53 protein-coding genes and 1 riboswitch (1 of these 54 only partly in view) are annotated in these 56,825 nt (G+C 70.5%); of the genes, 17 read left to right on the plus strand and 36 right to left on the minus strand.

What is annotated here, in order from left to right; all coding sequences use genetic code 11:
• Positions 1–107: 107 nt before the first annotated feature.
• The gene (locus tag ACTMVF_RS30675) at positions 108–1,787 is read right to left on the minus strand and encodes a PucR family transcriptional regulator (RefSeq protein ID WP_441274355.1); all 1,680 of its coding nucleotides are present in this window, start codon (positions 1,785–1,787) and stop codon (positions 108–110) included.
• Positions 1,788–1,971: 184 nt separating this feature from the next.
• Positions 1,972–4,383, minus strand: a complete 2,412-nt coding sequence (locus ACTMVF_RS30680; RefSeq protein WP_441274356.1) for an ATP/GTP-binding protein — start codon at positions 4,381–4,383, stop codon at positions 1,972–1,974.
• Positions 4,384–4,547: 164 nt separating this feature from the next.
• On the opposite strand from ACTMVF_RS30680, the gene ACTMVF_RS30685 reads away from it, so the two are divergent.
• The 3 genes from ACTMVF_RS30685 to ACTMVF_RS30695 all read left to right on the plus strand — a co-directional run bounded on the left by ACTMVF_RS30685 (position 4,548) and on the right by ACTMVF_RS30695 (position 8,152).
• Positions 4,548–5,660, plus strand: coding sequence for a hypothetical protein (locus ACTMVF_RS30685; RefSeq protein WP_441274357.1), 1,113 nt, complete (start codon positions 4,548–4,550; stop codon positions 5,658–5,660).
• Between the two features lie 93 nt (positions 5,661–5,753).
• On the plus strand, positions 5,754–7,088 hold the full coding sequence (gene gabT, locus ACTMVF_RS30690; RefSeq protein ID WP_441274358.1) for a 4-aminobutyrate--2-oxoglutarate transaminase: 1,335 nt from the start codon (positions 5,754–5,756) through the stop codon (positions 7,086–7,088).
• Between the two features lie 221 nt (positions 7,089–7,309).
• The gene (locus tag ACTMVF_RS30695) at positions 7,310–8,152 is read left to right on the plus strand and encodes a phosphatase PAP2 family protein (RefSeq protein WP_441274456.1); all 843 of its coding nucleotides are present in this window, start codon (positions 7,310–7,312) and stop codon (positions 8,150–8,152) included.
• On the opposite strand, the gene ACTMVF_RS30700 is transcribed toward ACTMVF_RS30695, so the two are convergent.
• The 7 genes from ACTMVF_RS30700 to ACTMVF_RS30730 all read right to left on the minus strand — a co-directional run bounded on the left by ACTMVF_RS30700 (position 8,149) and on the right by ACTMVF_RS30730 (position 15,933).
• Positions 8,149–8,601 (minus strand): hypothetical protein, encoded by a 453-nt coding sequence (locus ACTMVF_RS30700; RefSeq protein ID WP_441274359.1) that lies wholly within the window; start codon positions 8,599–8,601, stop codon positions 8,149–8,151. The two genes, ACTMVF_RS30695 and ACTMVF_RS30700, sit on opposite strands and share 4 nt — an antisense overlap.
• Before the next feature lie 114 nt (positions 8,602–8,715).
• Positions 8,716–10,134 carry an NAD(P)/FAD-dependent oxidoreductase gene (locus tag ACTMVF_RS30705; protein ID WP_441274360.1) on the minus strand — a complete coding sequence of 473 codons (1,419 nt, stop codon included), beginning with the start codon at positions 10,132–10,134 and terminating at the stop codon, positions 8,716–8,718.
• Positions 10,135–10,181: 47 nt separating this feature from the next.
• Entirely contained in the window at positions 10,182–10,982 is an 801-nt protein-coding gene (locus tag ACTMVF_RS30710; RefSeq protein WP_441274361.1) for an ABC transporter permease, read from the minus strand.
• Positions 10,983–11,912: an ABC transporter permease gene (locus tag ACTMVF_RS30715; protein WP_441274362.1), complete on the minus strand. Its 930-nt coding sequence runs from the start codon at positions 11,910–11,912 to the stop codon at positions 10,983–10,985.
• Entirely contained in the window at positions 11,912–13,057 is a 1,146-nt protein-coding gene (locus tag ACTMVF_RS30720; RefSeq protein ID WP_441274363.1) for an ABC transporter ATP-binding protein, read from the minus strand. Before ACTMVF_RS30720 ends, ACTMVF_RS30715 begins: the two co-directional genes overlap by 1 nt.
• Positions 13,058–13,064: 7 nt before the next feature.
• Positions 13,065–14,312: an ABC transporter substrate-binding protein gene (locus ACTMVF_RS30725; protein WP_441274364.1), complete on the minus strand. Its 1,248-nt coding sequence runs from the start codon at positions 14,310–14,312 to the stop codon at positions 13,065–13,067.
• A gap of 85 nt (positions 14,313–14,397) precedes the next feature.
• The gene (locus ACTMVF_RS30730) at positions 14,398–15,933 is read right to left on the minus strand and encodes a gamma-aminobutyraldehyde dehydrogenase (protein ID WP_441274365.1); all 1,536 of its coding nucleotides are present in this window, start codon (positions 15,931–15,933) and stop codon (positions 14,398–14,400) included.
• 199 nt (positions 15,934–16,132) lie between these two features.
• Here ACTMVF_RS30730 and ACTMVF_RS30735 point away from each other — a divergent pair, with 199 nt between their 5' ends.
• Positions 16,133–16,687 (plus strand): NADAR family protein, encoded by a 555-nt coding sequence (locus ACTMVF_RS30735; protein ID WP_441274366.1) that lies wholly within the window; start codon positions 16,133–16,135, stop codon positions 16,685–16,687.
• 237 nt (positions 16,688–16,924) lie between these two features.
• Here the strand turns inward: ACTMVF_RS30735 and ACTMVF_RS30740 are convergent, their stop codons facing one another.
• Positions 16,925–17,491, minus strand: a complete 567-nt coding sequence (locus tag ACTMVF_RS30740; protein WP_441274367.1) for a DUF4190 domain-containing protein — start codon at positions 17,489–17,491, stop codon at positions 16,925–16,927.
• A 508-nt stretch (positions 17,492–17,999) separates the two neighbouring features.
• Here ACTMVF_RS30740 and ACTMVF_RS30745 point away from each other — a divergent pair.
• Complete coding sequence (locus ACTMVF_RS30745; RefSeq protein ID WP_441274368.1) at positions 18,000–19,061, plus strand: adenosine deaminase; 1,062 nt, start codon at positions 18,000–18,002, stop codon at positions 19,059–19,061.
• Between the two features lie 46 nt (positions 19,062–19,107).
• The gene (locus ACTMVF_RS30750) at positions 19,108–19,842 is read left to right on the plus strand and encodes a glycerophosphodiester phosphodiesterase (protein ID WP_441274369.1); all 735 of its coding nucleotides are present in this window, start codon (positions 19,108–19,110) and stop codon (positions 19,840–19,842) included.
• On the opposite strand, the gene ACTMVF_RS30755 is transcribed toward ACTMVF_RS30750, so the two are convergent.
• The gene (locus ACTMVF_RS30755) at positions 19,815–21,518 is read right to left on the minus strand and encodes an RNA polymerase sigma factor (protein WP_441274370.1); all 1,704 of its coding nucleotides are present in this window, start codon (positions 21,516–21,518) and stop codon (positions 19,815–19,817) included. The two genes, ACTMVF_RS30750 and ACTMVF_RS30755, sit on opposite strands and share 28 nt — an antisense overlap.
• 349 nt (positions 21,519–21,867) lie before the next feature.
• On the opposite strand from ACTMVF_RS30755, the gene ACTMVF_RS30760 reads away from it, so the two are divergent.
• Positions 21,868–23,028: a serine hydrolase domain-containing protein gene (locus ACTMVF_RS30760; protein WP_441274371.1), complete on the plus strand. Its 1,161-nt coding sequence runs from the start codon at positions 21,868–21,870 to the stop codon at positions 23,026–23,028.
• On the opposite strand, the gene ACTMVF_RS30765 is transcribed toward ACTMVF_RS30760, so the two are convergent.
• Positions 23,018–23,554: a hypothetical protein gene (locus ACTMVF_RS30765; RefSeq protein ID WP_441274372.1), complete on the minus strand. Its 537-nt coding sequence runs from the start codon at positions 23,552–23,554 to the stop codon at positions 23,018–23,020. The two genes, ACTMVF_RS30760 and ACTMVF_RS30765, sit on opposite strands and share 11 nt — an antisense overlap.
• Positions 23,555–23,677: 123 nt before the next feature.
• Between ACTMVF_RS30765 and ACTMVF_RS30770 the strand changes: the two genes are divergently transcribed.
• On the plus strand, positions 23,678–25,027 hold the full coding sequence (locus ACTMVF_RS30770; RefSeq protein ID WP_441274373.1) for a diacylglycerol/lipid kinase family protein: 1,350 nt from the start codon (positions 23,678–23,680) through the stop codon (positions 25,025–25,027).
• A 7-nt stretch (positions 25,028–25,034) separates the two neighbouring features.
• On the opposite strand, the gene ACTMVF_RS30775 is transcribed toward ACTMVF_RS30770, so the two are convergent.
• Positions 25,035–26,225: a polyamine ABC transporter substrate-binding protein gene (locus ACTMVF_RS30775; RefSeq protein ID WP_441274374.1), complete on the minus strand. Its 1,191-nt coding sequence runs from the start codon at positions 26,223–26,225 to the stop codon at positions 25,035–25,037.
• A 163-nt stretch (positions 26,226–26,388) separates the two neighbouring features.
• Positions 26,389–27,828: a gamma-aminobutyraldehyde dehydrogenase gene (locus tag ACTMVF_RS30780; protein WP_441274375.1), complete on the minus strand. Its 1,440-nt coding sequence runs from the start codon at positions 27,826–27,828 to the stop codon at positions 26,389–26,391.
• A gap of 192 nt (positions 27,829–28,020) precedes the next feature.
• Here ACTMVF_RS30780 and ACTMVF_RS30785 point away from each other — a divergent pair, with 192 nt between their 5' ends.
• The 7 genes from ACTMVF_RS30785 (at position 28,021) to ACTMVF_RS30815 (ending at position 34,901) form a co-directional block, all read left to right on the plus strand.
• Entirely contained in the window at positions 28,021–28,536 is a 516-nt protein-coding gene (locus ACTMVF_RS30785; protein ID WP_301996579.1) for an Lrp/AsnC family transcriptional regulator, read from the plus strand.
• Between the two features lie 19 nt (positions 28,537–28,555).
• Positions 28,556–29,929 carry an aspartate aminotransferase family protein gene (locus ACTMVF_RS30790; RefSeq protein WP_441274376.1) on the plus strand — a complete coding sequence of 458 codons (1,374 nt, stop codon included), beginning with the start codon at positions 28,556–28,558 and terminating at the stop codon, positions 29,927–29,929.
• Between the two features lie 281 nt (positions 29,930–30,210).
• Entirely contained in the window at positions 30,211–30,951 is a 741-nt protein-coding gene (locus ACTMVF_RS30795; RefSeq protein WP_441274377.1) for an ABC transporter ATP-binding protein, read from the plus strand.
• A complete protein-coding gene (locus tag ACTMVF_RS30800; protein WP_441274378.1) occupies positions 30,933–32,351 on the plus strand; it encodes a hypothetical protein in 1,419 nt (472 codons plus the stop codon). The genes ACTMVF_RS30795 and ACTMVF_RS30800 overlap by 19 nt, the downstream gene beginning before the upstream one ends.
• Before the next feature lie 128 nt (positions 32,352–32,479).
• Positions 32,480–32,899 carry a VOC family protein gene (locus tag ACTMVF_RS30805; protein WP_403341728.1) on the plus strand — a complete coding sequence of 140 codons (420 nt, stop codon included), beginning with the start codon at positions 32,480–32,482 and terminating at the stop codon, positions 32,897–32,899.
• A 37-nt stretch (positions 32,900–32,936) separates the two neighbouring features.
• Entirely contained in the window at positions 32,937–34,058 is a 1,122-nt protein-coding gene (locus tag ACTMVF_RS30810) for an LOG family protein (RefSeq protein WP_441274379.1), read from the plus strand.
• A gap of 180 nt (positions 34,059–34,238) precedes the next feature.
• Positions 34,239–34,901, plus strand: a complete 663-nt coding sequence (locus ACTMVF_RS30815; protein ID WP_441274380.1) for an LAETG motif-containing sortase-dependent surface protein — start codon at positions 34,239–34,241, stop codon at positions 34,899–34,901.
• Positions 34,902–34,975: 74 nt separating this feature from the next.
• Here the strand turns inward: ACTMVF_RS30815 and ACTMVF_RS30820 are convergent, their stop codons facing one another.
• The 5 genes from ACTMVF_RS30820 to rlmN form a co-directional block, all read right to left on the minus strand.
• A complete protein-coding gene (locus ACTMVF_RS30820; protein ID WP_441274381.1) occupies positions 34,976–35,773 on the minus strand; it encodes a maleylpyruvate isomerase family mycothiol-dependent enzyme in 798 nt (265 codons plus the stop codon).
• A 24-nt stretch (positions 35,774–35,797) separates the two neighbouring features.
• Positions 35,798–36,844: an ABC transporter ATP-binding protein gene (locus ACTMVF_RS30825; RefSeq protein WP_441274382.1), complete on the minus strand. Its 1,047-nt coding sequence runs from the start codon at positions 36,842–36,844 to the stop codon at positions 35,798–35,800.
• Complete coding sequence (locus ACTMVF_RS30830; protein ID WP_441274383.1) at positions 36,845–38,521, minus strand: ABC transporter permease; 1,677 nt, start codon at positions 38,519–38,521, stop codon at positions 36,845–36,847. It abuts the gene before it with no gap.
• On the minus strand, positions 38,497–39,594 hold the full coding sequence (locus ACTMVF_RS30835; RefSeq protein WP_441274384.1) for a thiamine ABC transporter substrate-binding protein: 1,098 nt from the start codon (positions 39,592–39,594) through the stop codon (positions 38,497–38,499). The genes ACTMVF_RS30830 and ACTMVF_RS30835 overlap by 25 nt, the downstream gene beginning before the upstream one ends.
• A gap of 77 nt (positions 39,595–39,671) precedes the next feature.
• Positions 39,672–39,777, minus strand: a riboswitch (TPP riboswitch).
• A gap of 35 nt (positions 39,778–39,812) precedes the next feature.
• Positions 39,813–40,919, minus strand: a complete 1,107-nt coding sequence (gene rlmN, locus ACTMVF_RS30840) for a 23S rRNA (adenine(2503)-C(2))-methyltransferase RlmN (RefSeq protein WP_441274385.1) — start codon at positions 40,917–40,919, stop codon at positions 39,813–39,815.
• A gap of 107 nt (positions 40,920–41,026) precedes the next feature.
• On the opposite strand from rlmN, the gene ACTMVF_RS30845 reads away from it, so the two are divergent.
• Positions 41,027–41,302: a hypothetical protein gene (locus ACTMVF_RS30845; protein ID WP_441274386.1), complete on the plus strand. Its 276-nt coding sequence runs from the start codon at positions 41,027–41,029 to the stop codon at positions 41,300–41,302.
• A gap of 20 nt (positions 41,303–41,322) precedes the next feature.
• On the opposite strand, the gene ACTMVF_RS30850 is transcribed toward ACTMVF_RS30845, so the two are convergent.
• The 6 genes from ACTMVF_RS30850 to rpsB form a co-directional block, all read right to left on the minus strand.
• Positions 41,323–41,772, minus strand: coding sequence for an SRPBCC family protein (locus ACTMVF_RS30850; RefSeq protein WP_441274387.1), 450 nt, complete (start codon positions 41,770–41,772; stop codon positions 41,323–41,325).
• A 129-nt stretch (positions 41,773–41,901) separates the two neighbouring features.
• Positions 41,902–43,059 (minus strand): phosphatidate cytidylyltransferase, encoded by a 1,158-nt coding sequence (locus ACTMVF_RS30855; protein ID WP_441274388.1) that lies wholly within the window; start codon positions 43,057–43,059, stop codon positions 41,902–41,904.
• A complete protein-coding gene (frr, locus tag ACTMVF_RS30860; RefSeq protein WP_062709224.1) occupies positions 43,059–43,616 on the minus strand; it encodes a ribosome recycling factor in 558 nt (185 codons plus the stop codon). The genes ACTMVF_RS30855 and frr overlap by 1 nt, the downstream gene beginning before the upstream one ends.
• 169 nt (positions 43,617–43,785) lie before the next feature.
• Positions 43,786–44,544: a UMP kinase gene (gene pyrH / locus ACTMVF_RS30865; protein ID WP_441274389.1), complete on the minus strand. Its 759-nt coding sequence runs from the start codon at positions 44,542–44,544 to the stop codon at positions 43,786–43,788.
• A gap of 196 nt (positions 44,545–44,740) precedes the next feature.
• The gene (tsf, locus tag ACTMVF_RS30870; RefSeq protein ID WP_403341698.1) at positions 44,741–45,577 is read right to left on the minus strand and encodes a translation elongation factor Ts; all 837 of its coding nucleotides are present in this window, start codon (positions 45,575–45,577) and stop codon (positions 44,741–44,743) included.
• 177 nt (positions 45,578–45,754) lie between these two features.
• A complete protein-coding gene (gene rpsB, locus ACTMVF_RS30875; RefSeq protein WP_441274390.1) occupies positions 45,755–46,678 on the minus strand; it encodes a 30S ribosomal protein S2 in 924 nt (307 codons plus the stop codon).
• A 281-nt stretch (positions 46,679–46,959) separates the two neighbouring features.
• Between rpsB and ACTMVF_RS30880 the strand changes: the two genes are divergently transcribed.
• The gene (locus tag ACTMVF_RS30880; protein ID WP_441274457.1) at positions 46,960–47,562 is read left to right on the plus strand and encodes a M23 family metallopeptidase; all 603 of its coding nucleotides are present in this window, start codon (positions 46,960–46,962) and stop codon (positions 47,560–47,562) included.
• A 358-nt stretch (positions 47,563–47,920) separates the two neighbouring features.
• Here ACTMVF_RS30880 and ACTMVF_RS30885 read toward each other — a convergent pair whose 3' ends face one another.
• The 11 genes from ACTMVF_RS30885 to lepB (ACTMVF_RS30935) all read right to left on the minus strand — a co-directional run.
• Positions 47,921–48,478: a TetR/AcrR family transcriptional regulator gene (locus ACTMVF_RS30885; RefSeq protein ID WP_441274458.1), complete on the minus strand. Its 558-nt coding sequence runs from the start codon at positions 48,476–48,478 to the stop codon at positions 47,921–47,923.
• A gap of 95 nt (positions 48,479–48,573) precedes the next feature.
• Positions 48,574–49,416, minus strand: a complete 843-nt coding sequence (whiG, locus tag ACTMVF_RS30890) for an RNA polymerase sigma factor WhiG (protein ID WP_147994030.1) — start codon at positions 49,414–49,416, stop codon at positions 48,574–48,576.
• Positions 49,417–49,720: 304 nt separating this feature from the next.
• Positions 49,721–50,881 (minus strand): DNA-processing protein DprA, encoded by a 1,161-nt coding sequence (gene dprA, locus ACTMVF_RS30895; protein WP_441274391.1) that lies wholly within the window; start codon positions 50,879–50,881, stop codon positions 49,721–49,723.
• On the minus strand, positions 50,878–52,503 hold the full coding sequence (locus ACTMVF_RS30900; RefSeq protein WP_441274392.1) for a YifB family Mg chelatase-like AAA ATPase: 1,626 nt from the start codon (positions 52,501–52,503) through the stop codon (positions 50,878–50,880). Before ACTMVF_RS30900 ends, dprA begins: the two co-directional genes overlap by 4 nt.
• 1 nt (position 52,504) lies before the next feature.
• Positions 52,505–52,882: a YraN family protein gene (locus ACTMVF_RS30905; protein ID WP_441274393.1), complete on the minus strand. Its 378-nt coding sequence runs from the start codon at positions 52,880–52,882 to the stop codon at positions 52,505–52,507.
• A gap of 107 nt (positions 52,883–52,989) precedes the next feature.
• Positions 52,990–53,298 carry a DUF2469 domain-containing protein gene (locus ACTMVF_RS30910; protein ID WP_003965949.1) on the minus strand — a complete coding sequence of 103 codons (309 nt, stop codon included), beginning with the start codon at positions 53,296–53,298 and terminating at the stop codon, positions 52,990–52,992.
• A gap of 56 nt (positions 53,299–53,354) precedes the next feature.
• Complete coding sequence (locus ACTMVF_RS30915) at positions 53,355–53,891, minus strand: NUDIX hydrolase (protein WP_441274394.1); 537 nt, start codon at positions 53,889–53,891, stop codon at positions 53,355–53,357.
• Positions 53,881–54,657 (minus strand): signal peptidase I, encoded by a 777-nt coding sequence (lepB, locus tag ACTMVF_RS30920; protein ID WP_441274395.1) that lies wholly within the window; start codon positions 54,655–54,657, stop codon positions 53,881–53,883. The genes ACTMVF_RS30915 and lepB (ACTMVF_RS30920) overlap by 11 nt, the downstream gene beginning before the upstream one ends.
• A gap of 140 nt (positions 54,658–54,797) precedes the next feature.
• Entirely contained in the window at positions 54,798–55,769 is a 972-nt protein-coding gene (gene lepB, locus ACTMVF_RS30925; protein WP_441274396.1) for a signal peptidase I, read from the minus strand.
• Positions 55,657–56,748: a signal peptidase I gene (gene lepB, locus ACTMVF_RS30930; protein ID WP_441274397.1), complete on the minus strand. Its 1,092-nt coding sequence runs from the start codon at positions 56,746–56,748 to the stop codon at positions 55,657–55,659. Before lepB (ACTMVF_RS30930) ends, lepB (ACTMVF_RS30925) begins: the two co-directional genes overlap by 113 nt.
• Positions 56,741–56,825: the final stretch of a signal peptidase I gene (lepB, locus tag ACTMVF_RS30935; protein WP_441274398.1), read on the minus strand. 632 nt of this gene lie beyond the right edge of the window; 85 of the gene's 717 nt are visible here — the last part of the coding sequence; its start codon lies beyond the right edge, outside the window; its stop codon occupies positions 56,741–56,743. Before lepB (ACTMVF_RS30935) ends, lepB (ACTMVF_RS30930) begins: the two co-directional genes overlap by 8 nt.

Genomic DNA, 56,825 nt, shown 5'->3' on the forward strand with positions numbered 1-56,825 from the left:
GGCGTTTGAGGAGCGGGGGTCCAGGGGGCGGAGCCCCCTGGGGCGGGGTCGAAGGGGCGGAGCCCCTGGAGGATGGGACGGGTAGGGGCGGCGGGGGCGAGACCCGCCTACTCCGCCGACGTGGCCTTCAACGCCAACCAAAGCTCCATCCGCACATCCGCGTCATCCAGCGACCGCCCCAGAATCTCCTCCACCCGCCGCATCCGATACCGCAACGTATGCCGATGCACTCCCAGATCCGCGGCCGCCGCATCCCACTGCCCATGCCGCGACAACCACGCCCGCAGCGAGGCCACCAGATCCCCCCGCCCCGTCGCGTCATGCTCGTGCAGCGCCCGCAGCAACCCGTCCGCGAACGCCTTCACCGCATCGTCCGCGAGCAACGGCAACACCGACCCCGCCGCCAGCTGCTCGTGCTCCACGCACACCCGCCCCCGCCGCCGAGCCACCGACAGGGCCTGCTCGGCCTGCTTGTACGCCGCCGCGGCGGCGATGGGCCCGGCCGGCGCCGAGAGCCCCACGACCAGCTCGTCCAAGTCGGCGCCCACCGGCTGTTCGGCCACGTCCCCCGCCCGCGCCCCTTCCAACGCCTCGGCGTACTTCGCGCACGCCGCCACCGCCGCGCCCCCGTCCGCGGCGAGCACCACCAGCCGCGCCGCCTCGCCCTCCCCTTCCGGTACGACGAGCACCGCCTCCCCGGCCCGAGCCGCCGCGGACTCCACGATCTCGGTGAGCGTGCCCAGCGGATCGCCGTGCGTGTCGGACGCGGCGGCCAGCACCGCGGCGGACGCCTTGGTCAGGGCCACCCGCGCGCCCGAGTCCACGACCCGCGCCGCCGACACCGACGCCGCCTCGGCGACGATCACCCGGAAGGGCGCGTCGAGGAGTTCGCCGTAGAGATCTCCCGCTACGGCCCGGGCATGGTCCGGCTCCCCGGCGAGCAGCATGCGCAGCACCGCCGCGCCCACCCGCTGCTCGGCCGCGTGCAGCGACCGCGACCGCTCGGTCGTCAGCGTCAGCAGCGCGATCGCCGAGTGGACGGCGTACCGCTCCGCCGTGCCCGGCGCCGCCGCCGTGCCCACAGCCAGCGCCGCCCGCGGCCGACGCCCCGTGCCCAGGGTGTGCAGCTCGACCCGGTCCTCGTGTTCCGGCCCGCCGACCACGGACGACGCCGGCGCGGGCCGCTCCCGCAGCCGCTCCACGTCCGCCGTGAGCCGCGCCGCCCGCCGCCCCGACCACTCGGGCGCCGTCGCGACCACGGCACCGGACGCGTCGTACAGTGCCGCCCAGCCGTCCACCTGGGACGCCAGCGCGGCCAGCAGCCCCTCCGGCCCAGCGGTCAACGCCTGCTTCGTCAGCTCCCGTTGTGCCGCGAACCCCGCCGTCACCGCCCGGTACTGGTCCGCCGCGATCGCCGCCGACACGGCCTTGCTGATGGCGAGGAACGGGGTGCGGCGCGGCACCTCCAGCAGCGGCAGGCCCTCCGCCTCCGCCGCGTCGACCAGTGCCGTGGGGATGTCCTCGTAGTTGACGCCGACCGCGAAGCCGAGCCCGACCACGCCCGCACCGACAAGCCGCCGCACATAGCGCCGCATCGCCTCGGGGTTCTCCGCGTCCAGCTTGAGCGCGGTGATCAGCAGCAGCTCACCGCCCTCCATGTAGGGGACCGGGTCGGCGAGCTCACTGACGTGCGCCCAGCGCACGGGCACGTCCAGGCGGTCCTCGCCCGCCCGCACGGTCAGCTTGAGCGCGGAGTGGTGGACGAGTGAGGCGAGCGTCGGGGGCATGAGGCCTTCACTATCGAGGTGATCGGTGTGATCGGTGTGACCAGCGCGATCACGGTGAGCATCTGTGTGATCTCTGCGATCCCTGTGATCTTTTAGCCGCCACGTATGAACGACCTGTGCCGATTCTGCCTCACTGTACGGTCACCGCGTGACCTGCCGACCGGATACCGACCGGATACCGAGGTCAGCCCCGCAGGTCCACGAGCAACGGCGGGGCGTGCTCGCCCTGGACGCTGGTGAGCGACAGCACCGCATGCCCGGGCGGCACGCCGTGCGCCAGCTCGGACGCCGACCACCGCTCCCGTTCGACCTGCTTGACGGTCACCGCGTCCGTCGTCACGGCCTTGCCGGTGACGAGCTTGCGCAGGGCATGGATCATGCGGGTCATCGGCTGGTCGGCGAAGACCGTGTGCTTGGCCACCTCCCGCGTCTCGACCCATTCGGTGCCCCAGGCCTGCGCGAACCGGCTGCCGTCCCATGTGGTCACGCCGGAGAACGCCATACGGCAGCCGATCGCCCCGTACAGCGGACCGTGCAGCGCCTCGGGGACATCGCCGATCGTGCGCAGGGCGAGAACGACGCCCGCGTTCTGGGAGCGCAACCGTTGGATCCGGCGCACCGACTCCGCGGTGACCGCCCCGGTGGCGTCGTCGAGGACCAGACAGGCGAAGTGGCGGTGCTTCCCGCCGCGTACGACGGCGCCGAACTGGGCGAGGACGAGCCTCGTCAGCAGGCGGGCGGCCTCCTCGTGGCCCTGTTCCGGGAGGTCGATGCGGACCCGCAGCGGATGATGGGCCACGGCACGCAGGGAGAACGGCCGGGTAGCGCCGCCCCCGCCGAAGAACTCGGTGAAGGCCGGCCGGTTCAGGAGTGCGAGTCGGTCGGCGAGGGCGCGGCCCACATCGGCCGGGCTCCCCAACTGCCGGATGCGGGCCTGAAGCTCACGGCGCATCACGGTGTGGCCGCCGGACGCCAGCGCGTCATCAAGGGCGGACAGCGCCGACGGCTCGCCCTCCAGTAGCTCACGCAGTACGGGCAGGGTCGGGAAACGGCCGTGCACCGCCCGGTAGGGACCGAGCAGCTGGGCGAGCGCGGTGGCGGCGCTCTGGCTGCCCACGTTGTCGAGGTCGCCCACCAGGCCCTCGGCGAGGATGGCGGCCGCCTCGTCCGGGTCCTCCGACTCCGCGTACGGATCCAGATCGTGGACGGATGTGGGGTCCCCGATCCGTACGATCACGTCGAACGCCGAGTCCGCGCCGAGCCGGGTGCCCGCGGCGGAGACCGCGACGACGGCGCACCGTCCGGTGAGCGCCTGCAACGCCAACGACTCCGTCACGGGCTCGATCAGATGCCGCGTCTTGCCCGCCCCCGACGGTCCGATCGCGAGGAGCGACGTACCCAGCACGTCCGGGCCGAGCGCGGCACCCACGTCGTGGTAGGCGCGCGGAGCCCGTTCCGCGGCCACCCAACGCCCGATGCGCACCTGTCCTTCGAGCAGGTCGTGGCCGGCCTCGCGACGGGGCAGGTCCCTGGCCCCGGAGGGATGGATCCAGGACGCGCCGCCCTGTCGCAGCACGGTGTCGCGGAAGGTCTCGAGAGAACCGTCCTGCCTCGCCACGGTCCAGGCGTGCTCCAACCGGGCGCAGTCCACGTCGTTCATACGGTTGCCGACCACCTCGGCGGTCAGCAGGTCGGCCGCCTCGTGCTGTCCCGCCCGCCGGAGTTCGGGCCACTCGGCGCGCGGCCTCTCCACGGACGCGGTCGTGTTCTCCTGCGCTGCGGCACCGCGCGCAGCGAGGCGCGCCTTCACATATCCCCACCAGTCGCCGACCCGGGCGAACGGCCACAGGACCAGCACAGTGACGACCGTGTACAGACTGTCGGTGAACAGCACCGAGGTGAACAGGTCGAAGCCGCCCGAGATCAGGGCGACGAGGGAGAACAGGGGTGCGACAACGGGAAGAGCGTCCCAGTTGACGCCGGGAAAGGCGCTCGGGAACACGAAGCTGAGCGCGACCAGGGCGCCCAGGGCGGCGAGCAGCGCCCGCGCGGGCTGTGGCCGGTTGCCCACGAAGTGGCGGACCACGTCGGGCCAACTGCCCAGTCGGCCCATCGCGTAGACGAGCACGGCGAAGAAGAGTCCGTTGTAGACGACCAGGGCCTCCTGCCCCTGCCAGCCCTTGGCGGACGCGAGCGTGCCGCCCCACCACCAGTCGTCCGGTGTGAACAGCCGCAGCACGGAGAACTGGTACGGGATGCTGCCACGCCGCCACAGCGACCACACGAGCAGCGCCACGACCAGCGGAACGAGCAGCCCGACCACGGTGACCGGCGCCAGCCGTTCGGCACCTTGCTGCGCGGCCTTCGGCAGGCGGTATCCGAACCGCCAGATCCCGGGCCGGGCGGCCGGCCGGGGCTCGTTGAACCAGTCGGCCACGGCCCCGGGCCCTGTCTGCGCGGCCCGTTCCCGCCCGCCGTGCGCACCGGGTGCCCGTGTCGGCCGCGGCGGTACCGCGGGGGCCTCCGGCGGCATCGCCGGACGCGGCACAGGCGTCGCGTGCGTGCCCCGCGCGTCCTGGGTCCCGTCGCCGTCCATCGCCCTTGCCCCCTGACCAGCCGTTCCGTCCACCATCAGCGAGCCAATCTAACGCCCTCTCCTGGGGAGTTCACCGCTTACACGGCCGAGGGAACGGACCGAGATGCTCCGGATATCGTCGTGACCTGCCCCGGACGCGCGCATCAGGAGACGGAGACTCCCAGGTGACCGACCAACTGACCTTCGGCGACAAGGACTTGACCGGCACGGCGGGCGTCGCCTGGGACGACGCGGCGACCCGGCGGGCGTGGTGGCGGCAGACGGGGCGGAGTCTGCTGATCGTCGGTGTGTGCGCCGCATGGTGGACCTGGTACTCCGGGACGACCATCGCCGTGCGCGAGCAGGTGGTCTGGCTGACGGTGGTGTTCTTCGTCGTCTCGCTCATCGCTCTGCCCCTCCAGCTCCTGGCCGAGCTGCCCAACTCCTGGCGGGTACGCCGCCTCCTGCGCGCCCACCCCTGGCGGATCGTGGACAACCCGCGGCGCGGCGTCTCGGGCCACGCGAAGGCGCGGGACGTGAGCGACGCCTGGTTCGAGGTCCCCGACCCCGCCGCTCCAGGCCGCCGCCTGCCCCTGATCATCCGAGCACCCCTGTGGTGGGCCCGCCGAATGGACCCCAACGCGCCCGCCGAGCGCAAGGCCCGCATCGCCCGGCTCTGGTACTGCGGCCTCCCCGGCGACGAGGTGGTCATCGCCGCCTCCCGCGCGCCGGAGGACGCACCGAGCCGACTGCGCCACCGCCACCTGCGCTACTCCGTCGTAACGGACGACCCGTCCCCTCCCCAGGGGCCGGCACCGGATCCTTCCCTCCACGCCCTCTCCCATCCGGCCACCGGCCGCACACTGCGCCGCCGTCTGTTCAGGCGCGTCGCCCTGTTCCTGCTCCTGTGGCCCGCCGTGCTCGCGGTCCAGGTCGCCGAGGTGGTCGCGGACGAGGGCCACGACCTGATCGGGCTGCTCGTGATGGGGCTGATCTTCGAGGTGACGCTCCTGCCCTTCCACGTGTACGTGATCGTGGCCACCCGCCGTATGGCACGCACGCTGGCCACCCACCCCTGGCGACCGGTCGACTGCTCCATCCGCGCCCGGGGAAGGCAGCAGCTGATCAAGATCGACGGCCATGTGCTGACGCCGAGCCCGTTCCGGACGTACGTCGACGCGCGGGCGACCCGGCTGTGGATGGCGGGCCCTGCGCAGGGCCCGTGCGTCGTCTCTGTCCCCGGTGGTACCCGCCCCGTCGCTGTCGCTATGTCCACCACGGACAACCGGACTCGCTGACAACGCCCACATGGAGCATGCCCACCCCCCGCTTGCCGCCCTAGCCTGCGAAAAAGAGAAGACAAGCGTCCGCAACACCCCCAGGAGCCCCTCATGAGCGCACTTCCGCAGGAGCGCCGCGTCGTCACCGCCATCCCCGGCCCGAAGTCGCAGGAGCTGCAGGCCCGCCGTACCGCCGCGGTCGCGCAGGGCGTGGGCTCCGTGCTGCCCGTGTTCACGGCGCGTGCGGGCGGCGGCATCATCGAGGACGTCGACGGCAACCGCCTGATCGACTTCGGCTCGGGCATCGCGGTGACGTCCGTCGGCGCGTCCGCCGAGGCTGTCGTACGCCGGGCCTCCGCCCAGCTCGCCGACTTCACCCACACCTGTTTCATGGTCACGCCGTACGAGGGGTACGTGGAGGTCGCCGAGGCCCTCGCCGAGCTCACCCCGGGTGACCACGCCAAGAAGTCCGCGCTGTTCAACTCCGGCGCCGAGGCCGTCGAGAACGCCGTCAAGATCGCCCGTGCGTACACCAAGCGCCAGGCCGTCGTCGTCTTCGACCACGGCTACCACGGCCGTACGAACCTCACGATGGCGCTGACCGCGAAGAACATGCCGTACAAGCACGGCTTCGGCCCGTTCGCGCCCGAGGTCTACCGGGTGCCGGTGGCCTACGGCTACCGCTGGCCGACCGGTCCGGAGAACGCGGGTCCGGAGGCCGCCGCGCAGGCCATCGACCAGATCTCGAAGCAGGTCGGCGCGGAGAACGTCGCCGCGATCATCATCGAGCCGGTCCTCGGCGAGGGCGGCTTCATCGAGCCGGCCAAGGGCTTCCTGCCGGCCATCAGCAAGTTCGCCTCGGACAACGGCATCGTCTTCGTCGCCGACGAGATCCAGTCCGGGTTCTGCCGTACGGGCCAGTGGTTCGCGTGCGAGGACGAGGGCATCGTGCCCGACCTGATCACGACCGCGAAGGGCATCGCCGGCGGCCTCCCGCTCGCCGCGGTGACCGGCCGCGCCGAGATCATGGACGCCGCGCACGCGGGCGGCCTGGGCGGCACCTACGGCGGCAACCCGGTCGCCTGTGCCGGTGCCCTGGGCTCCATCGAGACGATGAAGGAGCTCGACCTCAACGCCAAGGCGAAGAACATCGAGGCGATCATGAAGGCCCGCCTCACCGCCATGGCCGAGAAGTTCGACATCATCGGCGACGTCCGGGGCCGCGGCGCCATGATCGCCATCGAGCTGGTCAAGGACCGCGCCACCAAGGAGCCGAACGCGGAGGCGACCGCCGCGCTCGCCAAGGCCTGCCACGCCGAGGGCCTGCTGGTCCTGACCTGTGGCACCTACGGCAACGTGCTGCGCTTCCTGCCCCCGCTGGTCATCGGCGAGGACCTGCTGAACGAGGGCCTCGACATCATCGAGCAGGCCTTCGCCCGCATCTGAGGTCACAGCAAAACCACTGGTGAGCGCCGGTTCACCGGCCCGGAAACCCCATCCGCCCCACCCCTGACACCGCCCGCGGTTCCGGGGGTGGGGCCGCGGTAGTCAGAGCGTGTGAAGAAGGTGTGCGAGGTGGATGTCAGGACGCGATTCCGTCTGTCTTACGCCCTTCCGCTGTCGTAGGTTCTAGGCAGATGAGAGATACACCCCGCCCAGAGGGGACTCTGGGTGACATCGGGCCGAGGCCTCCCCAGCTTCGACCTGGTCGTGCCCTCGCGCACACAACCGGAGCCTCCGGCTTCGGATCTCCTCACCGATCGGACAGTCGCCCGCCCCAAACCCCCCGGGGCGGCCGACCATCCGATCCGGACGGGCGCCTCGGAACCACCCCCCCTGTTCCGGGGCGCCCGACCTCCCTCCTCCTCCTTCTCGGCTTTCCGGCCCTCCTCTTCGCCCTGATCACCTGGCAGGTCGTCGCGGACGGGCCGCTCGTGCGTGTGGACGAGCGGGTCAGCCGGGCCCTGATCCACCCGGACCGCTTCTCCGATCTCCTGGCCGACCTGGGCAATGTCCAGGTCGCCGTCCCGGTCCTCGCCGTGGTCCTCGTCCACACCGCTTGGCGGTCCCGCCGCACTGGTACAGACCGTTGGTGGCTGCCGGCCACCGCGGCGGCCGTCCTGATGGCACTGGTCCCGGCCCTGATCGTGCCGCTCAAGGAACTCACCGACCGCCCGGGCACCCCGGCCGTCCCCCCGGCGACCGGTTACTACCCCTCCGGCCACACCGCCACGGCCGCCGTCGCCTACGGCTCCGCGGCCCTGCTCCTGCTCCCCTGGCTGCGCTCCGCCTATGCCCGCCGCGAGCTCCTCATCGCCTGCGCGGTCGTCAACGCCGCCGTCGGCTTCGGCCTGATCCGCAGCGGCTACCACTGGCCACTGGACGTCGTGGCCAGCTGGTGCCTGTGCGCGGTGCTCCTGTCTTCGCTCTGGCTGTTCCTCGCCCGCAGCAGCCGTCGAACACCCGCCGACACTCCCGGCCGCCGCACCGGGCAGGGTTCCACGGGCTAGCCCTCCCCCTCCGCGGCCATTCGCGCCGCCGCCTCGTGCATGGCCAGTTCGAGCAGTGCCGGGTCGGTGAGGGTGCCGGTGCCGTCCGGGGGGACCAGCCAGCGGGTGCCGCCGGTGGCGCGACCCGGGTACGGGACGACGATCCAGGTGCCCTCCCCGGCCGTACGGATGCCGGTGCCCAGCCAGCGGGCGGCCGTGCCCGGTGGCACGAAGAAACCCATGCGCGAGTCGCCGAAGTCGACCAGCACCGGGCCCGGCTGGTCGAGGATGCGGGTGAGGACATCGAGGGTCGGGTAGCCGAGCTCGCCCGGCAGGATGAGTACGTCCCAGGCCTTGCCGGCCGGCAGCAGCGCGACCCCGAGGGGATTGCGCTCCCATTCCCAGCGACAGGCTGCGGGATCCGGCGCCACGGATGCCAGCCACTCGACCGCCGTCTTCGCCCCTGTCATGACGGTGACCTCCCTTTCCTTCGTGAACGCGGGTCGCGTCACGAGGGAGAGGGAGGTCACCCGCCTGGCATTACGCGGGTTCTTGCCACCAATCCAAGGTGACCTGAGTCACATTCAGCTGTCGAACCCGAGGCCGAGTCGGTCCATCGCCTTCAGCCACAGATTGCGCCGCCCGCCGTGCGCGTCGGCGCGGGCCAGCGACCACTTGGTGAGCGCGATGCCGGTCCAGGCGAAGGGCTCCGGCGGGAAGGGGAGCGGCTTCTTGCGGACCATTTCGAGCTGCGTGCGTTCCGTGCGCTCCCCCGCCAGCAGATCCAGCATCACGTCCGCGCCGAAACGGGTAGCGCCCACCCCCAGACCTGTGAAGCCCGCCGCGTACGCCACCTTGCCCTGGTGGGCCGTCCCGAAGAACGCCGAGAAGCGGGAGCAGGTGTCGATCGCGCCGCCCCAGGCGTGGGTGAAGCGGATGCCCTCCAGCTGCGGGAAGCAGGTGAAGAAGTGGCCGGCGAGCTTGGCATAGGTCTCCGGGCGATCGTCGTACTCGGCGCGGACCCGGCCGCCGTACGGGTAGATGGCGTCGTAGCCGCCCCAGAGGACGCGGTTGTCGGCGGAGAGGCGGAAGTAGTGGAACTGGTTCGCCGAGTCGCCGAGGCCCTGGCGGTTCTTCCAGCCGATCGAGGCGAGCTGGTCCCCGGTGAGGGGCTCGGTCATCAGGGCGTAGTCGTAGACGGGGACCGTGTACGCGCGCACGCGCTTGACCAGACTCGGGAAGATGTTCGTGCCGAGCGCGACCTTGCGGGCGCGGACCGAGCCGTACGGAGTGCGTACGGCCATCCCCGCCCCGTACGGCTTCAGGGTGAGGGCGGGGGTGTGCTCGTGGACACGGACGCCGAGGTCCAGGCAGGCCCGCTTCAGGCCCCACACCAGCTTGGCCGGGTTGACCATGGCCACGCCCCGGCGGTCGTAGAGACCCGCCTGGAACGTCGGTGAGTCGACCTGGGCCCGTACCGCCTCGGCGTCCAGGAACTCGATGCCCTCGGCGAGGCCCTTGTCCCGCAACTCCTCGTACCAGTCGCGCAGTTCCCACGCCTGGTAGGTCTCGGTGGCGACGTCGATCTCGCCGGTGCGCTCGAAGTCGCAGTCCAGGGAGTAGCGGGCGACCGCCTTCTCGATCTCGTCGAGGTTGCGGGCGCCCAGCTCCTGAAGTGCGTGGATCTCGTCGGGCCAGCGGGCGAGCCCGTTGGGCAGCCCGTGGGTGAGGGATGCGGCGCAGAAGCCGCCGTTGCGGCCGGAGGCGGCCCAGCCCACCTCGCGGCCTTCGAGCAGGACCACGTCCCGCTGCGGGTCGCGCTCCTTGGCGAGGAGCGCGGTCCACAGTCCGCTGTAGCCGCCGCCGACGACCAGCAGGTCGCAGGTCTCGGCGGTGGTGAGGGCGGGTTCCGGGTGGGGCCTGCCGGGGTCGTCCAGCCAGTACGGGACCGGCTGGGCGTCAGAGAGTGCCTTTGTCCATCCGTTCATGGCGCTTGGGGCCATGATTTCAACTCCCTACAGGGGTTTTCCCTGGGCTTAGGCCTTTTGGCTTATGCCTTCTGCTTGTTTCTGCGGTTTGTGATGACCATGGAGGTCAGGACGAACAGTACGGCGACGACGAACATGGCCGTACCGATGACATTGATCTGAACCGGCGTTCCGCGCTGGGCCGAGCCCCAGACGAACATCGGGAAGGTGACGGTGGAGCCCGCGTTGAAATTGGTGATGATGAAATCGTCGAAGGAGAGCGCGAAGGCGAGCAGCGCGCCCGCCGCGATTCCGGGGGCGGCGATCGGCAGGGTGACCCGGACGAACGTCTGGAACGGTCCGGCGTACAGGTCCTGCGCGGCCTGCTCCAGCCGCGGGTCCATCGACATCACGCGTGCCTTCACCGCCGTCACGACGAAGCTCAGGCAGAACATGATGTGGGCGATCAGGATCGTCCAGAAGCCCAGCTGAGCGCCCATGTTGAGGAACAGGGTGAGCAGCGAGGCCGCCATGACGACCTCGGGCATCGCCATCGGCAGGAAGATCAGCGAGTTCACGGCGCCGCGCGCGCGGAAGCGGTAACGGACCAGTGCGAAGGCGATCATCGTGCCGAGGAGCGTGGCGCCGAGGGTCGCCCAGAACGCGATCTGGAGGCTGACCGACAGCGAGCCGCACAGGTCGGAGACACCGCACGGGTCCCGCCAGGCGGCCGTGGAGAACTCCTGCCATTCGTAGTTGAAGCGCCCCTTCGGTTTGTTGAAGGAGAAGACCGTCACGACGACGTTCGGCAGGAGGAGATAAGCGAGCGTCAGCAGTCCCGCGATGACGACGAGATTGCGCTTGAGCCAGTTGACGAAGGCCATTTAAACCAGATCCTCCGTTCCCGACCTGCGAATGTAGAGCGTCACCATGACGAGGATGGCGGCCATGAGGATGAAGGAAAGGGCAGCGGCCGTCGGATAGTCCAGAATCCGCAGGAACTGCGTCTGGATGACGTTGCCGACCATGCGGGTGTCGGTCGAGCCGAGGAGATCGGCGTTGACGTAGTCGCCGGCCGCCGGGATGAAGGTCAGCAGCGTGCCGGAGACGACACCCGGCATCGACAGCGGGAAGGTGACCTTCCGGAAGGTGGTGATCGGCTTGGCGTACAGGTCGCCCGCCGCCTCGTGCAGCCTGCCGTCGATGCGCTCCAGCGAGGTGTAGAGCGGCAGGACCATGAACGGCAGGAAGTTGTACGTCAGACCGCACACCACCGCGAGCGGCGTCGCCAGCACACGGTCGCCCGAGGTCATGCCGAGCCAGCTGGTGACGTCCAGGACGTGCAGCGTGTTGAGGGCGCCGACGACCGGGCCGCCGTCCGCGAGGATCGTCTTCCAGGCGAGGGTGCGGATCAGGAAGCTGGTGAAGAACGGCGCGATCACCAGGATCATGATCAGGTTCTTCCAGCGGCCCGCGCGGAAGGCGATGAGGTAGGCGAGCGGGTAGCCGAGGATCAGGCACAGGATGGTCGCCGAGCCGGCGTAGAGCACCGAGCGCAGGAACTGCGGGTAGTACTCGGACAGTGCGTCCCAGTAGGTGGCGAAGTGCCAGGTGACCTTGTAGCCCTCCTCCAGCGAGCCCGTCTGCACGGACGTGGAGGCCTGGTAGATCATCGGCAGCGCGAAGAAGACCAGCAGCCACAGGATGCCGGGGAGCAGGAGCCAGTAGGGCACCAGGCGCCCGCGCTTGCGGGGCGGCTTCTTCTCGGGGGCGGTCGGGGTGAGAGGCGGTGGCGCCTCGGTGAGCGTCGACATCAGGAGGCCGCACCTTCCTCGACACCGGCGTCGATGTCCTGGGCGGCGTCGAGGCCGAAGGTGTGCGCCGGGTTCCAGTGCAGGACGACCTCGGCGCCGGGCACCAGGCGGGCGTCCCGGTCGATGTTCTGGGCGTAGACCTCGAAGTCGGGGCAGACCGGGCTGTCGACGACGTACTGCGTGGAGACGCCGATGAACGAGGAGTCCGCGATCCTGCCGGTGATCCGGTTGCGGCCCTCGGGGATCTCGCCCGCCTCGTCGGCGTGGGTGAGGGAGATCTTCTCGGGGCGCACGCCGACCAGCACCTTGCCGCCGACCGTCGTGGGCGCGCCGCACCGCGCCTCGGGGAGGACGAGCTTGCCGCCGCCCGCCTTCAGCACGATGTCGTCGCCGCTCTTGGAGTCGACCTCGGCCTCGATGAAGTTCGAGGTGCCGAGGAAGTTGGCGACGAACGTCGTGCGCGGGTTCTCGTACAGGTCGGTCGGCGAGCCGAGCTGCTCGACGCGGCCCGCGTTCATCACGGCGACCGTGTCGGCCATGGTCATGGCCTCCTCCTGGTCGTGCGTGACGTGGACGAAGGTGATGCCGACCTCGGTCTGGATGCGCTTGAGCTCCAGCTGCATCTGGCGGCGCAGCTTCAGGTCGAGGGCGCCGAGGGGCTCGTCGAGGAGGAGCACCTTGGGGTGGTTGATGAGCGCCCGGGCCACGGCCACACGCTGCTGCTGGCCACCCGACAGCTGGTGCGGCTTCTTGCGGGCCTGCTCGCCGAGCTGGACGAGGTCGAGCATCTCCTCGACCTGCTTCTTCACCGACTTGATGCCGCGCCGGCGCAGGCCGAAGGCGACGTTCTCGAATATGTCGAGGTGCGGGAAGAGGGCGTACGACTGGAAGACCGTGTTCACCGGCCGCTTGTACGGCGGCAGGGCGGTCACGTCCTGGTCGCCGAGGTGGACCGTGCCGGAGGAAGGTTCCTCCAGGCCGGCGATCATGCGCAGGGTGGTGGTCTTGCCGCAGCCGGAGGCTCCGAGCAGGGCGAAGAAGGAGCCCTGCGGCACGGTCAGGTCGAGCGGGTGTACGGCGGTGAAGGAGCCGTAGGTCTTGGCTATGCCGGAGAGGCGGACGTCGCCGCTGGTGTCGTTCGTCATGGTGTGGTCACGCCCCTGTGAGCTTCGCGAACTTCTCTTCGTAGGCCGTCTCTTCCTTCGAGCTCAGGGAGCGGAAGGCGCGGGACTGGGCCTGCATGGCCTTGTCGGGGAGGATCAGCGGGTTGTTCGCCGCGTCCTCGTCGATCTTCGCAAGCTCTTCCTTCACGCCGTCCACGGGACAGACGTAGTTGATGTAGGCGGCGAGCTCGGCGGCGGCCTTCGGCTCGAAGTAGTAGTCGATGAGCCGCTCGGCGTTCGTCTTGTGACGGGCCTTGTTGGGAATCAGCAGGTTGTCGCTGGACGTCATGTAGCCGCTGTCCGGGACGAGGAAGTCGATGTCCGGGCTGTCGGCCTTGAGCTGTACGACGTCACCGGCCCAGGCGAGGCAGGCGGCGAAGTCTCCGCTGGTGAGGTCGGAGGTGTAGTCGTTGCCGGTGAACCGGCGGATCTGCTTCTTGTCGACGGCCTTCTGGAGCCGGGCGATCGCCGCGTCGTAGTCGTCGTCGCTGAACTTGGCGGGGTCCTTGCCCATGTCGAGCAGGGTCATGCCGACGGTGTCGCGCATCTCGGTGAGGAAGCCGACGCGGCCTTTGAGCTTGGGGTTGTCGAGCAGGTCGGAGACCGTCTTCACCTCGACGCCGTCGAGCGCCTTCTTGTTGTAGGCGATGACGGTCGAGATGCCCTGCCAGGGGTACGAGTACGCCCGTCCCGGGTCCCAGTCGGGGCTGCGGAACTGCTGCGACGTGTTGGCGAAGGCGTGCGGCAGGTTGGACGCGTCCAGTTTCTGCACCCACCCCAGGCGGATGAGCCGGGCGGCCAGCCAGTCGGTGAGGACGACTATGTCCCGGCCGGTGTCCTGGCCGGCGGCGAGCTGCGGCTTGATCTTGCCGAAGAACTCGTTGTTGTCGTTGATGTCCTCGGTGTACTTGACCTTGATGCCGGTACGTTCCGTGAACTGTTCCAGCGTCGGATGGTGCTTGCCGCTGTCATCGACGTCCATGTACTCGGTCCAGTTGGAGAAGTTGACGACCTTCTCCTCGGCCGAGTGGTCCTCGGCGGACGTGCCGCCCTGGGTCTTGCCGGCCGCGGGGATCCCGCAGGCACTGAGCGTGCCCAGCCCGCCCACCGCGAGCGCGCCGCCCGTGGAGGCACGCAGCAGGGAACGCCGGGTCATGGCGGCCCGGCCGTTGCGCAGGCTGCGCCGCATGGCGGCCACCTGGGCCGGGGACAGGCGGTCGGGCTCGTACTGCTCCATGCGCGTGGTGCCCTTTCGGGAGAGATCGGAAAGGTTGGGGAGGCCGGTCGCGGGTCGGGCGGCCGGCTGCTCCCGCCTGATCTGGCTATCGGTCCCCGAAGACGGTGCGGTGCCAGTCCTTCCTGGCGACCGCGGTGTTGTCGAACATGACGTGCTTGACCTGGGTGTACTCCTCGAAGGAGTAGGCTGACATGTCCTTGCCGAAGCCGGAGGCCTTGTAGCCTCCGTGCGGCATCTCGCTGATGATCGGGATGTGGTCGTTGACCCACACACAGCCCGCCTTGATCTCGCGGGTGGCGCGGTTCGCCCGGTAGACGTCGCGGCTCCATGCGGAGGCGGCGAGCCCGTACGGGGTGTCGTTGGCGAGCCGGATGCCCTCGTCGTCACTGTCGAACGGCACGACGACCAGGACCGGCCCGAAGATCTCGGACTGGACGATCTCACTGTCCTGGGGCGCGTCGGCGACGAGGGTGGGACGGTAGTACGCGCCGTCCTTGAGGTCGCCCTGCGGTGCCTCGCCACCGGTCACCACGCGCGCGTAGGCGCGCGCACGGTCGACGAAACCGGCGACGCGGTCACGCTGGACATGGGAGATCAGCGGCCCGAGGTCGGTGCCCGGCGCGAACGGATCACCGAGACGGACGCTCGCCATGAGGGCGGCGGTCTGCTCCACGAAGGCCTCGTAGAGCGGCCGTTGCACGTACGCGCGCGTGGCGGCCGTGCAGTCCTGCCCGGTGTTGATGAGCGCGCCGGCGACGGCACCGTGGACGGCGGCTTCGAGGTCGGCGTCGTCGAAGACGACGAAGGGCGCCTTGCCCCCCAGCTCCAGGTGGATCCGCTTCACGGTGGCGGTGGCGATCTCGGCGACGCGCTTGCCGACGGCGGTGGAGCCGGTGAAGGAGGTCATGGCGACGTCGGGGTGGCCGACGAGGTGCTCACCGGCTTCCCTCCCGGTCCCGGTGATGATGTTGATGACCCCGTCCGGGATCCCGGCGTCGGTGGCGGCCCGGGCGAAGAGGAGCGAGGTGAGCGGGGTGAGCTCGGCGGGCTTCAGCACGATGGTGTTGCCCGCGGCGATCGCCGGGAGGATCTTCCAGGCGGCCATCTGGAGGGGGTAGTTCCAGGGGGCGATGGAGCCGACGACGCCGATGGGCTCGCGGCGCACGTAGGAGGTGTGGTCGCCGGAGTACTCCCCGGCGGACTGGCCGGCGAGGTGGCGGGCGGCACCCGCGAAGAAGGCGGTGTTGTCGATCGTGCCCGGCACGTCGAACTCACGGGTCAGCTTCAGCGGCTTCCCGCACTGCAGGGACTCGGCGCGGGCGAATTCCTCGGCGCGGTCGGCGAGGACGGCGGCGAAGCGGTGCAGCGCGTCGGAGCGCTCGCCCGGCGTCGCGCCGGCCCAGCCCGGGAACGCCTCGCGCGCGGCGGCGACGGCCGCGTCGACGTCATCGGGGCCGGCCAGGTCGTACGAGTACACCTCCTCGCCGGTCGCAGGGTCGACGACGGCGTGGGTACGACCCGAGGTCCCCTTCGCCGGTCGGCCCGCGATGTACTGCGCGCCCTCCGCGAAGCGGTCCTGGGCCGGGAATCGTTCCGGGGTGGCGGTGCCCGGGTTGTGCATGTCGCTCCCTCCGTGTCCCCATGGTGGGGCCGGCGTGGCTCAGGCTCGATTTGAGTGCCGATCCTGACAGAGGGGGGCGGCTCCAACAAGTGATTCCGTTGTTGCCTTTTGGTTACGCGACGGAATCTGTCGACCAGGTGTCGAGTGGGCCGGAAAAACGCGGGACGGGTTGTCGGTGGTGCGTGCCATGCTCGGGGGCATGGCGAAGATCGATTCTTGGGATGTCCTGGTCAGGGAGGTCCGTGCGGGGGCGAGGGTCAGGTATCTGCACTTCTGGGGGCACCGGCCGAGGCCGGACGGCCAGGTGAGCGCGAGCTGCTTGAGCCAGTGGTGGTTGTCGCCGTTCACGGTGGACGGGGTGGAGTACGCGACCGCCGAGCACTGGATGATGGCCGAGAAGGCGCGGCTGTTCGGCGACGCGGAGGCTGAGCGGCGAGTGCTGGACGCCGGGCATCCGTCGGTGGCGAAGAAGGCGGGGCGGCTGGTGCGGGGGTTCGACGACGCGATGTGGGAGCGGGAGCGGTTCCGGATCGTCGTCGAGGGGTCGGTCCACAAGTTCGGGGCGCATCCGGATCTGCGGGAGTTCTTGCTGAGGACCGGGGATCGGGTGCTGGTGGAGGCCAGTCCGGTGGATCGGGTGTGGGGGATCGGGCTGGCGGCGAGTGATGAGGGGGCGGGGGATCCGGAGCGGTGGCGGGGGCCGAATTTGTTGGGGTTCGCGTTGATGGAGGCGCGGGAGCGGTTGCGGGGGTAGGGGGTTCGCCCCCGCCGCCCCTACCCGTCCCATCCTTGAAGGGGCTCCGCCCCTTCGCCCCCGCCAGGGGGCTCTGCCCCCTGGACCCCCGCTCCTCAAACGCCGGAGGGGCTGGGTTTTTCAGCCCGTCCGGCGTTTGAGGACGAGGCCCGTTCAGGGCCGAAGCGGGGGTCTGGGGGCGCAGCCCCCAGGGATGGGACGGGTAGGGGCGGCGGGGGCGAAAAAAACCGGCGGTGCCTACGACGTCGCGATCACCAGCGCCACCATGCCCAACCCCAGCACCACCCCCGCCGCCCCACAGATCATCCCGGCCAGTGCCTGCCCAGGATTCGTCGCCTCGCCCCGCCGCGCCTTGCCCCGCCCGATCGAACCGAAGATCAGAGCCAGCACACCCAGAATGATCGCCACCGGCCACAGACAGAAAATCGCCGCGGAGATGATCCCGAGCACAAGCCCGGCCGTACCCATCCCGTTGCTCGGCATGGCGGGCATCCCGGGCCAGCCGTAGTAGCCCGCGGCACCGGGCCCCACCGCTGGGTACCCGTGACCGCCGGGATAGCCGTACGGAACGTGCCCCGGCCCGTCGGGACCGATGGGCGGCGGCGGAACGGGCTCACCGTGCGCGCCGTAGGGACCGGGCGCGGCCGGCGCCGCGAAGGGGTTCCCCGTCGAGCCGTACGGCGGCATCACCGGGCCCGGCCCTGCCGAAGGGTTCGGCCACGGCGCCGCCGGCGGCATGGCGTCCCGTGGCTCGGACGGCACACCCATGGGCGGCACGGACGTGACGGTCTGCTGATCGTGCACGGAGGGAGCGGGCCAGACCGGCGGCTCGTTCGAGGAGAAGGAGTACCCGGGACCACCCGGCGCGGCGGGAGTCGCCTGCGCACCCGCCGCCGGAGCCGCCCACGGATCCGGCTCGGATCGAGACCCGAGCCCACCCGGAACCGCACCACTCGGCCCCGCCGCCCCGGCCCCGGCCCCCACCCCCGGCTTGTCCAACGACGTCCTCGGCCCCTTCTCCAACGAAACCCCCGGCCCCCCGACGGCGCCGGCGCCGGCACCCCCCGGCGAAACCGGCCCTCCTACGGCCGCGTCCCCCCGTACTTCCGATCTCCCCGATACTTCCGGCGCCTCCGGCGTCTGCGCGTCGTCGGACATGCGCGGGCCCCCTCCGTCGTAAGTGCCGTCATGCTAAGGCCCGGGCATCGCCGACGCGGCCCCGGCCTACGATGATCCCGAGTAACCGATCAGCCGATCACCGCGTCCCGCCGCCCGCACACCCGGCCGCGGACGCCGTTCCCGGGGAGGAACCTTGACCGACCGTCTCGTCGACGCCCGCGTCCCGCGCGACCTGCATGCCTTCATCGCCGGACTGCCCAAGGCCGAACTGCACGTCCACCACGTCGGCTCCGCCTCCCCCCGTATCGTCGCGGAACTCGCCGCCCGCCACCCCGACTCCAAGGTCCCCACCGACGCCGAGGCCCTGGTCGACTACTTCACGTTCACGGACTTCGCCCACTTCATCGAGGTGTACCTGTCCGTCGTGGACCTGATACGCACCCCGGAGGACGTACGGCTGCTGACGTACGAGGTGGCCCGCGACCTGGCCCGCCAGCAGGTGCGCTACGCCGAGCTGACCATCACCCCGTTCTCCTCCACCCGCCGCGGCATCGACGAGAAGGCGTTCATGGACGCCATCGAGGACGCCCGCAAGGCGGCCGAGGCCGAGTTCGGGACCGTACTGCGCTGGTGCTTCGACATTCCCGGCGAGGCCGGCCTGGAGTCCGCCGAGGAGACCGCGCGGCTCGCGACCGACGACCGGGTGCGCCCGGAGGGCCTGGTGTCGTTCGGGCTCGGCGGACCCGAGATCGGCGTACCGAGGCCGCAGTTCAAGCCGTACTTCGACCGGGCGATCGCCGCCGGACTGCACTCCGTGCCGCACGCCGGGGAGACCACCGGCCCGGAGACGGTCTGGGACGCCCTCACCCACCTGCGTGCCGAGCGCATCGGGCACGGGACCAGTTCCGCGCAGGACCCGAAGCTGCTCGCGCACCTCGCCGAGCACCGGATCCCGCTGGAGGTGTGCCCGACCTCCAACATCGCCACGCGCGCGGTCCGCACCATCGACGAGCACCCGATCAAGGAGTTCGCGAAGGCCGGGGTCATCGTCACCATCAACTCCGACGACCCGCCCATGTTCGGCACCGACCTCAACAACGAGTACGCGGTCGCCGCCCGCCTCCTCGACCTCGACGAGCGGGGCCTGGCCGACCTGGCCAAGAACGCCGTGGAGGCGTCCTTCCTCGACGCGCCCGGCAAGGCCAGGATCAAGGACGAGATCGACACGTACACGACCACGTGGCTCGCCTCCTGACACCGGGACCGACACCACCCCACCGGCGACCGCCACAATGACGTCCATGCAGAACGTGACCGCCGTCGCCCACCGCGGCGACCCCTACCGCGTCCGCGAGAACACGCTCGACTCCCTGCGCTCCGCGCTCGAACTGGGCGCGGACGCGGTGGAGATCGACGTACGGCTCACCAAGGACGGCGTGCCGGTGCTGCTGCACGACGAGACGCTGAAACGGCTGTGGGAGCAGGACCGGCCGGTGCTCGCGCTGTCGGCGGCCGAGGTGCGAGGGCTGACGGCGGGCGGGGTGCCGACGCTGGAGGAGGCGCTGGCGGCGTGCGACGGGAGCCGGGTGATGCTCGACCTGCCGGGCACGCCCGATGTGCGGGCGGCTCGGCGGGTCGTGGACGTCGTGCGCGGGTGCGGGGCGCAGGAGCGCGTGTACTACTGCGCGGGCGCCGCGGCCATGCTCGCCGTGCGCGCCGCCGACCCGGCCGCCGAGATCGCCCTGACCTGGACGACGCTGGCGCCGCCGCGCCCCGCGCTGCTGGACGCGGTGCGCCCGCGCTGGCTCAACTACCGCTTCGGCCTGGTCGACCACGCCCTCGCCGAGCGCGTCCACCGCGACGGCTACCTGCTGTCCGCCTGGACCCCGGACACCCGGCGCTCCATGCGCCGCCTGCTGGATGCCGGCGTCGACTCGATCACGACCAATCGCGTCGCCGTCCTCCTCGGCCTGCGCGCCGCCCAGGCGGACAGCACACCTGGGCACGGTCACCGGCGCTGCACACGCGAGCGCTGAGCCACCGTCGCCGGATCGATCGGCGTCTCGCGGGTGACGTACTGCGGCACCGGCGCGGTGTCCTTGCCGTTGTCGCGGACCAGGCCGTAGCGGATGGCGCCCTGCGGGGGGCCGTACCGCACGTCCTCGTTCACCTTGTCCCAGCTCGACGGCATGACGGTCAGGCCGTAGGAGGCGCCGCGCTCGTTCTGGTTCAGGGTGACGGTGCCGTCGAGGTAGAAGTACTCGTTCTGCCACATCTGCTGGGTGCCGTCGGGCAGCACCGTGTAGCCGATGTCGGGGCCGCCCATGCCGGTGACGTAGCCCCGGTCGGAACCGTCCCCGACGACGTCGTCCATACGGCGGCCGCCACCGGAGGCGACGTGGAAGATCTCGCCCTTCAGACCGGTCCAGGTCGGCATGGTCAGCCCGCCGGACCGGTCGTGCGGGGAGATCTGCCAGCGCACCAGGACATAGCCCTGCCCGCTGAGCGTGACGCTCTCGCCGCGGTGCTGCATGACCGCCTTCGCGCCCCCGGTGCTGGTGACGCCGGACTCGGGGCGGCGGGGCAGGGCGGCGGGCTCGGCGTTCGGGTCCGGGGCCCGGTCGGCGGCGTCGACGACCGTGCCGTACAGGTCGACCTTCTTCGTCGTCGACGGCGACGGGGAAGGCGTGGCTGTCGGGGTCACCGACGGCGTGGACGAGGGCGGGCGGGCCGTGCTCGCCGCCGTGGGGGCTGCCACGGGCGGTGGCGCGTCCGGGGTCTGGGTGACGACGTACGCGCCGCCCGCGACGATCGTCGCACCGGCCGTCACCGCCACGGCGGGCTGGGTGAGCGCGGCCATCACCTTCGCGGACCAGCCGACGGAGGTCGCCGTGACCGTCGCCGCGGCCGCCGTCTTGCCGCCGAGGGCGAGGGAGAGGGTGAAGCCGACGGGGATCGGGACGAGCGCGATGCCGACGAGGAGCCGTTCCGCCGGTACGACGGCCTCGCGGGTGTCGCCGCAGTAGCCGCAGCCCCTGATGTGCCGGGCCAGCCGCTTGCGCCAGACGGAGTCGGGGCGGCCGTTCCAGCGGGCGGTCACCTCGCGCAGGTCGGGGCAGGCGCCGTCGAGCGCACGGACGATGCCGCGCGCGGTCTCCAGCCGTTCCTTGACCCGCTGGACGCGCACCGCGGCATGCTGCCGGCTGATTCCGGCCGCGGCGGCCAGTTCGCGCCGGGTCAGCTCGCCCGCGACCTCCAGCCACCACAGCGACAGCAGTTGCCGGTCCTCGTCGTCCAGCCAGCGCACGGCCTCCGCGACCTCACGCCGTTGCCCCTCCAACTGCAGCCGCAGCACGGTGAGTTCGGCGAAGTCGGTGGCCTCGTGCGCGGCCGACTCGTCCAGTTGGGCGGTCTGCCTGCGGCGCGCCCGGTCCCGGATCTGCCGCATGGCGATGGCGACGAGCCAGGAGCGGAAGCTGTCCGGGTCGCGCAGCGAGCCGAGGTTGTCGACAGCGCGCAGCATGGTCTCCTGGACGACGTCGTCGACGTCGGCATGACCGTTCAGGGCGCGCCCGACCACGTTGTAGACGAGCGGCAGCCAGCCCTCGACCAGCTCGTCCAGCGCATGCCGGTCACCGGCCTGCGCCGCCGCGATGGTGGAGCGCCACGGTCTGCGGGCTCCCTCGTCCACGTACGTCCTCTCCCAGGTCATGTGCTGTCCGTACGCACCTTCTCAGCCTGACCAGCACTGTTGGCTATGTCGGAGATCACATTCCGCTTTCGGCACGGGCGGGCCATGGGGAGGTCTCCCGGGTGTGGGGACGGGGGGACGCGAGTGGAGACGCGGTGAAGGGCGCGGGGATAACACTTTTTCGGCGCTGTCGGCCGACGTCACTACAGGCGACCGGTCCCAGTAAGGGCGAACCCTGACAACACCCTTGTCCGGTACGGCACTTGCTCCGGGCTCGCCCAGGGTCCGAGCCCTCCTCGCCGACGATTCGACCGGGGCCGTCTCGCCCCGACGATGATCACGGACATCCCGTCGACATCAGGAGCAGCAGATGCCCGTACGCCCGCTTCCCGCCCTCCTCACCTCAGCGCTCGCCCTGACCCTGACCGCACTGCCGCTGGCCGGAACGGCCTCCGCGCACCCCGTGTCGTCGTCGTGCAGCGCGCGGGCGATCGAGGCCGCCCCGGCGGACGGCCCCGATGTCGGGGCCCTGTGCGCTGCGCTCGCCGGACTGCCCGACAAGGACGCGACGGCCGCGCTGATCCGCGTGGGCGGCAAGGGCAGCTGGCACGGCGTGGCCGGGGTGCGCGACCTGCGAACCGGAGCGCCCGCGCTGGAGAACGCCCGCTTCCGCGCCGGTTCGACGACGAAGATCGTGACCTCGGCGATCGTGCTGCAACTCGCCGCCGAGGGGCGGATCTCCCTCGACGGGACCGTGCAGCAGTACCTGCCCGGCCTGCTCACCAAGGACTTCGCGCCCATCACCGTACGGCAGTTGCTGAACTTCACCAGCGGCCTGCAGCCGGGCCTCTCCCTCGGCGAGGACGTCGACGACGGCTACCCGCACCGCTTCGAGACGCTGACCCCGGACGAGGTCGTGGCCGCGTCGGTCGCCAAGGGTCCCGACCCGCACCACGGGCCCGGCGAGCACCAGCGGTACGGCAACATCCACTACACCGTGCTCGGCATGCTGATCGAGAAGGTCACCGGCGACTCGTACGCCCACCAGGCCGCCGTACGGATCTTCCGCCCGCTCGGTATGCGGCACACCTCTTTCCCGGCCGGCCCGGACCCCCGTATCCACGGGCCGCACAACCGCGGGTACGACTGGATCGACGGCAAGCTGGTCGACGTCACCGAGTGGAACATGTCCGACCGGTTCGCGGCCGGCGACATGATCTCGACGACGGCGGACCTGGAGCGGCTGCTGTTCGCCCTGTTCCGCGGTCAGGTGGTGCCCGAGCCGCAGTTGAAGGAGATGTTCACGGTCCCGGCCGTCGACGGGGCCACCATGAGTGCGGGGATGGAGCGTTACGAACTGAACGGGAAGGTCATCTGGGGCAAGACGGGCGCCCGCCCCGGCTATCACACCGTTGTCGCGGCCACCCGTGACCTGTCCCGGACGGTGGTCTACTCCGTCAATTCGACCGACGCGAAGGGCGACGGCCTGGCCATCGTCCAGCGCTTCGCCTTCCCGGCGTTCAACCGCTGACGGCGACGGCGGTGGCCGGCGGCGCCGACATTTCGGTCAGCGCCTCCAGTCGCTTGATCTTCTTCCGTACGGCATACAGCGGGATCACCCCGAAGACGCCGAACGACATGTCGATCACCGACCACCAGAAGGGAATCCCGCGGATCGGCCCGCAGATGAGGGCGAGCGGGATGATCCCGGCGCAGGCGATCATCCCGAACTCGACGACCCAGATGTTGCGGACGGGGTCCCGGTAAGGGCCGTAGAAGGCGACCGCGATGACGAGGTGGGCGAAGGCCAGCCAGTCCGTGCCGTAGAGGAGGAAGGGGTAGTCGGCGTCGGCGGTGTCGAGTCCGTGCCGGACGCGTTCGATCCAGTCCATGAGGCCGGGCAGGTGCTCCGGCACGGACAGGGAGCGCAACAGGTCCTCGGTCCAGCGCAGTTCGTGGACGAGGGGGAAGGCCGTGGCGCCGCTGAGCACCAGGCAGACGACGAAGGAGACCAGCCAGATGCGGATGCCCTTGAGCAGGGCGGCTCTGTCGCTCATGGGGGCAGCGTACGCCTGGAGTTGAACACGTTCGAAAGCGGGGCCCGGCAGGCAGTCCCCTCACCGCTGCCGTCCGGTCCTCGACGGGCCGGCTCTACGATGTCCGCGGCGGACGGAGAATTCATGGGCTTGGACTTGACCGGGCGGGCCTACCGAGCACAACGGTGGGCGGCGCGGACGGCGTTGGCCGCGGCTGGGCTCGCGGTGCTCGTGCCGCTCGCCTACGGCGGCGTCGGCGGCGTTGTGCTGCTGGTGGCCGGGGCCGCGGGACTGGGCCTCAGCACGGTCGCCGTGTGGTGGACGCTGACCCTGCGCGGACCGGTGCGCTGGGCCGCGGCCGCCCTGGCCCTGGCGGTGCCGGCCGCTGTCGTCGCTCTGTTCGCGGCCACCCTCTTCTGGGCGCTGCTGGCGTCCGTGGCGCTGTGGGCGGTGGCCGTCTGGAGCGGCCGGTACGCGCTGCGGGGCACGGGCAGCCCCCGGGTGCGGGTGATGCGGGAGCGGAAGGCGCCGCCGCCGCAACGGCCGTATCTGATCATGAACCCGCGCTCCGGCGGCGGGAAGGTGGTCCGCTTCGCTCTCCAGGAGAAGGCCGAGCGCCTCGGTGCCCGCGTCATCCTGCTCGACCCGGACCAGCACCAGGACGTCACCGCCCTCGCCCGCAAGGCCGTGGCGGACGGCGCCGACCTGCTGGGCGTCGCGGGCGGTGACGGCACCCAGGCGCTGGTCGCGGCGGTCGCCGCCGCGTACGACATACCGTTCCTGGTGATCAGCGCCGGCACCCGCAACCACTTCGCCATGGACCTCGGCCTGGACCGCGACGACCCCTCCACCTGCCTCGACGCGCTCACCGACGGCGTGGAACTCCGCGTCGACCTCGGCTTCGCGAACGGCCGGCCCTTCGTCAACAACGCCTCCTTCGGGGCGTACGCGGCCATCGTGCAGAGCCCCGGCTACCGCGACGACAAGATCGGCACCAGCCTGGAGCTGCTGCCCGACCTGCTCACCCGCCAGCAGGGCCCGCGGCTGACGGCCCGCGCGGGGGGCACCACGCTCGACGCTCCGCATGCCGTGCTGGTCAGCAACAACCCCTACCGCACGGACGATCCCTTCGGACTCGGCCGCCGCGACCGTCTCGACGCGGGCGTCCTCGGCGTCCTCGGCATAAGGGTGGACAGCGCGGCCGAGGCCGCCGGACTGCTCCTCGACCCCGCGCCGGGCGGTCTCACCATCCTCACCGCGCCCGACGTCGTCATCGAGGCCGACCGCGCGGAGATCGAGGCCGGCATCGACGGCGAGGCCCTCGTCCTGCCCGCCCCGGTCCACTGCCGCATCACCCCCGGCGCCCTGCGCGTCCGCGTCCCACGCAAGCGCCCCGGCGTCCCACAGCCCGGCCCCCGCCTGGACTGGCGCCGACTGCGCAAACTGGCGGCGACGGTGGGGCGTACGGCGGTGCACCACCGGAGTCGCGGCTAGCGGCTCCCTACAACCCCGCGATCGCGTTCCACCGCTTCCCGAACTCCACCCGCTCCTCGGACGTGATGTCCCGCGCAATGGACAGGTGTTCGCGCATCGCCTGGTCCGGGAAGATCAGCGGGTCCTCGGCCAGGGCGGCCGTCTCCTCGTCCTTGGCGGCGGCGAGCACGTCCTGCGCGGCCGGAACGGGGCAGACGTAGTTGACCCAGGCCGCCAGCTCGGCGGCGACCTCGGGCTCGTAGTAGTAGTCGATGAGCCGCTCGGCGTTGGCCTTGCGGCGGGCCAGGTTGGGGACCATCAGGGACTCCGACCACAGCTCGGCACCCTCCTCGGGGACGACGAAGCGGATGTCGGGGTCGTCGGCCTGGAGCTGGATGACGTCACCCGAGTACGCCTGGCAGGCCAGGACGTCGCCGCTCGACAGGTCCTTGATGTAGTCGTTGCCGGTGAAGCGGCGGATCTGGCCCTTGCGCACCTGCTCCTCGACCTGGTCGCAGACGGTGTGGAAGTCGTCCGCCGTCCAGCGGGTGATGTCGACGCCGTTGCCCTGCATGAGCAGGGCGAACGCCTCGTCCAGCCCGGAGAGCAGCGTCACCCGGCCCTTCAGGTCGCTCGCCCACAGCTCGGACACGCTGCGTATCTCGCGGCCCAGCCTGCGGCGGTTGTACGCGATGCCGGTGATGCCGGACTGCCACGGCACGGTGAACTTCCGTCCGGGGTCGAAGGCCGGTGAACGCAGCAGCGGGTCCAGGTACTTGGTCACGTGGGGCTGGCGCGCCCGGTCCAACTCCTGCACCCAGCCCAGCCGTACGAACCGGGCGCACATCCAGTCGCTGATGACGACGAGGTCGCGGCCGGTGCGCTGGTGGTTCATCAGGGCGGGACTGATCTTGCCGAAGAACTCGTCGTTGTCGTTGATCTCCTCGACGTACTCGACGGAGATGCCGGTGCGCTCCTCGAAGGCCTCCAGCGTCGGCCGCCGCGCCTCGTCCTCATCGTCCGTGTCGATGTACAGCGGCCAGTTGGCCCAGGTCAGCCGCCTGTCGCTGGCGGAGAGATCGGCGGCGGCCCGCTCTCCGGGAGGTACGTAGGCGGCGGGCACACCACAGCCGGCGAGCCCGCCCAGGAGCGCGCCCGCGCCGAGGGTGCGTAGGAGGGTCCGGCGGGACGGCGAGGAGCTCTTCGATGGGAGGGCCATTGCCGCAGCATGCAGCCGCGGCCCGGGCCCGAGCAATCGACGCCCCGTCAAGTAGAGCGCCGCACTCCGGACACGCTGTCAATCGGCCGGGACAGCAACGCCCTTAGGGGCGCGGGGAACTGCGCGACCAGCCCCCCACGCACCCGCAGCCGAAATACGACCCCTACGCGTCCAGGGACGTCATCACGTGCTTGATCCGCGTGTAGTCATCGAACCCGTACGCCGAAAGGTCCTTGCCGTACCCGGACTTCTTGAACCCACCGTGCGGCATCTCCGCGACCAACGGAATGTGCGTGTTGATCCACACGCACCCGAAGTCCAGCGCCTTGGACATCCGCATCGCCCGCCCGTGGTCCTTCGTCCACACCGACGACGCGAGCGCGTACTCGACACCGTTCGCCCACTCGACGGCCTGCGCCTCGTCCGCGAAGGACTGCACGGTGATGACCGGCCCGAAGACCTCCTTCTGGATGATCTCGTCGTCCTGCTTCAGGCCGGACACGACGGTCGGCGCGTAGAAGTACCCCTTCTCACCGACCTGATGGCCACCGGTCTCGACCTTGGCGTGGGCGGGCAGCCGCTCGATGAACCCGGAGACCTGCTTGAGCTGGTTGGGGTTGTTGAGCGGGCCGAACAGCACGTCCTCGTCGTCCGGCTGGCCCGTCTTGGTGTCGGCGGCGGCCTTCGCGAGCGCCTGCACGAACTCGTCGTGGATGGCCTCGTGGACGAGCACGCGGGTGGCGGCCGTACAGTCCTGCCCGGCGTTGAAGAAGCCCGCGACGGAGATGTCCTCGACGGCCTTGGCGATGTCGGTGTCCTCGAAGACGACGACCGGCGCCTTGCCACCCAGCTCCAGGTGGACCCGCTTGAGGTCCTTCGACGCGGACTCGGCGACCTGCATACCGGCCCGCACCGAGCCGGTGATGGACGCCATGGCCGGGATCGGGTGCTCGACCATCAGGCGGCCGGTCTCCCGGTCACCGGTGATGACGTTGAAGACGCCCTGGGGCAGGATCGAGCCGATGATGTCGGCCATCAGGACGGTCGACGCCGGCGTCGTGTCCGACGGCTTCAGCACCACCGTGTTGCCCGCCGCGATGGCCGGCGCGAACTTCCATACGGCCATCATCATCGGGTAGTTCCAGGGCGCGACCTGTGCGCAGACGCCGACCGGCTCACGGCGGACGATCGAGGTCAGGCCCTCCATGTACTCACCGGCCGAGCGGCCCTCGAGCATCCGCGCCGCACCCGCGAAGAAGCGGATCTGGTCCACCATCGGCGGGATCTCCTCGGACCGCGTGAGCCCGATCGGCTTGCCGGTGTTCTCCACCTCGGCCGCGATGAGCTCCTCGGCCCGCTCCTCGAACGCGTCCGCGATCTTCAGCAGAGCCTTCTGCCGCTCGGCGGGGGTCGTGTCACGCCAGCCCGGGAAGGCCCTGGCGGCGGCCTCCATCGCGGCGTCGACGTCCGCCTGCCCGGACAGCGGCGCGGTCGCGTACGCCTCGCCCGTCGCGGGGTTGACCACCTCGGTGGTCCGTCCGTCGGCGGCGTCCCGGAACTCACCGTCGATGTAATTGCGCAGACGACGCAGCTCGGTGCTCACTGCCGGCCTCCTGTCAGGTCTTCACTGCTTGCGGCTGTCAGTCCTGGTTGTCCAGTTACTGAGACACCCACCCTAGTCGGCAGACCCACGTTTTCAACACCCCCGATCGCGCCAAGGCTGCGAAATCCGCAAGTCTCAGTCGCGTAAACAACGAATTTCATCGCCACGGCCTTGCGGAACTGTCGAGACGTCGTGCACAGTGACGTCGTGGCCAGTCGAAGCGCAGAGCACAGGGACTCCCGCGAGTCCAGGACGGGCGGTCCCCAGCTGGACGCCGTCTCCCTCGCCATCATCGAACAACTCCAAGAGGACGGCCGTCGGCCGTACGCCGCCATCGGCAAGGCCGTGGGCCTGTCCGAGGCGGCCGTGCGCCAGCGCGTCCAGAAGCTGCTCGACCAAGGCGTGATGCAGATCGTCGCCGTCACGGACCCGCTCACCGTGGGCTTCCGCCGCCAGGCGATGGTCGGCGTGAACGTCGAGGGCGACGTGGAGTCGGTCGCCGACGCGCTGACCGCCATGTCCGAATGCGAGTACGTGGTGATGACAGCCGGGTCCTTCGACCTGATGGTGGAAATCGTCTGCGAGGACGACGACCACCTCCTGGACGTCATCAACCGACGCATCCGGGCCGTCCCCGGAGTGCGCTCGACCGAGAGCTTCGTCTATCTCAAGCTCAAGAAGCAGACCTACATGTGGGGAACCCGATAACCGTGAGGACCCGATAACCGTGAGCACCGACACCCCTCAGGACCTCAGCAGGACCGCGTACGACCACTTGTGGATGCACTTCACGCGTATGTCCTCGTACGAGAAGGCCCCCGTCCCCACCATCGTCCGGGGCGAGGGCACCTACATCTACGACGACAAGGGCAAGCGCTACCTCGACGGTCTCGCCGGCCTGTTCGTGGTCCAGGCGGGTCACGGCCGCGTCGAGCTGGCCGAGACCGCCTTCAAGCAGGCGCAGGAGCTGGCGTTCTTCCCGGTGTGGTCCTACGCCCACCCGAAGGCGATCGAGCTCGCCGAGCGCCTCGCGGACCACGCGCCGGGCGACCTCAACAAGGTCTTCTTCACCACCGGCGGCGGTGAGGCGGTGGAGACCGCCTGGAAGCTCGCCAAGCAGTACTTCAAGCTGGTCGGCAAGCCCACCAAGCACAAGGTCATCTCACGTGCGGTCGCCTACCACGGCACCCCGCAGGGCGCCCTGTCCATCACGGGTCTGCCGGCTCTGAAGGCCCCCTTCGAGCCGCTGGTCCCCGGCGCGCACAAGGTCCCGAACACCAACATCTACCGCGCCCCGATCCACGGCGACGACCCGGAGGCCTTCGGCCGCTGGGCCGCCGACCAGATCGAGCAGCAGATCCTCTTCGAGGGCCCGGACACGGTCGCCGCGGTCTTCCTCGAGCCGGTACAGAACGCGGGTGGCTGCTTCCCGCCCCCGCCCGGCTACTTCCAGCGGGTCCGCGAGATCTGCGACCAGTACGACGTGCTGCTCGTCTCGGACGAGGTCATCTGCGCCTTCGGCCGCCTGGGCACGATGTTCGCCTGCGACAAGTTCGGCTATGTCCCGGACATGATCACCTGCGCCAAGGGCATGACCTCGGGCTACTCCCCGATCGGCGCCTGCATCATCTCCGACCGGCTGGCCGAGCCCTTCTACAAGGGCGACAACACCTTCCTGCACGGCTACACCTTCGGCGGCCACCCGGTCTCCGCGGCGGTGGGCCTGGCCAACCTCGACCTGTTCGAGCGCGAGGGCCTCAACCAGCACGTCCTCGACAACGAGGGCGCGTTCCGCGGCACGCTGGAGAAGCTGCACGACCTGCCGATCGTCGGCGACGTCCGCGGCAACGGCTTCTTCTACGGCATCGAGCTGGTGAAGGACAAGGCCACCAAGGAGTCCTTCAACGAGGAGGAGACGGAGCGAGTCCTCTACGGCTTCCTCTCCAAGGCCCTGTACGACAACGGCCTGTACTGCCGTGCCGACGACCGTGGCGACCCGGTCGTCCAGCTCGCCCCGCCGCTGATCTCCAACCAGGAGACGTTCGACGAGATCGAGCAGATCCTGCGGGCGACGCTGTCGGAGGCGTGGACCAAGCTGTGACGCCCGGACCGGTCGCCGGACCGGTCTCCGTGCCGATTGGCGAGCCGATCTCCGGACCGTTCAGCGGCCCGGCGGTCGACGGAAGACGTTCTCCCGTCTGAATGATCAACACACCGGCCCCGGTGCCGCCCGTTCGAGTGAGACACGGCGGCCCGGGGCCGTGTGCTGTCCGGGCTCCGGGCGGCGGCTGCCTAGCGTGCCAGTGACCGATCAGCCCAGCCTTCGTTCCCCCGCACGAGGGATCAGGCCTGGGAAAACGGATCAGAACCGAGGTGTACGCGATGGTGGCCCCGCCGGACAACGACGTGCTCTGGGCACGCGCCCTGCACTTCACGCACAACGACGGTTCGCCCGCGCTCAGCGGCGTCTCGCTCGGTGTCCAGGAGGGCGAGGTGCTCGCCGTCATCGGCCCGCGCGGCAGCGGCAAGACGACTCTGCTGCGGTGTCTGTCCGGCCTGGCCGCGGTGCGGCGGGGCGAGGTCTGGTTCAACAGCGTGCCGGTGCACAAGATGGGCCCGGCGGACCGCGAACGGCTCCGGCGCGACCGCTTCAGCTGGATCGACCCGGCACCGTCGCTCGTCCCCGAGCTGAACGTCTGGGAGAACACCGCCCTCCCCCTGATGCTGCGCGGCACCAGCCGCCGCCGCGCCAAGGCGGCCGCGATGGAGTGGCTGAACCGCCTGGACGTCGCCGAGTCGGCCCGCAAGCGCCCGCACCAGCTGGTCCACTCCGAACGCCAGCGCGTCTGCATCGCCCGCGCGCTGGCCCCCTCACCCACGGTCCTGTTCGCCGACGAGCCGACCGCCCCCCTGCACCGCGCCGACCGCGCGCACATCCTGCGCACCCTGACGACAGCGGCCCGCTCGCACGGCATCACGGTCGTCCTGGCCAGCCCCGACGCGGACCCGGCGACCCTCGCCGACCGCACGGTCACGCTCATGGACGGACGGCGCGTGAACACGGTGCACCTGCCCCCGGCCACGGAGACGGAAGGCCGAGCCGCGTGCTCGCTCTCCGTCTGACCCACGGCGCCCAACCGGCCGTACAGCTGCGCCGCCTGCTGGTGGCGGCGGCGTCGGCGGGTACGGGCTTCCTGCTGCTCTGCGCCCTGGGGTACGCGATGTCCCACGACTCCCCCGCCGCATCGCTCCTCCGCCTGGCCTGGTGCGCGCCCCCGCTGGCGGCGACGGTCCACTTCGCCGTGGCCGTGGCCCGAACCGACCCCGGCACCAGACCCCGCCCCGGCCTCGCGGCCATCGGCCTGGGCCCGGCCCGTCTGATGGCCGTCTCGGCCACCACCACGGCCCTGTCCTGCACCCTCGGCTCCACGCTGGCCCTGCTGGTCTTCCTCCACCTGAGGGGCGACCTGACGGGCATGCCCTTCGACGGCGCGGCCGCGGAGTTCCTGGCGGCGGGCAGCCCCCTGCCGGTGCCGGCCACGCTGACGCTGCTGACACTGGTCCCGGCGATCGCGTCGCTGACGGTGGCGCTGACCCTGCGCCCGAGGGAACTCGGCCCCACCGCCGCCCAGGGCACGGGAAGGGCGTACGTCCGCTTCGGGGCGTACGGCAGGTCGGGCGCGCGGGAGACGTTCGGGGCGTACGGGCGGTTCGGCGCCCACCTGCGGCGTGGCGAGCGCGGCAGCGCCCCCGCGAACGGGCACCGGCAGCCCGAGGGCGGCACCCCGCAGGCGGGCGACCCGGCCCGGACGTCGGCCCCTACCACGGGCAACCCACCGGCCGACTGGACCGAAGCGGTGGCCGACCCCGCTCCCGCGACCGACTCGGGCCGCGCACGCCCTCTCTCCCCCCGCAAACCCCCCGCCGGCCTCCCCTGGGGCATCGCGGTCCTCGCCGGGGGCCTCGCCGTCGAGGCCTACGCCGGCCGCACGACCACCGGCACCGCCGTCGCCATGGCCGCCGCCCTCCCCACCGGCCCCGCCGGTGTCGTGGTCGGCTGGCTGCTCACCGCCCTCGGGCTCGCCCTGGCCGCCCCCGGCCTCACCCACCTCTGCGGCCGCCTCCTGCAGACCGCACGACCGGGCGCCCTGCGCCTCCTGGCCGGCCGTGTCCTGATGGAGGAAGCCGTCCGCATCGGCCGCCCTCTCGGCATCGTCTGCGCCGTCACTTCCGCCGTTTACGCCCTGGCGCCCCTCCCGGGCCACGCGGCCACCCCGCCCTTCGGCCCCCTCACCCCCCTCGGCGTCACCCTGGTCACCGGCTGCACGGTGGCCACCCTCCTCACGGCCGCCGTGGAGGCCAAACACGCCCGCGCCGACACCACGGCCGCGCTCCTGCGCCTGGGCGCCCCCACCGCGATGCTCCGCAGCGCCGCCGCCCTGCGCGTCGGCATCCTGCTGGCCTTCTTCGGCCCGCTCACCCTGATCGTGGCCGAGTTGGCCGCGCTGCCCCTGGCACGGTGAAGCCGTCGAGCGGGCTCCGGCGCCCGGCGAAAAACTCGTAGGAAAAAAGTCTCCGCCCGGCGATGAGTTCCGCCCGGCCCCGCGGTCTACCCCATCGAACAGCAGCCACCCCGATGGGAGAGACCACGATGACCGCCCCCGCGTACCAGCAGATGATCTTCCTGAACCTGCCCGTGAACGACCTCGACGCCTCGAAGAAGTTCTTCACGGAGCTCGGTTACTCGATCAACCCGCAGTTCAGCGACGAGAACGCGGCGTCCGTCGTGATCAGCGACACCATCGTCGCGATGCTGCTCACCAAGCCGTTCTACTCGACCTTCACCAAGAAGGAGATCGCGGACGCCACGAGGACCAGCGAGGTGCTGATCTGTCTGAGCGCCGAGAGCCGCGAGAAGGTCGACGAACTGGTCGAGAAGGCGGTCGCCGCGGGCGGCACGGCCTCGGACCAGGTCCAGGACCCGGGCTTCATGTACGGCCGCTCCTTCGACGACCTCGACGGCCACACCTGGGAGGTCGTGTGGATGGACCCGTCGGCCATCGAGGGCTGAGGCCGGCCACCCCGTCGACGGTGCCTAGCATGGGCGGGTGCAGACGATGCCCGCCCATGCGGCCCACCACAACGACCGTGAGATAGAGACGCTCGAGGAGTTCGACGCGACCGTCGCGGCGCGCGGCACCCTCGCCGGATTCCGTGTCCAAGCCGTCGACCTGACGGACCGTACGCGTGAACTGCTCACCACGGACACGGCCGGCGCCGTCTTCCTCGGCTGCCCGATGCGCGAGGACGCGGCCGCGAAGATCCGCGCGGACGGCGCCCTGGTCTTCCCGCCGCTCCCCGGCCTGCCCTTCGACCCGTACCGGGCCCGGGTCTACTCGCCCGACGAACTCTTCGCGTCCCTGGCCGACGGCTACGAGAACACGCCCGACGCCCGCGCGTACGCCTGGTTCCAGCAGACCAAGGCGGACGGCGACATCTACGCCTCCATGCTCCGCGCGGTCCACGACGACTCCGTCTCCGACGCCCTCGACGAACTCCTCTCCGGCGCCCGGGTGGTGGGCGTCATGGGCGGCCACGCGATGCGCCGCGGCACGCAGGCGTACGAGGGTGCGGCGCGGCTCGGCCGGGAGCTGGCCCGCACGGGCTTCACCGTCGCCACCGGCGGCGGCCCGGGCGCGATGGAGGCGGCGAACCTCGGCGCGTACGCCGCCCCGTACGGCGACGAGATGCTCACCGACGCGCTCCAACTCCTGGCGAAGGCGCCCGGGTTCACCCCCTCCATCACCGAGTGGGCCATGGCGGCCTTCGAGGTGCGCTCCCGTTGGCCGAAGGGTGGCCGCTCCGTCGGCATCCCGACCTGGTTCTACGGCCACGAGCCGCCGAACCCGTTCGCCTCCCACATCGCCAAGTACTTCGCCAACGCCACCCGGGAGGACGGCCTCCTGGCCCGCTCGAACGCGGGCGTCGTCTTCCTGCCGGGCGCCGCCGGCACCGTACAGGAGATCTTCGACAACGCGACGCCGAACTACTACGAGTCGCGCGGTGAGCCGACCCCCATGGTCCTGGTCGACCGCCCCCACTGGACCGAAAAGCTGCCGACGTGGCCCCTGCTGACGTCCCTGGCCCGGGACCGCTCGATGGAGTCCCGTATCGCCCTGGTTGACCGGATCGAGGAGGCTCCGGCGGCGTTGAAACGTCTCAGCGATTAATAAGAGGGCAAAGCCAACGCCCGTGGACTGCATATGCGTTGACACTGCTTATGTCACGCTTATAAACCTGTGAGACTCCTGGGGACGGTGATGACACATCACCGCCTCGTTCAACCCCCCTCAGTTGTGCAACTCGTAAGGACAAAAGTGTCCATAAATCGCCGTACTGTCACGCGTTCCGTGCGCGCTCTTGGTGTCGCCTCCGCCGCGGCCGCGCTCGCGCTCGGCCTCGCGGGCAACGCGCTCGCGTGCGACATCAGCGAATTCTCAGCCGAAGCCAAGTGCGACGGCGACAAGGGTGTCATCACGGTCACCGACGTGGACCCCAGCGGTATCCCGGCGACCGTCAGCGTGTATCTGCAGAACAACGGCGCCGACCTGAAGAAGGTCGGCGAGCAGGAGGTCAAGGGCTCGCGCGAGGGTGTCACCATCACCTTCGCCGAGGACTGGAAGCCGGACGCGGAGTACCGGATCCACGTCAAGGCCGCCGGCTATGTCGACGAGGACATCAAGCCGAACCTGACGACCCCCTCCACGGCCTGCAAGAAGGAGGAGGAGCCGCCGGCTCCGTCCGACACCCCGACCCCGTCGGACTCCGCCTCGACCCCGGCCGAGGAGACCGACACGCCGACCCCGACGCCCTCGGAGAACGAGAGCACCGCCCCGGCCGGCACCGAGAGCAACGCTCCGGCTCCGGCGGACGCCGGTGACTCCAACCTCGCCGAGACCGGCGCGAGCTCCAACACCGGCCTCATCGCCGGCATCGCGATCGCCCTGGTCGCGATCGGCGGCGGCGCGGTCTTCTTCGGCCTGCGTCGTCGTGGGGCGAGCAACGACCGCTGACGCGCTCGTAGAGCAACATCCGTGTGGCCCGTCCCCCGGAATTCGCCGTGTCGCGGGGGCGGGCCATTCGGTTGTCAGCCGAACGTCGCCCTTTCCAGCCAGAACTCCAGCAGCTCGCGCTCGCCCAGGACCTCCAACTCCGCGCTGTCCAGCGGCAGTCGACGGTAGAAGGCGAGCAGTACGGCGGTGAGCGGCCCCCGGAGCGCGACGGTCGCCTTCTCATGGCCGCGCCGCCAGGCGACGACGTCCTCGCCGAGGTCGATGATCCACTCCGCGCCTATCTCCGGGGTGTTGTCGGTGGCGTGCAGATGGATGCTGCTCCCCGGCCGGCGCAGCTCCCGCGCCGGGTCGTCCGGCAGCGTCCGCTGCGCCCACTCCACGATCTCCAGCCACTCGTCGATCGCGTCGGCGGCCACGTCCGGCGCGACCTCGTAGGGCAGTCCGGCGGCGAGCGTCGCGTCCGCGCGGTGGACGGTGATCTCGTGCGTCATACGGCGGGCCCAGAACCCGGTGTTGAGGATCCCCGCCCATCCCCACACCTTGGCGTCCGGCCCGGCCTCCCGCAGCGTACCGACGAGCATCTCGCCGGTCTCCGCCAGCCAGGCGTCCAGCGCGGCGGCGTCCCCCTCGCCCTCCGGGCCCTCGAAGCCGGGCACCCGCTCCTCCGGGACCTCCTCCTCGGCTCGCGTCCGTACCGTCAGCTCCACCCAGCGCAGGGCGCCGCCGATGTGCCGTACGAGCTCTTCCAGCGACCAGTCCGGGCAGGTCGGCACGGTGACCGACAGATCGGCGCCGGAGGTCACCACGGCCCTCAACAGGCCGACTTGGTGGGCGATTTCGTCACAGTAGCGATCGTGCGGGAGTGGCGTCATGCCCCGCACCTTATGCGCCGGCGATCAGCCCAGCAGCACAATTTCCGCCGCGTCGAACTCCACCCCGACCATGTCCCCGACCTCGGGCGCGTCCCGCAGCGCACACGCCGCTTCGAGGCGCGGCGCGTCCTCCGGCTGGAGATGCACGGCGACATGCGTGCCCTTGAACGTGCGTGCCGCGACCGTGCAGCGCAGCCCCGCGTCGGCGGCCACGAGCCGCACACCGGCCGGCCGTACGAGCAGCGTCCGTGTCCCCTGTGCGGCGCCCTCGCTCACCGGCAGCTTGCCCCAGGGCGTGTCCGCGGCCTCCCCGGCGACCGTGCCCTCGACCACGTTGTCGAACCCGAGGAAGCGCGCCACGAACTCGTCCACCGGACGCTGCCACACGTCCAACGGCGTCCCGGTTTGGGCGATCCGCCCGTCCCGCATCACCACGACCCGGTCGGCGAGCGCGAAGGCCTCGCCCTGGTCGTGCGTCACGGCCAGCACGGTGGTGCCCAACCGCCCGAACAGCTCCCGGAGTTCGACGACAAGGCGCTCCCGCAGGGAACGGTCGAGCTGGCCCAGCGGCTCGTCCAGCATGAGCAGCCGAGGCCGGGGCGCGAGCGCACGGGCCAGCGCCACGCGCTGCTGTTCCCCGCCGGAGAGCGAGGCGACGGCCCGGCGGGCGGCGCCCGGCAGTCCGACCAGGTCGAGCAACTCCCGTACCCGCTCGGCCTGTTCACCCTTGGAGGCACCGTGCATCCGCGCCCCGAAGGCCACGTTTGCGCCGACGTCCCGCTGCGGGAACAGCTGATGGTCCTGGAACATCAGCCCGACGCCCCGCTTGTGCGCGGGCACCCCGAACTGATCCCGCCCGTCCAGCGACACCCGCCCGGCATCGAGCGGTTGCAGCCCCGCCACCGCCCGCAGCAGCGTCGACTTGCCGCTGCCGCTCGGCCCGAGCACGCACACGATCTCGTGCTCGGCGACATCGAGATCGACGCCGTCCAGCACGGGCCGCCCACCGAACCGTACGGTCGCGCCTCGAAGACTGAGCAGACTCAGCAGGCCCTGCGGACTCGACGTCATTCAGAACTCCCCCGTCCGATCCGTACGGAGCCGCTCGAGCACCAGCAGCGCCACCGCGCACACCACCATCAGTACCGTCGAAAGGGCCATCGCCTGGCCGTAGTTGAGCTCGCCTGCCCGCCCCAGCAGCCGCGCCACGGCGACCGGCAGCGTCGGACTGTCGGGCCGCGCGATGAACACGGTCGCACCGAACTCCCCGAGCGACACCGCGAAGGCGAACCCGGCGGCGATCAGCAGCGCCCGCCGCACCATCGGCAGATCCACCTCACGCCAGACCCGCCACGGCGACGCCCCCAGCACCGACGCCGCCTCGCGCAGCCGCTGGTCCACGGCCCGCAGCACGGGAAGCATGGTCCGTACGACGAAGGGCACCCCGACCAGCGCCTGGGCCAGCGGTACGAGGATCCACGTGCTTCTGAGGTCGAGCGGCGGTTCGTCCAGGGCGATCAGGAAGCCGAACCCGACCGTCACCGCGGACACCCCGAGCGGCAGCATCAACAGGGCGTCGAAGCCCCGTACGAACCGGCCTGCGTCCCGTCGGGTCAACGCGGCCGCGGCCAGCCCGCCGATGAGCACGGCGATGAGCGTGGCGACGACGGCGTACTGGAGCGAATTGCCGATCGCCTCGATCGGCGCGACGAGGAAGACCCCACCGTCGGCGCTGGTCAGCGCCCGGTAGTAGCCGAAGTCCGGCGCGTCCAGCGACCGCTGCACCAGCACGGCGAGCGGCAGCAGCAGGAGTACGACGATGACGGCCAGGACACCGGCCAGCAGCGCCCACTGCCCCGCCCCGCGCGGCCGCCGCGCGGTCACCGACGCGTCCACCAGGCGCAGGGCGCTCTCCCGTCGCCGTACGGTCCAGGCGTGCACGGCAAGGATCGCGCCGACGGCCAGGAACTGGATGATCGTCAGGACGGCGGCCGTGGACAGGTCGAAGATCTCGGACGTCTGCCGGTAGATCTCCACTTCGAGCGTCGAGAAGGCCGGCCCGCCGAGGATCTGGACGACACCGAAGGAGGTGAAGGTGAACAGGAAGACCATGAGCGCGGCGGCGGCCACGGCGGGCGCGAGGGCCGGCAGGGTGACCTGGCGCCAGGCTTTCAGCGGTGACGCCCCGAGCATCCGCGCGGCCTCCTCCTGCCGCGGGTCGAGCTGCGCCCAGAGCCCGCCGACCGTCCGTACGACGACGGCGTAGTTGAAGAAGACATGCGCGAGCAGGATGGCCCACACGGTGGTGTCGAGGCGTACGCCCCACAGCTCGTCGAGGAGTCCACCGCGGCCGACGAGCGCGAGGAACGCCGTACCGACGACGACCGTCGGCAGCACGAACGGGACGGTCACCACGGCCCGCAGGATCTGCTTGCCGGGGAAGTCGAAGCGGGCGAAGACATAGGCGCCCGGCAGCGCGATCAGCAGGGTGAGCGCGGTGGAGGCGAGCGCCTGCCAGGTGGTGAACCACAGGACGTGCCGGATGTCGGACTCCCCGAGCACGTCCGTGAGGCGTCCGAACTGCCAGACACCGTCGGCCTTCAGCCCGCGCGCGACGATCGCGGCAACGGGCCAGGCGAAGAAGACCGCGAAGAACGCGACGGGCACGGCGACGAGGCCGAGCCGCACCGCCGCGCTCCGCGCGACCCTCTTACGGGGTGCCCCTACTTCAGTACGAGCGAGGTCCACGACTTGACCCAGTCGTCACGGTTGTCGGCGATCTTCGCCGGGTCCATGGTCTCGGGATCCTTGGCCTGCGGGCCGTACTTCACGAACTCCGGCGGCACCTGGGCGGCCTCCCGCACCGGGTAGACGAACATGTTCAGCGGCATGTCGTCCTGGAACGTCTTGGTGAGCATGAAGTCCAGGAGCGCCTTGCCACCCTCGGCGTTCCTTGCGTTGCTCAGCAGGCCCGCGTACTCGACCTGGCGGAAGCAGGTGCCGGTCGCTACGCCGGTGGGCGCGCTGGTCGGCTTCGGGTCGGCGTAGATCACCTCCGCGGGCGGCGAGGAGGCGTACGACACGACGAGCGGCCGGTCGGCCTTCGCCTTCTTGCCGCCGGCGGACCCGGAGAACTCCTCGTTGTAGGCCTGCTCCCAGCCGTCGACGACCTTGACGCCGTTGGCCTTGAGCTTCTTCCAGTAGCCCTCCCAGCCGTCGTCGCCGTACTTCGCGGCGGTGCCGAGCAGGAAGCCGAGGCCGGGCGAGGAGGTGGAGGCGTTCTCGGTGACGAGGAGGTTCTTGTACTCGGGCTTGATCAGGTCGTCGAAGGAGGTCGGCGGGGTCAGCTTGTGCTTGCTGAAGTACGCCTTGTCGTAGTTGACGCAGATGTCGCCGGTGTCGATGGGCGTGACCCGGTGCTTGTCCTGGTCGACCCGGTACTCGGGCAGGATCAGGTCGGAGCCCTTCGGCTCGTACGACTGGAACAGGTCGTTGTCGAGTGCCCGCGAGAGCAGGGTGTTGTCGACGCCGAAGAAGACGTCGCCCTGCGGGTTGTCCTTGGTCAGGATCGCCTTGTTGACGGCCTGCCCGGCATCGCCGTCCTCCAGGACCTTGACCTTGTAGCCGGACTGCTTCTCGAAGGCGGCGATCACGGACTTCGAGACGGCCCACGAGTTGTGGCTGACGAGCGTGACGGTCTTGGAACCGCCGCCGCTGCCGCTTTCGCCGTCACCGTCGGACGACCCGCACGCGGCCAACGCGGGCAGCGCGACGAGACCGAACCCGACGGCGAAAACCGTGGCCTTCTTGGTGATGCTCACTGAATTCCTCCTGGGGTGGACCAGGAAGAGACGCGGCCCTGCCCGGAACCTCTGGGGCTCCGGGCAGGGCGCAACAGCTCGAGTGGTGACCGATCTCCCTACCCAGAATGACCTGGGCCAGGTTCGGAGGGTCTGCGGCCGGTGCCGCACTCTCAGCGCTGTGGCGCTCCCCTGTCGGAATATGAAGATGTACTTACTGCGATCTTACGGGGGTCAGACTACCGCTCGGTCGCCGCGAGCTGCCCACACGCCCCGTCGATCTCCTGCCCACGGGTGTCCCGAATCGTCACCGGCACACCATGGGCGGCGATGGCCTCGACGAACGCCTTCTCGTCCTCGGGCCGGGAAGCGGTCCACTTCGACCCGGGCGTCGGGTTCAGCGGAATCAGGTTCACATGCACCGGCTTGCCCTTGAGCAGCCGCCCCAGCCGGTCACCACGCCAGGCCTGGTCGTTGATGTCCCGGATGAGGGCGTACTCGATGGACAGCCGACGGCCCGACTTGGCGACGTACTCGAACCCGGCGTCGAGCACCTCACGCACCTTCCACCGCGTATTGACCGGCACCAGGGTGTCGCGCAGCTCGTCGTCGGGCGCGTGCAGCGAGATCGCGAGACGGCACTTGAAGCCCTCGTCGGCGAACCGGTGGATGGCCGGCACGAGCCCGACCGTCGACACGGTGATCCCACGCTGGGACAGCCCCAGCCCATCGGGCTCGGGATCGGTGAGCCGTCGAATGGCGCCCACGACCCGGTTGTAGTTGGCGAGCGGCTCCCCCATCCCCATGAAGACGATGTTGGAAAGCCGCGCGGTCCCCCCAGGAACCTCTCCGTCCCTGAGCGCCCGCATCCCGTCCACGATCTGATGCACGATCTCGGCGGTGGACAGATTCCGGTCGAGCCCCGCCTGCCCGGTCGCACAGAACGGGCAGTTCATCCCGCACCCCGCCTGCGAACTGATGCACATGGTCACCCGGTCCGGGTACCGCATCAGCACCGACTCGACGAGCGTCCCGTCGAACAGCCGCCACAGCGTCTTGCGCGTGTCGCCCTGGTCGGTCGACAGATGCCGTACGACGGTCATCAGCTCGGGGAACAGCTCCTCCCGCAGCTTGGCGCGCGAACCGGCGGGGATGTCGGTCCACTGCTCCGGGTCGTGCGCGTACCGCGCGAAGTAGTGCTGCGAGAGCTGTCTGGCACGAAACGGCTTCTCACCGATAGCGGCGACGGCGTCCTTGCGCTCACCGGGCGTGAGGTCGGCAAGATGCCGCGGCGGCTTCTTGGCTCCGCGCGGGGCGACGAAAGTGAGTTCTCCGGGCTTAGGCATGGCTCAACCAGTGTCGCAGATCAAATCTCGTGCCTCGCCGGCCCGAGTGCCGCTCCGGCCGCGTACGGGCATCCTGAAGGCACGGCAAACGGGCAAAGGCGGCAGCGATGATCGCGAGGGTGGCCGTCTGGGAACCGATGCCGACCGACGACCGGGACTGGGTGCTGGAAGCCGCTGCCACCGTGCCCGGTGTGCACGGCGCGTATCACCTCGTCGCTCCCGCGACGGGCAAGGGGCTGTCCATCGCCTTCTTGGAGGACGAGGCGGCGGCTCAGGCAGCACGAGCCGCCATCGAGCGACGTGCCGAAGAGATCGGCTGGAACGACGCCCGACACCCGGCGCCCGCCTCCCACACGATCTACAACGTCATCCGGCACACGTAGCCCGGCCCACGTGTGGGCCCTCAGCCGCTCGTGCGCTCCAACCTGTCCTTCAGCAGCTGCTCGTCACGCGGCAGCTCCTTGCGGACCTGAGGGCGGACGACCAGGGGCACCAGGAGCTTGCCGAAGCCGTGGCCTTCGAAGTCGAGCTCGATCGTCACACGGGAACGGCGGCCGTCGTCGAGCGGCTCGATCTCGCCGTGCGCCCTTGGCCTGACGGGGCCCTCGGTCCCGTGCAGATCCCAGCTGTGCGGTGGGTCGAGCTCGGTGAACTCCACGGTCATCGGAATCTCGCGACTGCCGATGCGCCGGGTGACCCGGACCCGGGAGCCGGGGTGCGTGGGCCCCTCGTCGAGCACGTCCGCGGAGACGGCGCTCAACTGCCATTCCGGGAGGTGGGAGGGGTCCGTGACATACGCGTAGACCTCGTCCGGGGACCGGTCTATGTCGATGACTTCTCGGATGGCGGTCATGATGACCCCCTTTGGATGCCTTCGATGACGTACACCGACGTACACCGGAATCGTCCCACCTGCGGACCTCGGGCACCATCGCAAGAAGCCCCCGCCCGACAAGGGCGAGGGCTTCCGGTCATGGCTTCGTCAGCCCGACCCCACGAAGAGCACCAGCAGCAACCACACCACCGGCGCCGTAGGCAGCAACGAATCCAGCCGGTCCATGATCCCGCCATGCCCCGGCAGCAGCGTGCCCATGTCCTTGATGCCCAGGTCCCGCTTGATCATCGACTCGCCGAGGTCGCCGAGCGTGGCGCTGGCCGCGACCGCCAGGCCCAGCAGCAGGCCCTGCCACCAGGCTCCGTCGTCGATCAGGAACTCCATGCACAGCGCGCCCGCCACCATCGCGAAGCTCACCGCGCCGAGCAGGCCCTCGCGGGTCTTGCCGGGGCTGATGCGCGGGGCGAGCTTGTGCTTGCCGAAGCGCCAGCCGATGGCGTACGCCCCGGTGTCGCTGACGACCGTCAGGAGCAGGAACGTCATGACGCGGAACGCCCCGTCCTCGGCGGTCAGCATCATCGCGACGAACGTCGCCAGGAACGGCACGTAGAACGCCGCGAAGACGCCCGCGGTGACGTCCTTGAGGTAGCCCTCCGGTGGCTCCGTCATCCGCCAGCCCAGCACGGCCAGCGCGGTCAGCGCCAACGACACCCAGGCACCCTCGGCGCCCCGGACGTACCCGGCGACGACCATGGCCGCACCGCCGAGCGCGAGCGGAACGAGCGGCGCCTTGATGCCCTTGCGCTCGTCGAGTCGCTTGGTCAGCTCCCACAGGCCCACGACGACGGCGACCACGACGACGCCGACGAACACCGCCTTGACGACGAACAGCGACGCGATGATCACCACACCGAGCCCGATACCGACCCCTATGGCCGCACTCAGGTCACGCCCCGCGCTCTTCTTCTGCGGCTGGGGCGCCGGCTGCGAGGCGTCGGGCATGGGCTCCGGATTCTGCGGCGCCGCCTCGGAGGGCCGCGCCTGCGGCGTGTCATAAGGCCGCGCCTGCGGCGGCCGGTCGCGGAACAAGGGGCCGCTCAGCCGAGCGGCCCCCCGGTCGTCATCCTGGTCTCCGCCATACGCGGGTACGTCGGGCACGATGGGCATGGGGCGAGTCTGCTGCGCCTCAGGCGCATCGTACGCGGGACCCGCCGGGGCAGCCCCCTGGACAGGTCCACGCTCGGCGGCACCCCAGTACCCGGCTTGCCCGGCTTGTGGCGGCGCCCCCCAGGAAGAGTCGTTCATCAGACCTCGAGAAGCTCCGCTTCCTTGTGCTTGAGGAGCTCGTCCACCTGAGCGACGTACTTGTGCGTGGTGTCGTCGAGCTCCTTCTCCGCACGGCGGCCCTCGTCCTCGCCGATCTCGCCGTCCTTGATCAGCTTGTCGATGGCGTCCTTCGCCTTGCGGCGCACGGAGCGGATGGACACACGTGCGTCCTCGGCCTTGCCCTTGGCGACCTTGATGTAGTCGCGGCGGCGCTCCTCGGTGAGCTCGGGGAACACCACTCGGATGATGTTGCCGTCGTTGCTCGGGTTGACGCCCAGGTCGGAGTCCCGGATCGCCTGCTCGATGTTGCGCAGCGCGGTCTTGTCGAACGGGGTCACGACCGCCATGCGCGGCTCCGGCACGGAGAACGAAGCCAGCTGGTTGATCGGCGTCGGCGCGCCGTAGTAGTCGGCCACGATCTTGTTGAACATCGCCGGGTGCGCACGGCCGGTGCGGATCGCGGCGAAGTCCTCCTTGGCGACCACGACGGCCTTCTCCATCTTCTCCTCGGCCTCGAGGAGGGTCTCTTCGATCACCACTTGCTCCTGCGTGTCTTGAGTAAAGGCCCGGCTGCGGTTCCTGCGTGGGGGCGGCGGCCGGCTGCGTCGCGTCTTCTTCCTGCACGGTTCCCGACCGGCAGGACATTGTCCATCCCCCGGTCAGGGTCCGTCCCGTCCGTCGCCCGGACGGGCTTGCTCTCGGGCGTCAGCCCTGGCTGCCCTGCTCACCCACAAGCGTGCCGATCTTCTCACCCTTGACGGCGCGGGCGATATTGCCCTCCGCCAGAAGCTCGAAGACGAGGATCGGGAGCTTGTTGTCGCGGCACAGGGTGATCGCGGTCATGTCGGCGACCTTGAGGTCGCGGGTGATGACCTCGCCGTAGCCGAGGGAGTCGAACTTGACGGCGTCCGGGTTGGCCTTCGGGTCGGAGTCGTAGACCCCGTCCACCCCGTTCTTGCCCATCAGCAGCGCCTGGGCGTCGATCTCCAGGGCGCGCTGGGCGGCGGTGGTGTCGGTGGAGAAGTACGGCATGCCCATACCGGCGCCGAAGATGACCACGCGGCCCTTCTCCAGGTGCCGAACGGCGCGCAGCGGGATGTACGGCTCGGCGACCTGGCCCATGGTGATGGCGGTCTGGACCCGGCTGTCGATGCCCTCCTTCTCCAGGAAGTCCTGGAGGGCGAGGCAGTTCATCACGGTGCCGAGCATGCCCATGTAGTCGGAGCGGGCCCGGTCCATGCCGCGCTGCTGGAGTTCGGCGCCGCGGAAGAAGTTGCCGCCGCCGATGACGACCGCGATCTGCGCCCCGTCGCGGACGACGGCGGCGATCTCGCGGGCGATCTTGTGCACCACGTCCGGGTCGACACCGAGGCCCCCGCCGCCCGAGAAGGCCTCTCCGGACAGCTTCAGCAGATACCGGCCGTGTACTTTGCCGTCGTCGCTCTTCTGGGCCTTGGTGGTCATCGAGATCCCGCCTTTGTTACGTGGTGCACATACGAAGAAGGCCATTGCCGGTGGGGGCGTGTTTCGCATCCCATGCGCGGCAATGGCCTCCTCGTCAGATCTGCTGTCGTCCGTCACGCGCGCGTGCGTGGTGACGGCGTCCGCGGACGACTTGCCCTCGACCTTATCGGGGTCGGGCGTCGATCGCGGTACGGACTCAGATGCCGACCTTGATGCGCGAGAAGCGCTTCAGGGTGACACCGGCCTCGTCCAGAACCTTCTGGACGGACTTCTTGTTGTCGAGCGCGTACGGCTGGCCGAGCAGCGTGGCGTCCTTGAAGAAGCCGTTGAGGCGACCCTCGACGATCTTCGGCAGGGCGGCCTCGGGCTTGCCCTCGGCGCGGGTGGTCTCCTCGGCGACGCGGCGCTCGGACTCGACGACCTCGGCCGGGACGTCCTCCTTGGAGAGGTACTTCGGCGCGAAGGCGGCGATGTGCTGGGCGACGCCCTTGGCGACCTCGGCGTTCGGCTTGTCCAGCTCGACGAGGACACCGATCTGCGGGGGCAGGTCGGGCATCGTGCGGTGCATGTACGCGATCACGAAGCCGTCGGCGAACTGCGCGAAGCGGTCCAGGACGATCTTCTCACCGAGGTTGGCGTTGGCCTCGTCCACGAACGCCTGAACGGTCTTGCCGGCCTCGATCTCCGAGGCGAGCAGGGCCTCGATGTCGGCCGGAGAGGTCTTGGCGACGTGCTCGGCGATGGCGTTGGCCACGGCCTGGAACTTCTCGCCCTTGGCGACGAAGTCCGTCTCGCACTTCAGCTCGACGAGGACACCGGAGGAGTTGTCGTCAGCGATGATCGAGACCACGGCGCCGTTCTCGGCGGAGCGGCCCTCGCGCTTGGCGACGCCCTTCTGGCCCTTGATGCGGAGCGCCTCGACGGCCTTCTCGACGTTGCCCTCGGCCTCGTCCAGCGCCTTCTTGCAGTCCATCATGCCGGCGCCGGTGAGCTCACGGAGCTTCTTGACGTCAGCGGCGGTGTAGTTCGCCATGAGTCTGTGAATCTTTCTCGGAGTCTGGAAGATCGAAGATCTACGGGGTCTATGGCCCCCATGAAGGCGGGAGCCGCTGACCTTCCGTCGACCTACGGGTGAACGGCGGGAGCGGACTTCACCGCGCCGGAGGCGCTGTTGGATTCAGTACCGCTCCCGCCGTCAACGCTGACGGTGTCAGGCCTGCTCGCCCTCGGCGGCCGGCGCCTCGTCGGCGGGGGCCTCGGCGGCGGGGGCCTCGGCGGCCGGAGCCTCAGCGGCAGGCGCCTCGGCAGCCGGAGCCTCAGCGGCAGGGGCCTCGGCGGCGGCCGGAGCCTCGTCGGCCTTCTTCTCACCCTCGAGCAGGTCGCGCTCCCACTCGGCGAGCGGCTCGCCCGCGGCCTTCTCACCCTTGTCGCCGGTGGCGACGCCGGAGCGGGCGATGAGGCCCTCGGCGACGGCGTCGGCGATCACACGGGTGAGCAGGGTGACGGAGCGGATCGCGTCGTCGTTGCCCGGGATCTTGTAGTCGACCTCGTCGGGGTCGCAGTTGGTGTCGAGGATCGCGACGACCGGAATGTTGAGCTTCCGGGCCTCACCAACCGCGATGTGCTCCTTCTTGGTGTCCACGATCCAGACGGCGCTGGGCACCTTGGACATCTCGCGGATACCACCGAGGGTCTTCTCCAGCTTGGCCTTCTCGCGCGAGAGCACGAGAAGCTCCTTCTTGGTCAGACCGGAAGCGGCGACGTCCTCGAAGTCGATCTGCTCGAGCTCCTTGAGGCGCTGCAGACGCTTGTAGACGGTCGAGAAGTTGGTGAGCATGCCGCCCAGCCAGCGCTGGTTGACGAAGGGCATGCCGACGCGGGTGGCCTGCTCGGCGATGGCCTCCTGCGCCTGCTTCTTCGTACCGACGAACATGACCGTGCCGCCGTGGGCGACGGTCTCCTTGACGAACTCGTAGGCGCGGTCGATGTACGACAGCGACTGGAGCAGGTCGATGATGTAGATGCCGTTGCGCTCCGTGAAGATGAAGCGCTTCATCTTCGGGTTCCAACGACGGGTCTGGTGACCGAAGTGGACGCCGCTCTCCAGCAGCTCCCGCATCGTGACGACGGCCATGGCCGCACTCCTTGAATGTTCTCGGTTGTGCCGCGGATGCCGGACGGCTTCCGCGCCTGACGCCCACATGCGCCGTGCCACGAAGGACCGAGGGGCGCTGACACGGGCCGTTTCCGGTGGCCGTGTCGGGGCGTGCGAAGTCGACCCGGTGACCCGGATCGCCAGAAGAAGTGTACGGGACCCGCGGGGCCCCGGGTGACGCCGCTGTCCACAACCGGGGAGTTGTCCACAGATCCCGGCCATGATCGGTGGGGATGCGGGACGGTTTCGGCATGCGAGAGATGCGATACGCGAGGACGGCAAGGACGTGCGGGCGGCTGGTCTTGCTGCTGATCCTGACGGCAACCGTCCTGCTGGCACCGGCCCCACGACTGACCCCGACCGCCACGAGCACACCCGCCGCACCGGCCCCGGACCCGACGGTGCCCACGATCGGCCGAGCGTGGCCCGTGGGTTTACGTCCCCCGGTCCTCCGCGGCTGGGAGCCCCCGGCGACGCGGTACGGCCGCGGCCACCGCGGTGTGGACCTGGCGGCCGCGGCCGGGGCACCAGTACGGGCGGTGGCGGCGGGGCGGGTGTCCTTCGCCGGCCGGGTCGCGGGCAAGGGTGTCGTGTCGGTGGAGCTGACGGCCACGGGGGACCCACCCTTGCGGACGACGTACGAGCCGGTGCGGGCGGCCGTGAAGAAGGGGGACGAGGTAGCGGCGGGGGAGGTGGTGGGCACGGTGGAGGCGACTGGCTCGCACTGTGCAGGTGCGTGCGTGCACTGGGGTTTGCGAAGCGGCGAGGCCTATCTGAACCCCCTCTCACTCCTGCCCCCCTGGCTGCTGCGCAGGGGCCCGTCGAGACTGCTGCCGGTATTGGGGGTGCCGCTGCCGGCGTAGCCGACCCAGCCTGCGGACGGCCACTACTCGCAGCCTCGAGGGCATTCGCGCCACCGGCGCGGCGCCCGCCCAGGCACACGGATCCGCTATGCGGACGCAACTGCGGGCAGCCGTGCGGCGGAGGTGACACCACCCATACGGACGCAGCCTCCAGCTGTCACGCCACTGAGGCAGCACCCACCCACACCGATACCGACGTAGCTGCGGGCAGTCGTGCCGCTGGGGCGGCACGGGTGGGCGCGGCGGCACCCCGCTGGCGCCGGATTGCGCGACGCCCCGGCCTCAGCCTCGACGCCGGGTGCCGATCAGCACCGGTGCCGCAACCCACCCGCGCCCGGTAACCCGCACCCAGCCGACCTCAGCCCCGCACACCCCTCAGCGACATGGCCACAGCCGCATCCGTGATCGCTCCGGGCTCCTCCGCCGCCCCCAGCTCGATCCGCCGGACAGCCGCATCCACGACGCCCTGCAACAGCATCGCCGCCAGCCGAGGCTCCCCGTGCCCCATCTCCCGCAGCGCCTCGACGATCATCGCGACCAGCCCGCCGTGCGCCGCCCGGATCTTCTCCCGGGCCCCCGCGTCCAGTTCACTCGCGGAGATCGCCACCACGGCCCGATGCCGCCGGTCCCCGACCAGCGCGAGCTGCTGGCGCACATACGCCTCGATCTTGCCTTCGGCGGTCGACTCCCGCTCCATGGCCGCCGAGACCTCCGCGGCCCACACAGGGAAGTCGACCTCGCACAGCTCCTCGACCACGGCTGCGCGTGACCGGAAGTACTCGTACACGGACGACCGCGCGAGCCCCGTCCGCTCGGCGAGAGCCGGGAAGGTCAGCGCCTCCGTCCCGCCCTCGGACAACAGGGAACGAGCCGCGTCCAGCAGGGCGGCTCGCTGCATCGACCGGTGCTCGGCCACGGAGGCCGCTCGAATCCTTGGCACGTCAGCCACTTTACGGACGCGCCACCCCCGACGGGAGTGTCTCCGCCGAACCCCGCCCTCATCGCGCCAGGTCAACGCCCGAAGCCGGCCAGTTTCGCCCGCAGCTGCAGCACGGACTTGGTGTGGATCTGGCTCACCCGGCTCTCGGTCACCCCCAGCACGTTCCCGATCTCGGCCAGCGTGAGCCCCTCGTAGTAGTAGAGCGTGACCACGGTCTTCTCCCGCTCGGGCAACGTGTTGATCGCCCGCGCCAGAAACCGCCGCAGCTCCCGGTCCTCGGCCACCTCCACGGGATTGTCCGCGGCGGTGTCCTCCAGAGTGTCCATGACGCTCAGCCCGTCGCCGCCCTCGCCCCCGCCGTGCAGCAGCTCCTCCAGCGCCACCACGTTCGCCAGCGACAATTGGCTGAAGACCGCGTGGAGTTCGTCCACCGCGATCCCCATCTCGACGGCCACCTCCGCCTCCGTCGGTGTCCGCCGCAGCCGCGCCTCCAGCGTCGCGTACGCGCGTTCCACGTTCCGCGCCTTCTGCCGCACCGACCGCGGAATCCAGTCCAGTGCCCTGAGCTCGTCGATCATCGCGCCGCGGATCCGGGTGATCGCATACGTCTCGAACTTGATCTCCCGATCGATGTCGAACTTCTCGATCGCGTCGATCAGCCCGAACACCCCCGATGACACGAAGTCCGCCTGCTCGACGTTGGGCGGCAGACCGACGCTCACCCGGCCCGCCACGTACTTGACGAGCGGTGAGTAGTGCAGGATCAGCTGCTCGCGCAACCGCTCGTCCCCCGTCGCCTTGTACGACCGCCACAGCTCGTCGAGCGTCGAGGGAGCGGGCGGTCGCACGCTGCCACCGTCACGGGCGGCTGGGGGGATCGCCGCCCGGTCGGACCCGGAGGTGTGCTGGGGCATTCGTTGCCTTGTGCCGTTCTGCCGTGAAGTGGGGGTGCTTTGGGGGGCTGTCGGTCTGTGGTCGCGCTGGTGCCGTTCTGGGGACCTTCCGATGTCGAGGTGCCGGTCTGCGCCGGAATCCTCGTGAGCGTAGCGTGACTGCAGCGTCGCGGTGCGCGAAGGGCGGAGCGCAAGCCGTACGCAGATACGTTCCGCTGGACGCCCCGCCAGGTCATATCGTTCGCTCTACGTGATCACCCGAACACCCCAACTGGGCGAATTCACAAGGGCATCCGTGTTCCCCCGTACGGCCGAACACGCTCGGTCAACCTCCACTCCGACCGGCGCGAACGGAGATCATCGCCTGGCGTGTCAACTTCCAGCCGTCGCCGTGTCGTTCGACGTAACCAAGTGAGCGGAGTTCGTACAGTCTCGCGATCGCGTCGTCCTCGGTGGTCTGCGCGCCGCGTGCGACCTCGTCCGCCCGCGCAGCGCGAGCACCGGGCAGCGCGGCCAGGACTCTGCGCGCCCCCGGCTCCAGCAGATCGCGCGGCAGGACGGGCCCACGCCGCTCGGGCGCCAGCTCTCCCATGTCGCCCACGAGCTCGACGACCTCGGCGGCATCGGTGACCAGCACGGCGTCCCCGCGCAGCAGCTCGTGCACGCCCGCGGAGAGCCCGCTGGTGGCCGGGCCGGGCACGCCCATCATGTGACGCCCCAGCCGCTGTGCCGCCCGGGCGGTGACCAGCGACCCGCTGCGGTGGGCGGCCTCCACCACGACCGTGCCCCGCGTCAGCGCCGCGATCACCCGGTTCCGCACGATGAACCTGCTGGGCGTCGGATGGTCCCCCGGCGGCAGCTCCCCGAGCACGAGCCCCTGTTCCGCGATCCTGTTGATCAGCTGGGTGTGCCCGCGCGGATAGGGCCGGTCGACGCCGCAGGCGAGCACGGCGACGGTGGCCCCGCCGGCGCCGAGCGCGCCCCGGTGGGCGGCGCCGTCGACCCCATAGGCCCCCCCGGAGACGACCACCCACCCCCGCTCGGCAAGCCCGCCGGCGAGGGTGGCCGCCATGTGGGCGCCGTACTCGGTACAGGCCCGCGCCCCGACGAGGGCCACGGACCGCAGCGCCCACATCCGAAGACTGGCCCGCCCCCGCACCCACAGCCCGATGGGCCGCGCGTCCCCGAGATCATCGAGTTGCCCCGGCCACTCGACATCTCCCGGACACAGGAAACGCACCCCGGCCTCCCGGGCGACGGCAAGGTCCCGTCCGGGCTCGACCCGCACCGCCCGCGCCCGTAACCCGTCCCACCGCTTGTAACTCACCCCCGGCAAGACCTCCGCCCCTTCCCGCAGCCGCCGCACCACTTCTCCGACCCCGTACTCGCGCACCCACCGCCCGGCCACCTCGTCACCGGGCTCGACGACCCGGCTGAGAAACACCCGGCCGAGCAGTTCGTCGTCCGGCTCCTCGCTGCCGTTCACGTCAGCGCCCCGATGGCCATGGGCACACCCCGCGGCACACCGGTGCGCAGTTGCAGGGCCAGGGCGACGTCCGTGGCGTCGGGCCGGTCGTGACCGACGAGGTCGGCGACGGTCCAGGCGACGCGCAGGACGCGATCGAGCCCGCGAGCGGTCAGTACGCCGCGCTCCAGGTTCCGTTCCGCCTCGTCCATGGCGCCGACCGAGGCGTACCAACGGCTGCGCAGCTCACGCCCGGGGACCTCGCTGTTGGTCCGCCACGGCGTACCGGAAAGCCGGGCCGACGCCCGCTCACGGGCCGCGCGCACCCGGTCGGCGACCGTGGCGGTGGATTCACCCCGAGCCCCGCGCTCGGTCAGCTGGGCGCGGGTGACACGGTCCACCTCGACCCGGAGGTCGACCCGGTCGAGCAGCGGCCCGGACAGCCGCGCCTGATAGCGACGGATCGCCGAGGGCGGGCACTCGCACATGTCGTCCGTCTGGGAGAAGCGGCCACAGGGGCAGGGGTTGGCCGCCAGCACCATCAGGAACTTCGCCGGGAAGCGCACCACGCCCGCGCTGCGCGCGATGACGACGTGCCCGGCTTCCAGGGGCTGTCGCAGGGCGTCGAGGGCCTGACTGCTGAACTCCGGCGTCTCGTCCAGGAACAGGACACCCCGGTGGGACAGCGACACGGCGCCGGGCCGCGCGATGCCCTGACCCCCGCCGACGAGCGCCTGCATCGTCGCCGAATGATGCGGGGCGCAGTAGGGAGCCACGTCGATCATGGGCTTGCCGGGCGGCAGCAGCCCCGCCACCGAGTGCACCGCCGTGACCTCCAGCGACTCCTCCCTGCCGAGCCGGGGCAGGATGGCCGGCAGCCGTTCCGCGAGCATCGTCTTGCCGGCGCCGGGCGGCCCTTCCAGGAACAGGTGATGCCCGCCGGCCGCGGCGACCTCCACGGCCGTACGCGCCGACATCTGGCCCACCACATCGGCGAGGTCGTGCCCATGGTCAAGCTGGGCGGCTCCCATGCCGTGGATACCCGTGGCCGCGCCCGTCCCCGGCACGCGCAGTCCCGCGAGCAGCGGATCCGGTCGGCCCAGGTCATCGGGTTCCTCGTCGGGTACGGGTTCGTCCGCGAGGACGGCGATCAGCTGGCGCAGGCTGCGCACTCCCAGCACGGACACGCCCGGCACCAGCGAGGCCTCGGCCGCGGCGCACTCCGGGACGACCACCTGCTCATAGCCGGCGTCCGCCGCGGCCAGCACCGCGGGCAGGATGCCCCGCACGGGCCGCACTCGTCCGTCCAGGCCCAGCTCACCGATCATCACGATGTCGGCGAGGACCCGCGGATCGATCCGCTCGGAGGCTCCGAGGACGGCGCACGCAACGGCCAGATCGAAACCGCTGCCCGCCTTGGGCACCGATGCCGGACTGAGCCCGACGGTGAGCTTCTTCTGCGGCCACTCGCCGCCCGAGTTCACGACGGCCGCCCGAACCCGGTCCCGGCTCTCCGACAAGCTCTTGTCCGGCAGCCCCACCAAGGTGAACGCCGCCACCCCCGGTTCCAGGTCCGCCTGAACCTCGACCACCACACCCTCGACGCCCACCAGGGCCACCGAGCACGTTCGCGCGAACCCCATGTCAGGCCACCCCCCGCGCGTGCTCGACGACGGGCGCGCCGCGGTCGGGCAGAACGATGCCGACCAGGTCGATACGGACGCCTCCGGGTGGAGCCCCTCCATGAGCGTGGATCCAGCGTTCCGCGAGGCCTCGCAGACGCTGTGCCTTCTCGGGTGTGACCGCGGCCATCGGATGCTCGTAGCCGCTGGTCCTGCGGGTCTTCACCTCACAGACGACCACCACGTCGCCGTCCCTGGCGACGATGTCGATCTCTCCGGTCCTGCCACAGCGCCAGTTGCGCTGCAGGACCGTCATCCCGGCCTCGACCAGCCGCCGCGCGGCCAGTTCCTCGCCGTACCTGCCCAGTGCGCTGCGTGCGTTTCCCGTGCTCGTGCTCATGTCGGCACCACCTCCGGCGCCAACATTGAGGGCAGCTCAGCGAGCTATTGGATCTTGGTGGACAAGTCCGCGACTGTGGATAACTCCCTCACTCCTGCGAGTGAACGTCACCCACCCGGAAGCTCCAGATCACTCTTGTTCAGCTCCTCGATGTTCACGTCCTTGAACGTGAGCACGCGGACCTGCTTCACGAAGCGCGCCGGCCGGTACATGTCCCACACCCAGGCATCCGCCATGGACACCTCAAAGAACACCTCACCCTGGACCGAGTGCACCTGCATCTCGTAGTCATTGGTCAGATAGAAACGCCGCTCGGTCTCGATCACATACTTGAACAGACCGACGACATCGCGGTACTCCCGATAGAGCTTGAGCTCCATCTCGGTCTCGTACTTCTCGAGGTCCTCGGCGCTCATGGCATGTTCCCCTTCAGCCGTGCGATCCCACCATTGTGCGTCAGTCCCGTCAGCACCTAGACGATTTCGGGGTCAAGGGTCACGGGCCCGGCGGGGGGACCTTCGTCGAGCAGTCTGCGCAGCAGCTCGGCGAGTCTGGTCGGATACACCGTCTCATGTGCCCGGGCAAGTTCCCGACACGTCCACCAGCGCGCTCCGGCGACGCTGCGCCGCTCCAGTTCGGTGAGCCCCACGGGTCGGGTCGCCGTCTGCGTCGTACGGGCCAGGTAGTACCACTCGTCCTGGTCCCAGCGGCGTCCCGCGAACGGGAAGGAGCACATCCGTCGCCACAGCACGGGACCGAGTTCGACGTCCGTGATGCCGGTCTCCTCGGCGAGTTCCCGCAACGCGGCTTCCGCACGGCTCTCGTCGCCCTCGACGCCGCCGCCCGGCGTGAACCACCAGTCGTCGGCCGGATCCTCCGGCTCGTGGCCGTGCAGCAGCAGGATGCGGTCCTGCGGGTCGAGCAGCACGACCCGGGCTACCTTGCGCAACCCTCCGACGTAGGAGTCCCCGTACGGGCTCTCTCCCACACCCGCCACCTCAGCGGGCACCGGCGGGCTCCGTCCGGGGCCTGGCGCGCTTGGCCAACCTGTTCGCGATCGGCCCGTACGCCCCGCCGCCCAGGACCAGCACACCGCCCACGACGATCAGCGCGACGACCGTCCGCAGCGGTCCCGGCGACGACAGGGCACCCAGCTGTTCGAAGCTCGTGGGGCGCTCCAGCATGCCGTTCATGGGCCATACGACGGCGTCCACCCGGGCCGAGACGGCACTGCGCGCGACGGTGCCACTGGCGGCGTCCGTGAGGTGGGCGGTGGAGTCCAGGGAGCCGCTGCGCTCGTCACCGAGCAGGAAGAGCCTGCCCTTCGGCACCGTCACGGTCGGGAAGTTCTGGATCTCGGCCAGGCTGTCCTTGGCGAGATAGGGCTCGTCGATCTGCTTGCCGTTGACGGTCAACTTGCCGTCGGTGCAGCAGGCGACGGTGTCCCCACCGACGGCGACCACACGCTTGACCACGGGCGCGTTGGACACCCACGTCTTGTCCGTGAAGACGACGACGTCGCCCCGGCGTACCTCACCGCCGTCGATGCGCTGGGCCAGCACCCGGTCGCCCGCACCGATCGTCGGCGCCATCGAACTGGTGGGCACGGTGTACGGCCGGTAGAGGACCGCTCCCCAGGCGAACCCGCCGAGGAACAGCAACAGGCCCAGCGCCACGGCCAGCCCGGACAACCGCTGTCCGGTCCGGCTGCCCGCCGGGCCACTGCTCGCGCCACTCGCGCGCGGCGCCGTACGTGTCGTGCTCTCGCCACCCATGGGTCCGCACCCTACCCGGCGGTACCGACACCGGGCAGCCCCTCCTGAGCGCCCGAGGTCACCCGCTCGGCAAAGCTTTCCCAAGCTCGCCGCCCCGGAAGGAGGTACGGAAGGGCGGCGGCAGGAAGGTCGCCGAGCGGTCAGCGCGTCTCGGCCGCCTTGATCCGCTGCCGGCGCCACAGCACCAGCGGCACCGCACCGGCCAGGGCGAGCCCCTGCGGCGCGACCGTCAGAGCGGCGGACCGGGCGTCCAGGTTCTGCTCGAAGGTGTCCGGGACCGGCAGGTTGTCCCAGCGGTTGATCGGCCAGGCGATCACGATGGCGCGGCCCACGACCTCCTTGACGGGGACCATGCCGTGGTTCTTGTCGGACTGGTTGTAGCGCGAGTCACGGGAGTTCTGCCGGTGGTCGCCCATGACCCAGATGTAGCCCTCGGGGACCTTCACCTTGAACTGACCGCCCTGGTCGTCCTGGCTGCACGGCGTGTTGCCGGGGTAGACATAGGACGCCTCGCTCAGCGCCTTGCCGTTGACCTTCAGCGGGCCGGTGCCTTCGCACTCGACCGTGTCGCCGCCGACTCCGACGACGCGCTTGATGAGGTCCTTCTCCTCAGCGGACGGCATCAGGCCGATCCAGCTGAGGAACGTCTGCAGCGCGTTGGGGTCCGGGGTGGGCTCGCCCGCCAGCCAGTTGTCGGGGTCGTGGAAGACGACGACCTCGCCGCGCTCGGGCTCGGAGCCGAACCATGGGGTGAGCTTGTCGACCAGGACGCGGTCACCCTGCTGGAGGGTGTTCTGCATCGAGTCGGAGGGGATCGAGAACGCCTGCACCAGGAACGTCTTGATCAGCAGCGCGAGGACGAGCGCGATGCCGATCAGGATGGGCAGCTCCTTCCAGAAGGAGCGCTGTTTCTTCGGCTTGGGGGAAGCCCCGCCGGACCCCTGCTCGTCGGTCGGGGGCTGTCCGCCCGACCCTTCGCCGTCGCCGGCCGCTCCGGGGTCATTCCCGGAGGTCACAGCGCCGTCCGCGGCCGCGCCGGCTGCTCCCACGGGGTGTCCGCGGTGCTCCTCGCCGTCGTGCCCGGATCGTGCGCCAACCGCCACATCCCCCACGCCAACTCCTTACTCTGTGCCGCTGCCTGCCCCATGCACGGCGCAGGCCCACCACTCCCATAACGAGCGGGAGTTCCGCAGGGCTCGGGAGCTGGATCGTTCCGTTCGAATCGTCGTGGGCAACCCTATGCGACAGCTGGACGGACGCGGTCGACCCGGTCGCCGAGTCGGACACGGAAGCGTAGGTTTTCGGTTCCTCCAGGGAGGTCCAGTGGCCGAGGGGCCAGGCGATGACCATGGCCCGCCCCACCACCTCCTCCTCGGAGACGGTGCCGCCGTAGTTCCTGTCCTGGTGGGAGCGGGAGTCCGCGGAGTTGGCCCGGTGGTCGCCCATCACCCACAGCCGGCCCTGCGGGACGGTGATGTCGAACTCCGTCTTTGAGGGGACGTTGCCGGGATACAGATAGTCCTCGGTCAGGGGAACGCCGTTGACGGTGACCCGCCCTTGCGTGTCACAGCACTTGACGCGGTCCCCGCCGACGCCGACGACGCGCTTGATGAGGTCCTTCTCGTCGTCGGACGGCAGCAGGCCGATGAAGGTGAGCGCCTCCTTGACCTGCTTGACGACGACGGGGTCCTCCTTCTGCACCGTCGTCTGCTCGTCCTGGAGCCAGCCGCCGGGGTCCTTGAAGACGACGACGTCCCCGCGCTGCGGCTTGGAGCCGAACCAGGGCGTGAGCTTGTCGACCAGGACACGGTCACCGATCTGGATCGTCTGCTCCATGGAGCCGGAGGGGATCACGAAGGCTTGGACGAGGAAGGTCTTCAGGACGAGCGCGATGAGGACGGCGACGCCGACGAGGAGGGGTATCTCCTTCATCGCGGAGCGCCTGCGGCGCCGCTTGACCTTGCGCTGGAGCTTGCGCCGCTCCGCGCGCGTGCGACCGCCGGCGGGGCTGGCGGCGCGCCGGGCACCGGTGGGCAGCAGATTGTCGGCGGCGCTGGTGGGGGCTCCACGCGGCTTGCCACGGTTACCCATGCGCGCCCTCCGCTGCTGGCACGCGCGCGTAGGCGTCCGGTCGGTGCAGGTGGGTCCAGTGGGCGGTCGGCCATACG

Source organism: Streptomyces sp. SD31 (assembly GCF_052068475.1).
GTDB lineage: Bacteria > Actinomycetota > Actinomycetes > Streptomycetales > Streptomycetaceae > Streptomyces.

Coding starts and splice junctions, on each gene's coding strand:
- ACTMVF_RS30675 (WP_441274355.1), bottom strand. CDS start 1,787: ATGCCCCCGACGCTCGCCTCACTCGTCCACCACTCCGCGCTCAAGCTG.
- ACTMVF_RS30680 (WP_441274356.1), bottom strand. CDS start 4,383: ATGGACGGCGACGGGACCCAGGACGCGCGGGGCACGCACGCGACGCCT.
- gabT (WP_441274358.1), top strand. CDS start 5,754: ATGAGCGCACTTCCGCAGGAGCGCCGCGTCGTCACCGCCATCCCCGGC.
- ACTMVF_RS30700 (WP_441274359.1), bottom strand. CDS start 8,601: ATGACAGGGGCGAAGACGGCGGTCGAGTGGCTGGCATCCGTGGCGCCG.
- ACTMVF_RS30705 (WP_441274360.1), bottom strand. CDS start 10,134: ATGGCCCCAAGCGCCATGAACGGATGGACAAAGGCACTCTCTGACGCC.
- ACTMVF_RS30710 (WP_441274361.1), bottom strand. CDS start 10,982: ATGGCCTTCGTCAACTGGCTCAAGCGCAATCTCGTCGTCATCGCGGGA.
- ACTMVF_RS30715 (WP_441274362.1), bottom strand. CDS start 11,912: ATGTCGACGCTCACCGAGGCGCCACCGCCTCTCACCCCGACCGCCCCC.
- ACTMVF_RS30720 (WP_441274363.1), bottom strand. CDS start 13,057: ATGACGAACGACACCAGCGGCGACGTCCGCCTCTCCGGCATAGCCAAG.
- ACTMVF_RS30725 (WP_441274364.1), bottom strand. CDS start 14,312: ATGGAGCAGTACGAGCCCGACCGCCTGTCCCCGGCCCAGGTGGCCGCC.
- ACTMVF_RS30730 (WP_441274365.1), bottom strand. CDS start 15,933: ATGCACAACCCGGGCACCGCCACCCCGGAACGATTCCCGGCCCAGGAC.
- ACTMVF_RS30735 (WP_441274366.1), top strand. CDS start 16,133: ATGGCGAAGATCGATTCTTGGGATGTCCTGGTCAGGGAGGTCCGTGCG.
- ACTMVF_RS30750 (WP_441274369.1), top strand. CDS start 19,108: ATGCAGAACGTGACCGCCGTCGCCCACCGCGGCGACCCCTACCGCGTC.
- ACTMVF_RS30755 (WP_441274370.1), bottom strand. CDS start 21,518: ATGACCTGGGAGAGGACGTACGTGGACGAGGGAGCCCGCAGACCGTGG.
- ACTMVF_RS30760 (WP_441274371.1), top strand. CDS start 21,868: ATGCCCGTACGCCCGCTTCCCGCCCTCCTCACCTCAGCGCTCGCCCTG.
- ACTMVF_RS30765 (WP_441274372.1), bottom strand. CDS start 23,554: ATGAGCGACAGAGCCGCCCTGCTCAAGGGCATCCGCATCTGGCTGGTC.
- ACTMVF_RS30770 (WP_441274373.1), top strand. CDS start 23,678: ATGGGCTTGGACTTGACCGGGCGGGCCTACCGAGCACAACGGTGGGCG.
- ACTMVF_RS30775 (WP_441274374.1), bottom strand. CDS start 26,225: ATGGCCCTCCCATCGAAGAGCTCCTCGCCGTCCCGCCGGACCCTCCTA.
- ACTMVF_RS30795 (WP_441274377.1), top strand. CDS start 30,211: ATGGTGGCCCCGCCGGACAACGACGTGCTCTGGGCACGCGCCCTGCAC.
- ACTMVF_RS30805 (WP_403341728.1), top strand. CDS start 32,480: ATGACCGCCCCCGCGTACCAGCAGATGATCTTCCTGAACCTGCCCGTG.
- ACTMVF_RS30820 (WP_441274381.1), bottom strand. CDS start 35,773: ATGACGCCACTCCCGCACGATCGCTACTGTGACGAAATCGCCCACCAA.
- ACTMVF_RS30825 (WP_441274382.1), bottom strand. CDS start 36,844: ATGACGTCGAGTCCGCAGGGCCTGCTGAGTCTGCTCAGTCTTCGAGGC.
- rlmN (WP_441274385.1), bottom strand. CDS start 40,919: ATGCCTAAGCCCGGAGAACTCACTTTCGTCGCCCCGCGCGGAGCCAAG.
- ACTMVF_RS30845 (WP_441274386.1), top strand. CDS start 41,027: ATGATCGCGAGGGTGGCCGTCTGGGAACCGATGCCGACCGACGACCGG.
- ACTMVF_RS30850 (WP_441274387.1), bottom strand. CDS start 41,772: ATGACCGCCATCCGAGAAGTCATCGACATAGACCGGTCCCCGGACGAG.
- ACTMVF_RS30855 (WP_441274388.1), bottom strand. CDS start 43,059: ATGAACGACTCTTCCTGGGGGGCGCCGCCACAAGCCGGGCAAGCCGGG.
- pyrH (WP_441274389.1), bottom strand. CDS start 44,544: ATGACCACCAAGGCCCAGAAGAGCGACGACGGCAAAGTACACGGCCGG.
- tsf (WP_403341698.1), bottom strand. CDS start 45,577: ATGGCGAACTACACCGCCGCTGACGTCAAGAAGCTCCGTGAGCTCACC.
- rpsB (WP_441274390.1), bottom strand. CDS start 46,678: ATGGCCGTCGTCACGATGCGGGAGCTGCTGGAGAGCGGCGTCCACTTC.
- ACTMVF_RS30880 (WP_441274457.1), top strand. CDS start 46,960: ATGCGATACGCGAGGACGGCAAGGACGTGCGGGCGGCTGGTCTTGCTG.
- whiG (WP_147994030.1), bottom strand. CDS start 49,416: ATGCCCCAGCACACCTCCGGGTCCGACCGGGCGGCGATCCCCCCAGCC.
- ACTMVF_RS30900 (WP_441274392.1), bottom strand. CDS start 52,503: ATGGGGTTCGCGCGAACGTGCTCGGTGGCCCTGGTGGGCGTCGAGGGT.
- ACTMVF_RS30905 (WP_441274393.1), bottom strand. CDS start 52,882: ATGAGCACGAGCACGGGAAACGCACGCAGCGCACTGGGCAGGTACGGC.
- ACTMVF_RS30910 (WP_003965949.1), bottom strand. CDS start 53,298: ATGAGCGCCGAGGACCTCGAGAAGTACGAGACCGAGATGGAGCTCAAG.
- lepB (WP_441274395.1), bottom strand. CDS start 54,657: ATGGGTGGCGAGAGCACGACACGTACGGCGCCGCGCGCGAGTGGCGCG.
- lepB (WP_441274397.1), bottom strand. CDS start 56,748: ATGGGTAACCGTGGCAAGCCGCGTGGAGCCCCCACCAGCGCCGCCGAC.